Origin of the sequence: Pantoea cypripedii (assembly GCF_011395035.1) — a bacterium.
Classification (GTDB): Bacteria; Pseudomonadota; Gammaproteobacteria; order Enterobacterales; family Enterobacteriaceae; genus Pantoea; species Pantoea cypripedii_A.
In genome coordinates this window covers 919,306-976,485 of record NZ_CP024768.1, presented here as the reverse complement: position 1 = coordinate 976,485, position 57,180 = coordinate 919,306, and the positions used below count along the sequence as shown (strand labels likewise).

Sequence of the window (57,180 nt, the reverse complement as noted above, 5' to 3'; positions counted from 1 at the left end):
TGCGCCCAGTATTTCGTTACAGCGATCGAGATGATGCAAGTATGCACGGCTGTAATTGCGACAGGTGTAACAATCACACTCGGCATCAAGTGGCGAGGTATCATCTTTATGCTTAGCATTACGGATTTTCACCACGCCATCGGTGACGAACAGGTGACCGTTACGCGCGTTACGCGTCGGCATAACGCAGTCAAACATATCGATACCGCGACGAACGCCTTCCACCAGATCTTCCGGCTTGCCAACGCCCATCAAATAACGCGGTTTGTCGTGCGGAATTTGCGGACAGACGTGTTCCAGGATGCGGTGCATGTCTTCTTTTGGTTCACCCACCGCCAGGCCGCCCACAGCGTACCCATCAAAGCCAATCTCTACCAGACCTTTGACGGAGACATCACGTAAATCTTCGTAAACACTGCCCTGAATAATGCCAAACAGCGCATTTTTGTTGCCAAGTGAGTCAAAGCGGTCACGGCTGCGTTTTGCCCAGCGCAGCGACATCTCCATTGAGCGTTTCGCGTAGTCCCAATCCGCCGGGTATGGCGTACATTCATCAAAGATCATGACGATATCGGAACCGAGGTCGAACTGAATCTCCATCGACTTTTCAGGATCGAGGAAAATCGGATCGCCATTGATCGGGTTACGGAAATGCACACCGGCTTCGGTGATCTTACGGATATCCCCCAGGCTGAACACCTGGAAACCGCCCGAATCGGTAAGGATAGGGCCTTTCCACTGCATGAAATCATGGAGATCGCCATGCAGCTTCATGATTTCCTGCCCTGGGCGCAGCCAGAGGTGGAAGGTGTTACCGAGGATGATCTGTGCACCCGTATCCTGAACTTCTTCCGGCGTCATGCCTTTTACCGTGCCATAGGTACCCACTGGCATAAATGCCGGGGTTTCCACCACACCACGATCAAAAACCAGACGGCCACGGCGTGCGCGCCCGTCAGTAGTATCTAACTCAAATTTCACAATTACCTCATCAGAGAAACAGTCTGATTTTTAAACCCCGACGTTTTCGTCAGGTGCATTCATATTACGGGTGATGAACATGGCATCCCCGTAGCTAAAGAAACGGTACTGCTCCGCGACCGCCGCATGATAGGCCGCCATGGTGTGCTGATAACCGGCAAACGCCGACACCAGCATAATCAGGGTGGATTCCGGCAGATGGAAATTGGTGATGAGGGCATCGATCACCTGGTACTGATAACCGGGATAGATAAAGATCTGGGTATCATCAAAGAACGGCGCAATCAGCGCGTCTTTGCTTGCCTGCGCCGCGCTTTCCAGCGACCGCACCGAGGTGGTGCCGACAGCCACCACTTTATTCCCTCGAGCTTTACAGGCCAGCACCGCATCCACCACGTCCTGCGGCACTTCGGCGTATTCCGCGTGCATGGTGTGATCTTCGATGGTTTCCACCCGCACCGGCTGGAAGGTGCCCGCCCCTACGTGCAACGTGACAAAGGCCATTTCAACGCCTTTGGCTTTCAGCGCCTCAAGTAGAGGCTCGTCAAAGTGCAGACCCGCCGTCGGCGCGGCCACCGCACCCGGACGCGCACTGTACACTGTCTGGTACAACTCACGATCGGCATCTTCATCCGGACGATCAATATAAGGCGGCAGCGGCATATGGCCGACGCTATTCAGGATATCCAGCACCGCACGGTCGTCTTCAAATACGATTTCGAACAACGCATCATGCCGCGCCACCATGGTGGCTTTGACGCTTTCATCATCGCCCAGCAATAATTCGGTACCCGGTTTCGGCGCTTTTGAAGCACGCACATGCGCCAGCACGCGCTTGTCATCGAGCATGCGCTCCACCAGCATTTCAATTTTGCCACCGCTGGCCTTACGACCAAAAACGCGCGCGGGAATGACACGGGTGTTGTTAAACACCAACAGATCGCCCGGATTGAGTTTATCCAGTACATCGGTAAACACACCGTGGCTGAGCGCACCGCTCGGGCCATCCAGCGACAACAGACGGCAACCGCTACGCTGCGCCTGGGGATAATGGGCGATCAAAGATTCCGGCAACTCAAAGGCAAAATCGGCTACACGCATACTTCACTTCTTCAGGACTAAAAACAGGCGGCATAGTTTAGCGGAAAAGCGACTAATTCTGAACAACTGGCTGCGTCTCGTTGATTCTGGCTATAATGCGCCATGAACTTTCTTGCTCACCTTCATCTGGCCCATCTGGCCCATAGCTCACTGCTCGGTAACTTAATGGCCGACTTTGTGCGCGGTAACCCGCATGAGAATTGGCCGGCCCCGGTTGCCGATGGCATCATGCTGCACCGCCGTCTCGACGTCATGACGGATAATCTGCCGGAAGTGCGCGAAGCCCGTCAGTGGTTCCGTGCCGAAACCCGACGGGTCGCGCCAATTACGCTGGACGTTATCTGGGACCATTTCCTGGCTCGTCACTGGGATCAAATACATCCGCATCAATCGCTGGTGGCCTTTACGGCCGATGCCGAACGGGACATTGTTCCGCAACTCAGTGGCACACCGGAAGGGTTTATCGAGCTGAATGAGGTGATGTGGCGCGATCGCTGGTTTGAACATTATGCTGAACCCACGCGTCTGGCGCGGGTGCTGAATGGCATGGCTCTGCGCCGCCCGCGCCTTGCGGCACTACGCGACTCGTATCAGGATTTCCTTGAGCACTATGCCGGGCTGGAGCAACAGTTCTTTCAATTTTATCCGCGTCTGATGGCGCTGGCACACGCGCAACAACTGTAACGCATTCAGAATCAACCTCCCCTCTTGCCAGCCGCTTTTATCTGCGGCTTAATGAAGTCTTTCTTAACTTTCGTTATCTGGATCACACAGCCCATTCGCCTGTCCGGGCGATTTAAGCCATTTCGCCTGTCGCCATGCCCGAAATAATTCGGATTGCAGGAAGGCAGCAAGTACGGGAATCCCCGGGAGCTGACTGAAGTCAGTGACCGGGGTGAGGGTACGCCGCTAACGCACCTGCAATTTGAAGTATGAAGGGGATAAATCATTAAGAGGGAAAGATGTCATCAGCATCACTTACTGAACTTGACGCGCGTTATCACTACGCCTGTGATGTCGCCAAAGCTGCCGCCAGCCGCGCGCTTTCCTGGTATCAGCAGCGCCACCAACTGGTGATTGAACATAAGAAGGATCTTCAGGATGTGGTCAGTGAAGCCGATCGCAATGTGGAACAACTGATTAAATCCCTGATTGCCGAACGTTTTCCCGAAGATGCGGTGCTGGGTGAAGAGAGCGGCGGTGAGACCGAAGGCGCACGCTTTATCTGGGTGGTGGATCCGATTGATGGCACCAGCTGCTTTCTTAATGGCCTGCATAACTGGTGCGTGTCGCTGGCCATCGTCTGTGAAGATGAAGCGGTGATTGGCGTAGTGTGCGATCCCAATCATCACGAATTGTTTCATGCCTGCCGCGGCAAAGGAGCCTGGGTCAATGACAAACGTATCCAGGCACATAGCGCCCAACAGCTGGATCAGGGCGTGCTGGGCATCAGCAGCTCCAACAGCCAGCCGCCAGAGCCGCTCACCACCTTTATCACCGCCCTGCTACAACAGGGTGGCATGTTTATCCGTACCGGCTCGGGTGCGCTGATGAGCGCCTGGGCCGCTGCCGGACGTCTGATCGGCTATTTCGAAGCCCACATGCACCCGTGGGATGGTTTGCCAGGCGTCGTCCTGATGCGTGAAGCAGGCGGCGTTACCAATGATTATCTTCAGAACGACGGGCTGAAGAACGGCAATCCGGTGCTGCTCACCAATGCGACGCTCTATCCACAGCTGAAAGCGATGCTGCCAGCCTCCTCTGCCCGCTTATAAAAGGATTCTCAGATGTCCATGCGATCATCTCTGCTGCTGGTCTGTGCGCTGTGGCTGTTGATCGGTAGCAGTCAGGCTGCCGATCATTATCAGCTGGAAAAAGTGGTGGAACTCAGCCGTCACGGCGTGCGCCCTCCCACTCCCGGCAATCGCAAAGAGATCGAAGCAGCGACCGGTCGCCCCTGGACAAACTGGGTCACTGCCGACGGTGAACTGACCGGCCACGGTTATGCTGCGGTGGTGAACAAAGGTCGCTGGGAAGGCGAGCATTATCGGCAGCTCGGTTTGCTGCCCCTGGGTTGTCCAACTGGCGACGATATTTACGTGCGTGCCAGCCCCATGCAACGCACTCGCGCCACCGCACAGGCGCTGGTTGATGGTGCATTTCCTGGCTGTGGGGTCGCGATTCATCATGTTGATGGCGATAGCGACCCGCTGTTCCAGGCGGAAAATTTGCCCTTTGCAGACCTCGATCCCTCGAGGGAACATGCTGCTATGGTGGCCAAAGCCGGTGATCTGGCTGCGTTGCAACAACAGCTTCAGCCCGCCGTGCAGCAACTTAAACAGGCGGTTTGCGCCCCCGGAAACGACTGCGCCTCATTTGATCGCCCGTGGCAGCTCAAACAAACCAAAAAAGGGCACACTTACGTACAAGGCCTGAGCGTGCTGGCCAGCATGGTGGAAACCCTGCGACTGGGCTGGAGTGAAAACCTGCCGCTCAGCCAGCTGGCATGGGGCAATATCACCACCTCCCAACAGATCACTGCGCTGTTACCAATTTTGACCGCCAGCTATGATCTCAGCAACGATGTCCCTTATCTGGCGCAACGTCGTGGCTCGATTTTGCTGGATGCCATTATCAAAGGGCTGGAACAGGGTGTCAGCCCGGCACAGCACGCCTCACCGGCTACCCGCTGGCTGCTGCTGGTGGCGCATGATACGAATATCGCCCGCGTGCGCACCCTGATGAACTTCAGCTGGCAACTGCCGGGCTACTCCCGTGGCAATGTCCCACCCGGCAGTAGCCTGGTGTTCGAACGCTGGCGCGACACACAAACCGGCCAGCGTTTTTTGCGTATCTACTTCCAGGCGCAAAGTCTGGATGATCTGCGGCATCTAACCCCGGTGGATGATCGCCATCCGTTGTTACGCGAGGAGTGGCATGAGAAAAACTGTCGGATTACCGATGTCGGTACCTTGTGTCCTTATCAATCGACGTTGAATACCTTCAGCCAGGCGCTGGATAAGCAGGCGATAATCCCCGTCAATTACCCACAATAACGCGCCGCTGCGGTTAATTTATATTGACCCGGCTTATCAGCCATAAATCACAATCATTAAGATTGTGTGAGTAATTCGCCAGAGCCATCTGAGAATTATCTATATTTTCCGTCAGAGGTACGCAATCCGTTTACCTCGCGTTAACCTTTAAACGTCAATCATCCCTTGATTCATTATTTTTTTACCCTTGTTTTTCGGCGACAGGATGCGCCGATTTATTTTTTTCGCCATGGGCGTCAGGATATTAAAGAGCAACGGGTGACATTATGACCAAATCGGGTAGTTTCGGTTATCGCGCAGATATTGACGGCCTGCGCGCCGTCGCAATTTTATCAGTGGTGTTGTTCCATTCAGGTGTGACCTTTCTACCCGGTGGCTTTATTGGCGTAGATATTTTCTTTGTTATTTCAGGCTTTTTAATCGGTGGGATCATCAGCCGGGAAATAACCGAAGCGCGTTTCTCTTTTTATCAATTCTACTTACGACGTATCCGACGTATTGCTCCGGCATTGTTTTTTATGATGGCGATACTGCTGTTACTCGGTTACCTCTTGCTATCCCCCCTTGAATTCAGCCAGTTAGCAAAATATAGCGTAGCGGTGTTTATTTCCGTGCCCAATATGCTGCTGATGAAAAGTGGTGACTACTTCAGTACCGATTCCGATTTAAATCCGCTGCTGATGACCTGGTCACTCGGCATTGAAGAACAATTTTACGTGGTACTGCCCTTTATATTGCTGCTGACCGCACGCTTCAGACGCTCCATGCCAGCGGTTATTCTGCTGATCAGCATCACCTCATTAATCGCCTGCCTGTGGATGACCCCGGTTAACAGCACCCGCGCATTCTACCTGCTGCCGACCCGCGCCTGGGAGCTGGGTGCCGGGGTGCTGCTGGCGCTGTGGCAACCGCAGCCCATGCAGGGACGCGCCGCCAGCTGGTTTAATCTGCTCGGCTGGCTGCTGATTGTGGCCTCCGCCATGCTGCTGGCCAACAACAGCGACTTCCCCGGCTGGCTTGCCATGATTCCGGTGGCGGCAGGTTGCCTGATGATCGGCGCGCGCGGTCGCCTGAACCAGCTGCTGCTGGAAAACCGTGTCATGCGCTTTATCGGCACCGTCTCCTACTCCTGGTATTTATGGCACTGGCCGTTGCTCAGCCTGGCACGCATTTGCAGCGATCATCCGTTAACGGTTTGGCAGGGCCTGACCATCAGCGCCCTGGCGTTACTGATTGCCTGGATCTCCTGGCGCTTTGTCGAGCAACCTTTCCGCCATCCGCAACGTGGCACCCGCCTGGTGATCCCGGTTTACTGCGCCTCCTCACTGCTGGCCGCCGGTGCGATGGTGGTACTGTGGCAAACTGGCGGCCTGAAGTATCGCGTCAGCGAACAGGTGGTCAACGGTGAGTCGTGGAAAATTTCAGCGCAACGCAACCCGTGCCTGCTGGACTACGGTGCCAATTTCCCGTCATTGAATGCGCAATGCCATCCGGATACCGATCAACCAGGTATTGCCTTAATCGGCGATAGCCATGCTGCCGCGCTACGCACCTCGGTCGCAGGCTATGCGCTGCGCCAGCACAAGCCGCTGTTTCAGCTAACGAAAGCCTCCTGTCCGTTTTTCATTGATGTGACGCGGGTGGTGGTTCAGGAACCCGCCCATGCCCAGCAGTGTGTCGATTTTAATCGCGAGGTACTGAAAATGGTGCTGAGCGACAAGATTGATGAAGTGGTGATCAGTGCCTACTGGGCATCCGGCATGAGCATTCTGCCCGGTTCAGGTTTCCGTGAGCTGGCGCATCCGGAAAAAAGCAATCTGGAGGCGTTAAAATTCGGTATGGATAAGGTGGTGACGGCCCTGCAACAGGCCGGGAAGAAAGTCACCATCATTGAGGATGCCCCGTCGCTGGATATCGATCCCCTGCGCTACAGCAACAACCGTAATATTCCGATTCGCCGCGAACTGAGTGACTGGCTCGGTCGCTGGGATACCCCGCCATTGAACACAGCGCGCACCAAACTGTTCCAGTACCCGGAAGCGGCGGTGGATACATTGCTGCAAAGCTATGCACAGCGTGGCGTGCGGGTACTGTCTTTGCGTGAGAATCTTTGTAATGACAATGGTTGCCTGTTTGCCAATGGCGGACTGCCCTTGTATTACGACAACAACCATCTCAGCCCCTATGGCGGCGAGATTGCGTTAGGTAAGAACTGGTGAGATACCACAACAATACGTAGCGGCGCGATTTATCGCGCAATGCCGGGGCGGAGAGAAACCGTCACTGGACAAAACAAAAACAACGCGATAAATCGCGCCGCTACCCCCTCAATAAATTGGGCGGCACAGGCCGCCCAATTTATTATTTATTTCGCTTCGCCAATGGCCACGCCAGCATCAGCAGCACTATCCAGGCAAAACCGACATACAGCGACACGCGCGTGTCCGGGAAGTAACCAATCAGGCCGATGATAAAGGCCAGGAACACCACCCCAAACCATGCCGTGGCACTGCCACCGGGTAAGGCAAACTTCAGCTTACCCGCTTCCTGTGGGCCAATCTTGCGGCGGAAGGCAATCTGCGACAGCAGAATCATGATCCACACCCAAACGGTGGCAAAGGTCGCCAGTGAGGCGATCACCAGAAATACCTTTTCCGGCATCAGATAGTTGAGATACACCGCCACCAGCATGGCAAGCATCATCACCAGCACCGTCACCCACGGAATGCCGCGCTCCGATACCTTCATAAACATCTTCGGTGCATGGCCCTGCTGCGCCATACCGTGCAACATACGCCCGACACCAAATACGTCACTGTTGATCGCAGACAGCGAGGCCGTCAGCACCACGAAGTTGAGGATTGACGCCGCTGCGGCAATGCCGAGATGCTGGAAGGTCAGCACAAAAGGGCTGCCCGACGTACCGACCTGATTCCACGGGTAGATCGACATAATCACAAACAACGTACCCACGTAGAACACCAGAATACGCCACGGCACCGAATTGATGGCACGCGGAATCGACTTCTCCGGATCCTTCGCTTCACCGGCGGTGATACCGATGATTTCGATACCGCCATAGGCAAACATCACCATCTGCAAGGACAGCAACATGCCCACTACGCCATGGGCAAAGAAGCCGCCGTTGGTCCACAGATTATGGATACCGGTTGGCTGACCACCATTGCCGATGCCCCAGAAAATCATGCCGAAACCGGCGATAATCATCACGATGATGGTGGCGACTTTGAAGAAGGAGAACCAGAACTCCACCTCACCAAACACCTTCACGCTCATCAGATTGATCGCGCCGATAATCAGCACCACACTCAGCACCCAAATCCAGTGCGGAACCTCGGGGAACCAGACCCCCATGTAGATACCAAAAGCTGTCACGTCGGCGATCGCCACGATCAGAATCTCGAAGCAATAAGTCCAGCCGGTGATGTAACCGGCCAGCGGGCCAAGATAATCCTGCGCATAGCGTGAAAATGAACTGGCCTGCGGATTGTTAACCGACATCTCACCCAGCGCACGCATGATGACATAGGCCACCGCGCCGCCAATGATGTACGCCAGCAACACGCTGGGACCGGCCATCTGGATAGCGTCCGCCGAGCCATAAAACAGCCCGGTGCCAATCGCTGACCCCAGCGCCATAAAACGGATATGGCGCGTGCTCAGTCCGCGTTTGAGCTTATTGGTTTCTTGCATAACAACAGTACCTTGCAAATGAAAAAACCACGGGCAGGCCCGTGGTCGAAATTAACAGCAATGTCGCTTACTGGTGAACGGCGACTTGTTCGCGTCCTTTTACGCGATCCACCACCGCCGCAATCAGCAGCATCACCAGCGACGGCGGCAACCAGGAAAGTCCCTGATCGGCCAGCGGCAGGTGCTGACTGAATAACGGCAGCGCGTCTTTAAAACTGGTGGTTTTGATGGCATCAACAATCCCGAACAGCAGGCTGACCAGCATCGCCGGAGCGATAATGCGGCTGCTTTTGTTCCACCAGCTCAGGGTGAAGCTCAGCACCACCAGTACGATGCACGGCGGATAAATCGCCGTCAGCACCGGAATCGAAATCTGAATCAGATGGCTCAGGCCGAGGTTCGACACCACCATAGAGAACAGACCGAGGATAAAGACCAGGGCTTTATACGATAACGGCAGGTATTGCGCAAAAAATTCTGCACAGGCGCAGGTCAGGCCGACAGCCGTCACCATACAGGCCACGAAGATCAGCGCAGCCAGGAAGAAGCTGCCCATACCGCCGAAGGTCTGCTGGACATATGCATGCAGAATCGCCGCGCCGTTGGCGTTTTGATCCACAATCGCGCCGCTGTCTGAGCCCAGTTTGAACAGGCTGAGGTAAACCAGCGTCAGACCGACACCGGCAATGATCCCCGCCAGCATGGTGTAACGGGTCAGCAGGCGGGCATCTTCCACACCGCGTGAACGCGCTGCGTTAACGATAACGATACCAAACACCAGTGCGCCCAGCGTATCCATGGTCAGATAGCCGTTAACAAAACCGCTGGAGAAGGCAGCACGCTGGTAATCCGCCGTCGCCGGAGAAAGTCCACCGGCAGGCCACAATAATGCCGCAATACCCAGCACCGTCAGCGCAACAATTTTCAGTGGCGCAAGGAAGTGGCCCACGGTATCCAGCAATTTGCCGGGATAGAGGGAGATGACGATGACCAGCGAGAAATAGATCAGGCTGTAGATAAACAGCGGCAGCGCGCCATCACCGGTCAGCGGGGCAATCCCCACTTCAAATGACACGGTTGCGGTACGCGGCGTCGCGAACAGCGGGCCAACAGCCAGATAGCAAACGGTCGCCAGCAGCAGACCCGCGGCTTTACCAATCGGTGAGCTGAGGGCATCGATACCGCCGCCCACGCGCGCCAGGGCGATGACGGTCATCACCGGCAAGCCAACTGCGGTAATCAGAAAACCAATAGCGGCAGTCCAGACGTGTTCGCCAGACTGAATACCAACCATAGGCGGGAAAATGATGTTTCCTGCGCCGACAAACAGGGCAAACGTCATGAAGCCCAGCGCGAGGATATCCTTCGGGGTTAAACGATATGTCATAAACTTCTGTACTGCCTGTAACTGATGTTGCGGTGGAAGTTGGGTTCGTGTTGTCCCCTGACCGCGCCAAAAACAACGGCTTATCAGGCAATGCCAGTGCGTTATGCTCGCCGTATACTCAAAGCGCAGGTGATTTAAACTGCTTTTCTTCTGTTCACAGAGGGATAGATTGACAACGGGCCGTAGTAAAACGTTTATAGCGGAGAAAGGCAATACGGGATCGGAAAACCAGAAGGATATAGCACTAATCAGGTAAAAAGCAGTGAATCAATATAGATAAGGTCGATAACGCATCAGATGATTTGCTGAAACTTTCCACAACGCGGGAGATATTCACGCAAAACCCGCCTTTCAAATGCACAAAAGGCGCGATTTACGCGCCTGTTTGCACAACTTTACAGCATCACCACACCTGATTTGCGATATCGACCACGAGGCGAATTTTTTGCCACTGCTGTTCTTCGCTCAGGCTGTTGCCCTCTTCGGTGGAGGCAAAACCACATTGCGGACTGAGACAAATCTGCTCCAGGCTGACGAATTGCGCCGCTTCCTGCAAACGTGCTTTCACCTGTGCCGGATCTTCAAGCTCACCGGTTTTGGTGGTAATCAGGCCCAGTACCACCTGTTGATGGCCCGGTTTGATGAAGCGCAGCGGCTCAAAGCCACCTGAACGTTCGTTGTCATATTCAAGGAAGAAGGCATCGATATTCACGCCGCCAAACAGGATCTCCGCCACCGGCTCATAGCCACCTTCCGAGATCCAGGTTGAACGGAAATTGCCGCGACACACATGCAGACCCACCGTCAGATCCGCCGGTTTACCTTCCAGCGCCGTATTCAGCACCTGAGCATAGATGCGCGCCAGTTCCTGCGGATCTTCACCACGTTCACGGATCTGCTGTTGCTGATCGGTCGAGCACAGGTAGGCCCAGACGGTGTCATCCAGTTGCAGGTAACGGCAGCCTGCGGCGTAAAACGCCTTGATGGCATCTTTGTAGGTCTGCGCCAGATCGGCGAAATAGTCTTTCAGATCCGGGTAGATGGTCGCATCGATCACTTTACGGCCACCACGGAAGTGCAGCACGCTGGGGCTGGGGATGGTCATTTTCGGTACCGCATCACCGGCAATGCTTTGCAGGAAGCGGAAATGTTCCAGCATCGGGTGATGCGGGTTAAACGCCACTTTACCGGTCACTTTCACGCCACGCGCTTTGGTCTGCACGCCGTTGAACTGAATGCCCTGCTCGGCTTCGTAACGCTCCACGCCCAGCAGGCTATCAAAGAAGTCGAAGTGCCACCATGCACGGCGGAATTCACCATCAGTCACCACTTTCAGGCCATTAGCACGCTGCTGCTCCACGACATGGCGGATGGCATCATCTTCTACCTGACGCAGCTGGGTGGCATCAATCTCACCCTGAGCAAACTGCTCACGCGCCTGCTTGATCGCAGCGGGACGCAGAAAACTGCCGACGGTATCGGCGCGGAACGGGGCGGTAACTCGTTGCATGGGAACTCCTGGCTAAAGCCGTGAACGCATGGTTGCGTCAGGTAATAATTTCGCTCGGTTATTTTTAGCCATCTGGATGGCTATATGGCTAAGGAGAGTGACATGCTGCGCGGAAATGGGCAAACGAAGAAAATTCAGGTGACATGAAGAAAATTCATGATGCGATGTTCGTTCTTCAATTTCCCTCAATGGCCGCCCGCGCCTGGGCCATCTGGCTATCAGAAAGCGGCAGGTAGCCTGCTTCACTGACGCGGCGCTGGCCCTGTGGCGACAACACCTGATGCAGAAACGCAGAGACCAGCGGTGGCAACGGTTTGCCGGGTGCTTTGTTGACGTAGATATAAAGAGGACGTGACCACGGATAGCGTCCGCTGCGGATAGACTCCGCATCGGGCATCACGCTGTCGCCGCTGGCAGTCAACACCGGTAAGGTTTTTACGCCACTCAGATGAAAACCAAAGCTGGCATAGCCGATGCTGTTGGGCGTTGCCGCTACGGCCTGCACCACGGCTGCGGAGCCGGGAAATTCGGAGACATCGGCACGAAAATCGCCTTTGCACAGCACCTGTTGTTTGAAGAAACCCCAGGTACCGGAAGCTGAGTTGCGTCCATAACGCTGGATGCTGCGCTTTTCCCAGCCGGGAAGATTCAGTCCCACATCGCCCCAGCGCTGTGCGGCATGCGGCGCGCCACATAAACGCGTCACTGAAAACAGCGCATCGAGTTGCTGCGGTTCGATGTGCGTCAGCGGGTTGTCCTGATTCACTACCACCACCAGAGCATCCATCGCCACCGGCACTGCCAGCGGCGGGTAGCCGTAGCGTGTGGTAAACAGCTGACGTTCATCTGCCTGCATTGGCCGGCTCATCGGGCCAAGTTGCGCCGCCCCGGCAGCCAGCGCCGTGGGAGCGGTTGATGATCCCGCCGCCTGCACCTGCACATTCACCCCCGGTGACTGGCGGCTGAAATCTTCACCCCACAACGTCATCAGATAACCGATAGTATCGGACCCCACACTACTCAGATTGCCAGCCAGCATAGTTTGTTGTCCCTGTGCCAGGACAGAGAACGACAGCAAAATGAACAGCAGCAATGATTTCATGCGGGATTTCCGTGAGGACAATAGCGTAGCGCTCGTCTGTTAAAGCAACTGAACTGATTTGTAGCGGCGCGATTTATCGCGCTCTTTTGGCAAATGGCACCAAAACAACTGCGCGATAAATCGCGCCGCTACGGAAGGTACTTTAACTTAACGGCATATAAAATTATTGCGCCACATTCTCCCGTATCCCACTGGCGACAATCAACCGTGGCGGCAGGATAAAGCTGAAGCTTGTCTCCTGATGCGGCACGCTGCTGATCTCCAGCCGGGCGTTATGGTGACCAAGCGCATGTTTCACGATCGCCAGCCCCAGCCCGCTCCCCCCGGTGGCGCGTGAACGGGCTTTGTCCACCCGATAAAAGCGTTCGGTGAGACGGGGCAGATGTTCAGCACTGATACCAGGCCCGTTATCGCACACCTTAAACTCTGCGCCCTGCTTATTCCGCAGCCAGCTGATATCAATGCGCGTACCTTCCGGAGTATGGTTCACCGCGTTATACACCAGGTTGGAGATCGCGCTGCGCAGTTGCTCATCATTGCCAAGCACTTTGAGGTGCGGGTCGGTGTGGAAATGAATCTCGTGTCGCCCATGGCTGAGGGTTTCCGCCTCACGCTGCAACAGCAGCAACATGGTCGGCACATCAACGGTTTCTTTCAAATCAATGGCGGGGGCTGCCTCAATACGCGACAGCGTCAGCAGTTGTTTCACCAGGCTATCCATACGCCGGGTTTGCTCCTGCATGGTTTGCAACGCTTTATTGCGTGAACGTTCGTTCATCACCGAATCGTTCATCATTTCAAGGTAGCCCTGCAACACGGTGAGCGGCGTGCGCAGCTCATGGCTGACGTTGGCAAAGAAGCTACGTCGTGCGCCTTCCAGCTGGTGCATTTGCGTAACATCACGCGCCACCATCAGCCACTGGCCTTCGCTGTAAGGCATCACGCGAAACTCCATATGATGCTGATTATTCAGCACCAGGGTCAGGGGTTTGTTGAAATCACGCTGGCGAATATAGCGGGAGAACTCAGGATAGCGCAGCAGGTTGAGGATATTCTGGCCGTTATCCTCCGGCCAGCGCAGACCAAGATGCTGCTGCGCCAGACCGTTACACCAGAAAATGGAGCCCTCTTCCGTGGTCAGCACCACCGCATCCGGCAGCGATTCGGCCCCACTGCGAAAACGTTTGATCAGATTGCCCAACTCGCGGCGACGGCGGCGGTTGCGCAGTTGCATTTGATACAGGCCGTAAAACAACGGTTCCCAGCTGGCACGCCCGCCGGGCGGCGTCATGGATCGATCAACCCACAGCCAGTGCGACAGCCGCATCAGGTTCCAGAAGTGCCATAACAGCACGCCCAGCACCGTCGCCAGCAGCAGCCAGGGAAGATAACCAAACAGCAAACCGAGGATCAGTGCCGGCAGACAAGCCAGCACCAGCTCGGTTAATAATCTCTTCCAGGAGAGTCGTTCCAGCACGGTATAAACTCCGTTTAGTAGCGGGCAGAGAAACGATACCCTGTTCCGCGTACGGTTTGTACCATGCGGTCGTGGCCGGAGACCTCCAGCGCTTTACGTAAACGACGGATATGGACATCGACAGTGCGATCTTCGACATACACATTGGTGCCCCAGACATGGTTCAGCAGCTGTTCGCGGCTGTAAACACGTTCCGGGTGCGTCATAAAGAAATGCAGCAGTTTATATTCGGTCGGCCCCATTTCCAGCGGCGTGGTTTCTGACATCACGCGGTGCGATGAGGGGTCCAGGCTCAGTCCCTGCATCTCAATCACCTCTTCCACCGCCATCGGTGAAATACGGCGCATCACCGCTTTGATACGGGCCATCAGTTCTTTGGGAGAGAACGGTTTGGTGATGTAATCATCCGCGCCCACTTCCAGGCCACGTACACGATCTTCCTCTTCACCACGCGCCGTCAGCATCATTACCGGGATATCCCGTGTCATGGCTTCACGCTTCAGGTGTTTGATAAACTGGATACCACTACCACCGGGTAACATCCAGTCCAGCAAAATCAAATCTGGCCAGGGTTCAATCAGCTTCCCTACTGCGCTGTCATAATCTTCTGCCTCAATCGGCTGGTAATCGTTCTGTTCCAGCACGAAACATAACATTTCACGGATGGGAGCTTCGTCTTCCACAACCAAAATGCGCTTAGCCATTATTACTCCTGCTGATATGACGGCTGTCACTGAGATTTGCGGCGTCATTATGCGTCAGTTTTATGACACTTTTATGAAAAAACCAACGGGTGGCCAGGAGTATAAAAACAGAAATGTGACAGCAGAAACAGGATTTTTGGCGGGTAGCATACGAATATGCTTCTCAGGTAACTATTAAGAAAAAATGATTTTTTCCAGGCCGGGAAGTGTACCTTCCCGGCCCCTCAGCAGGGCGCTACCCCACAGCCGGTTAAACGACGTATTTTATACCTCAGGATCGTCATTCAGATCTATGTGGCGCACTAATTCTTCCATCTCCTCGCAGGACTGCGCTTTTTCCGCCATCTGTTCTTTTAACTCCGAGAACTTATCCGTTTCCAGCAGCTGATCGCGCATGCTGAGAAACTCCCCTTGCGAGATATCACCGGCAAAGAGCGGTGGGACGTCCGCTTGATCCCAGTAATAATTCGTACTCATCAGGAAAGAGATGGCCATGGCTTCATCTTCCGTTGTGACTTTCTGGCAGGCGGAAAGAATGGCGTCGAAAAAATCACGCAGAAAAGCCTTAACATCTTTAGGTCTGAAGGCATCCAGATAAAAGAAATGCGCGTTAGCACTACACATTTCACCTTCCTCAACATGGGGAACGGCTATCGTGGTCATTACCCCATAATTCGGCAGGCAATTTTCAGCGCGATAATTAAAATCGGGGTTCAGCACCATCGCTAAAAAATCTTCCCGTAACGATGTTAAATAGGCCGGAGAGGAGCCAACAGCAGGAGGATGGGCGATAAATACCCAACCGGGTGCGCGGTTGTAAAGCACCACATCATCGGTTTCGGATCTTCCTCTGGTGGTAACAGCCGTAGCGAAAAGATCGGCAGTATCCCCCGCAGGAACGACATCGGCACCGAAAGGCACTAAGGACGATGTTCTTCCTGTCGCCTTACCGTAAATCAGTTTTTCATAGTCTTCAGGCCGCAACGCGACGACCGCGCCTCCCTGAGCTTTTTCGGATGGACTGTTAATTGGCGTTTCTGTCTCATTCTGCCCCGGTACAGAACCCATGCGCAGTGCTGAATTGGTCACGGCGACAATCTGATCCCCTGCCGCTGAAGCAGTGGCGTGATCATCGGGTGCTGAACTCACCGTTGAGGGGAGTGTGGCAGATGAACTGCGGTTAACAGGAAACATATTTATCTCCTAACGTTGTCAGTGAGCTGCTATTTAACCCCTCATATTTTTCCGCGCTGAATAGTTAACTCCTGAGGAATTGATGATTTTTCCGCCGGAGTCGATCGGCTAATACGCATGTCAGTGGCAGTCTCAACCGTATATAATCGCCCCACGCGAAATCTGGCAGGGAGCATCCATGCGCATCATCCATACGGCGGACTGGCATCTGGGCCAGTTCTTTTACAGCAAGAGCCGCGCGGCGGAGCATCAGGCATTTCTCGACTGGCTGCGCCAGCAAATTGAGCAGCATCAGGTGGATGCGCTGATTATCGCCGGAGACCTGTTTGATACCGGCTCGCCGCCGAGCTACGCCCGTGAGATGTTTAACCGCTTTGTGGTGGCGTTACAGACCAGTGGCTGCCAACTGATTGTGCTGGCCGGTAACCACGATTCGGTCGCGACACTCAATGAATCCCGTGAACTGCTCGCCTGCCTGAATACCCAGGTCATCACCAGCGCGACGCCGCAGGGCGAACAACAGATCCTGACGCTGCGACAGCGCGACGGCACCCCAGGGGCACTGCTGTGCGCCATCCCTTATCTGCGCCCACGCGATATTTTGCGCAGCCAGGCCGGACAATCGGGACGGGAAAAACAGCTTTCACTGCTGGAAGCCATCGAGCAGCATTATCAGCACTGCTTTGCCGCCGCAGAGACGCAACGTGCAGCATTGGGTGGCCAGTTGCCGATTATCGCCACCGGCCATCTCACCACCGTGGGGGTGACCAAAAGTGATTCGGTACGCGATATCTATATTGGTACCCTGGATGCCTTCCCGGCCCAGGCCTTTCCCGCCGCGGATTACATCGCCCTCGGCCATATCCATCGTGCCCAACGCATTGCCGACAGCGACCATATTCGCTACAGCGGCTCTCCCATCCCGCTGAGTTTTGATGAGCTGGGGCGCGACAAAAGTGTGTTCCTGCTTGATTTCAGCGTGGGCCTTGATGCCGTGACACCGCTGACCATTCCACTGTTTCAGCCGATGCAGATGCTCAAAGGCTCGCTGGCGGAGATTGAACAGCAGCTGGCTGCCTTTAAAGATTTCGCTGCATCACAACCGGTGTGGCTGGATATTGAAATCACCACCCAGGAACATCTCAGCGATCTGCAACGGCGGATTGAGCAACTGACGGAAGGCTTGCCGGTAGAAGTGCTACTGGTACGTCGCAGCCGCGAGCAGCGTAGCCGCAGCCTGGCAAGACTGGATAATGAAACCCTGAGCGAGTTGCAGGTTGAAGAAGTGTTTGCGCGTCGCCTGGCGCTGGAAGAGGAGCTGGATGCGGAACAGGCTGCCCGGCTCACTCAACTGTTTCGCACCACCCTTGCCGCGCTGGAGAATCCTTCTGCATGAAAATCCTGACGCTGCGTTTTAAAAACCTCAACGCCCTGCGCGGTGAGTGGTTTATTGATTTTCGTCGCGAGCCTTTTGCCAGCAATGGCCTGTTCGCCATCACCGGTGCCACCGGCGCGGGTAAAACCACCCTGCTGGATGCCATTTGTCTGGCGCTTTATCACCAGACACCCCGCCTCGGCGTGTTGTCACAAACCCAGAACGAACTTATCACCCGCGATGCCGCTGAATGTCTGGCCGAGGTGGAGTTTGAAATCAAAGGTGAAGCCTGGCGTGCCTTCTGGAGCCAGAACCGCGCCCGTGGTCAGGCCGATGGCAAATTGCAGGCTCCGCGTGTTGAACTGGCACGCTGCGCTGATAACCAAATCGTTGCCGATAAAGTCGGTGACAAACTCCGGCTGATTGAAACCTTATCCGGCCTCGACTTCGCCCGTTTTACCCGTTCGATGATGCTGTCGCAGGGACAGTTCGCCGCCTTCCTCAATGCTAAACCCGGCGAACGCGCCGAACTGCTGGAGGAGCTGACCGGCACCGAGATTTATGGCCAAATCTCGATGCAGATTTTTGAACGTTACAAAACCGCGCGTACCGATCTTGATACCCTGCGCGCCCGTGCCGGTGGCATGGTGCTGCTGGATGAAGCCCGCCGGGCAGAGCTGACCTTGCAGCTGGAACAGCTCAACACCAGCGAACAGACGCTCAACCAGCAGCTGACCACCACCCAGCAACAGCAGCAGTGGTTAACCCAGTCCCAACAACTGGCTCATGAGCAACAGCAGGCGCAACAGGCATTGCACCATGCCGAGAGTGCATGGCAGCAGGCGGAAGCGGAACGCCAGCAACTGGCACGCGCCGAGCCCGCCGAAAAACTGCGCGATAAGCTGCAACAGCGTGAACAGTTGCGCCAGGAACTGGCTGCGCTGAAACAGCAATCGCAGCAGTTACAGCAACAACAACAGCAGGCGCTCGACGCTCAGCAACAGGGTGAAGTGCGTTATCAGGCGGCACAGCAGGCACGAGATCAGGCACAAACCGGCCAACAGCAACTGGAAATCTTGCTGACCGAGCAGGTCATCCCGCTTGATCAGCAGCTTGCTACCCTGCAACAGCAGATCACCGAACAACAACATCAGCTAGCCCAGCAGCAAAACGTGCTGCAACAAAGCACCACCGCACTCAGCCAGCAGCAGCAGGAGAGTGAACGCTTACAACAGCTTTGGGATGAGCAGCAGCAGTGGCGAACCGCACAGGCTGGTGTCGCCGACTGGGGCGAGCATCTGTCGCGCTGGCAGGCCGACATCGCGCGTCTGGATGAGCGCGAGCAGGCGGTTACGCTGCTGGAAAGCCAGTTAAAACAGCAGCAGCAACACCATGATAAACTGCAACAGGTGCACATCACCCGCCAGCAGGCTGCCGGACCGCTGCAGCAGGCAGACGCCGCAGCCAGCCAGGCGTGCCTGCAAGCGGAACAGGCCTTAGCCTCGCTGGAGGCCCAACATCCTCTCCAGCAGGTCCGTGACGCCCTGGCGTTACACCAGGCACAACGCCCTGCGCGCCAGCAGCTCACCCTGCTGGCGGCGCAGTGGCGCTCGCTACAACCGCAACACCAGCAACGTCAGCAAAAATTGTATTCACTGGCCCAGCAGCATCAGGTGGAAGAACAGATGCTTCAGGCGCTGCGCGAGGAGTGGAAGCGCGAGAACCAGGCGCTGCTTGATGTGCAAAAGATTTGCGACCTGGAACGCACCATCGCGCAACTGGCTGATGAGCGCGCCCGGCTGCAACCGGATCAACCTTGCCCATTGTGCGGTTCTTGCCAGCATCCGGCGATTGAACAATATCGCCAGCTGGAACCGGGTGAAAATCAGCAGCGGCTGGCCGCATTACAAATCCGTGTAGCGCAGTTAAAAGAGTCCGGCACCGCCAAAGGTGAGCAACAGCGGCAGTCGCTGCTGCAACAGCAGGCATTGCAGCAGGAGCTTAGCGATCTCGAACAACAAATCACGACGCTTCGCGAGCAATGGCAGAGGCTTACCGGTGAGCTGGCACTCACCTTCACGCTGGAACAACAGGACGACTTTGCTCACTGGCAGCAACAACAGGATCAGCAGGAGAAGCAACAGCAGCAGCAATGGCAGCAACTTGAGGCCGCAACACGCGCATTACAGCAAGCCAAAGACGCGCGGCAACAACATCAGCAGCAATGGCAGGCACATCAACAACAGCAGCAGCTGGCACAGCAGCAGATAACCAGCGCACAGCAAACGCTGAACGACATCAGCCAGCGCAGTGAAAGCGAACGCGCGGCCTGGCAGCAATTGACCCGGCAACTGGAACAACAGCTGGCACCGCACCAGCTCACCCTGCCCCCACGCGAAACACGCGCTAGCTGGCTGGAGACGTTGCAACAGCGCTGGCAAAAATGGCAGGAGAGTGAGCGGTTACTCACTACCCTGCAACCGCAGAGAGCCAAAGCCGAAAGCGAATACCACAACCTGCAACAAAACCATACGCGTGAGCAACAGCGGCTGGACACCCTGCAACAGGGACTGACCGGGCTACAGCAGCAACAGGCAGAACGACAACAGCAACGCCAGCAGTTGTTCGGCGATCGTCAGGTGCAGGCCGAGCGCCAGGCACAGCAGCTACTGATGCAGCAATGCGAGCGGGAACTGGCGCAGCAGTTGCAGGCGTGGCAGCAGGCACAAAGCGCGCTGCATAGCCTGAATGGGCAACGGGCGCAGATCGACCAGCAACAACAAACGTTGGCTGCGCGGGTACAGGATGCCGAAAGCACCTTCCTCAATGCATTACAACAAAGTGATTTCGCCGACGAGGCGGCACTGCGTGCTGCGCTGCTCGACGAACATCAGGCGCTGCAACTGCGTCAGCGTTTGCAGGCGCTGGAGCAACAGCGTCAGCAGCAAATCACCCTGACCCAGCAGCTGGAACAGCGGCTGAACGCGCATCAGCAGCTGCGCCCGGCAGAGCTGAGCGATGACATGGCAGCGGAGATTGATATCAGGCTGGAAAGCCTGCGCATGGCACTGCGCGACAATGCCCGCCATCAGGGCGAGGCACAGCAACAGTTGCAGAGTGACGCCAATCTGCGTCAACAGCAGCATGCCCTGCTGAGCCAAATCAGCGACAACGAAGCAGAACTGCAGCAGTGGAGCCAGCTCAATGAGTTAATTGGCTCAGCCAAAGGTGACAAATTCCGCCGTTTCGCTCAGGGCCTGACGCTCGATCATCTGGTGTGGCTGGCGAATCGTCAGCTCGATCGCCTGCATGGTCGCTATTTGCTGCAACGCCGCGCCAGTGATGAACTGGAGCTGGATGTGGTGGATACCTGGCAGGCCGATGCCACCCGCGATACCCGCACCTTGTCAGGTGGCGAGAGTTTTCTGGTGAGTCTGGCACTGGCGCTGGCCTTGTCCGATCTGGTCAGCCATAAAACGCGCATTGAATCGTTATTTCTCGATGAAGGCTTCGGCACGCTGGATGCCGAGACGCTGGATGCCGCGCTCGATGCGCTGGATGCACTGAACGCCAGCGGTAAAACCATCGGCGTCATCAGCCACGTCGAAGCCATGAAGGAACGCATTCCGGTGCAGATCAAGGTGCGTAAGATGAACGGCCTGGGTTACAGCAAACTGGAATTGCCAGGGGAATAAGCCAAAACAGCGTGATAAATCACGCCGCTACAACAGTATCTGCGTGTGTTGGTAGCGGTGCGATTCATTGCGCGCATTTTCATCAAATTTTTTGAACACTTTCAGCAAATCCCTCAGCTTTTACTCGCCGGCCAACAGGTCTATTCTCTCTCACATCGGGGCAAAACGCCCCACTCACTAAAAATTATCTCTGAGGAATTGACCATGAAATCTATCAAAACTTTCGTTGCAGTTGCGGCCCTGTCACTGGTTTCTTTCGGCAGCTTCGCACAGAGCATCACCGCTTCCGCTTCAACTCTGGATGGCGCAGAAGCCAAAATCGCTGCTCAGGCAGCACAGCAGGGTGCGCAGTACAAAATTACCGAAGCGAACACCAATAACCGTGTTCACATGACCGCAGAACTGTACAAATAACGGATGGTCGTACGGGGAAGTGCCGGAAAAGGTCGCCGCAAGGCGGCCTTTTCCGTCTCGGAGAGTTGCGCAATACATAAGGGAGCGGATACCCCGCTCCCTTTGCTATCACTTAACGCGCTGCCGTCACCGGACGACGCGGTCCCGCCAGCAGGCCGCCATCTTCGTTTTGCGCCAGCAAACGTGCGCTGGTCACACCGGCAATGGTGTGCGCTTTATCGGTGACATTGTTGGCGATCTGTTTCACCGCCGCCGACACCAGGATGCCGATGATGCCACCGCTATTATTGTTGCCATTCTCACCGTCATTGGCGGTGGCGCTGCCCTGCCACAGCTCCTTACCGGTACGCAAATCCACCAGACGCGCCGATGCCGATACCCTGGTGTTGCTGTCCACCACTAAATAACTGGTACCGTAATCGGTAATCGAAATATAAAGTGCGCTGTCAGCATGGAAAATATCGTGCAGACGCTGGGTACTTACCGCCTGAATATCATGACCATTGGTCAGACCGTTCTGCTGGAACGTCTCTTCCACCACCGCCACCGGGAACACGTAATAACCCGCTTCCGCCAGTGGCTGCGTCACCAGTGAAGTGAAGCTGTGCGCGGCATTGACATCCGGCGCTTTGTTTTCCGCTGGCAGCACCAGAATCGAGGCCGGTTTGCTGGCACGAAACGCGCTGTAGTCATAAGGTTTTTTATGCGGTGCACAGCCGGTCAGCAGCAGCGCGGTCAGCACAGCGAAGCCTGCAATCAGTTTGTTCACTGGGTTGCTCCTTTTTTCTTACTCATCAGAAAATCCATATACGGGGCGGATTCCGGGAACTGCTGCTTCTCAGCGGCAAACTGGCTGAACGCTTTATCGGTCTGACCGGTCTGGGCATACAGCAGACCCAGCTGCGCATGCAGGCCCGGCGCTACCGGTTTATTCACCGAACGGGCTTTTTCGATATCCAGATTCAGCGCATCAATCTGCTGCATCGGATCTTTATCCTTCTGGTAGTAGCTATAAATCTGCTGCTGGTAATCACCCCAGTAGTAAATCGGTTCCGGCCCTTTCGGTGCACAGCCCGCCAGCACGCCCGCAACAATCAGCGCGGCACTCAGTTTGATCAATTTCATCAGGAATATCCTTATTTCGCCGGACGCCATGCGCCGCTGGTAATGCCGTCAACCAGATGATCGACTGCTTCGCGGATCGCCAGATCCATCACTTTGCCGTTCAGCGTTGAGTCGTAGCTGGCGGTGCCGCCAAAACCAATCACTTCACGTGCGGAAAGCTGGTATTCGCCCGCGCCCTGTGCGCTGTAAACCACTTCAGAGGTGGTGACGTCGACCACATTGAGGTTGACCTTGGCGTAAGCGACCTGGGTTTTGCCGCGGCCCAGAATGCCCCACAGCTGCTGATCACCCACTTCTTTGCGACCAAACTCGGTGATATCGCCAGTGACGATATAGTTGGCCCCTTTGATGTTTTGCTGGCTGTGCTTAAAGTTCGCTTCCTGCTGCAGCTCTTTCAGGTTGCTGCGTTCCAGCACGTTAAAACGCCCGGTCTGCTGCAGATGGGTGATCAAAATGGTTTTTGACTGATTACCCAGACGATCCACACCATCAGAGAAGATGCCGTTCATATACGACGAACGGTTATCAAACTGACCTACCGCAATCGGGCTACGCACGCCCTGGTACGCCGGCTGGCTGGCGGCCCGCACCTGCGGGGCTTCGATGGCGCGCGAAGACTCAGTGGCACAGCCACTCAGCAGCGCTGCCGATAACAAGGAGAGTGCCGCGAAGGCATATTTTTTTTGCATTTCAGATCCATGAATAAAGAAGAGAAAACCGCACAGGGCGGCAAATTCTGGTTTTTCCGACAGTAAGACGATTGCCATAGCATTCAGAGAGTCGGTCTGTAGACTGTCGGCAGGGCACAATCAGATCTTTAGGGTTAACCACGGCATATTAATGAATTTAATTAATAGAATGGCGGGACTATTGGGCCTGCTAACCATTGGGGTGGCGCTCAGCGCCTGCCAGAATTCCTCATCACAACAACAGGATGAGGCTGCCAATCTGTGCCAGCCAGATAAGTCACCGGGCAGCGTATCCTGCAAATGGGCTGATGAAATGCAGCTGAAGCTGGCACATGATTTCCGCGATGCCAGCCATTATGCCGGTCAGCGTTGCCTGGTAAGGCTGGAGTGGGAGAAAAGCGGGCGCTATGCCGTCACCCAGACCCAGGGCGATGAGCCACTGTGTCTGCGTGCCTGGCAGTTGATTGGTCAGTCGAAAGGATTACCGCCGCCGCCCGATCGTGGGCAGCCAGCGTGGTTTGGCTTTGCGCCGCAGCAGGTTAATTTACCAATCCATCTTGCCGCCATTGACGCGGACTGATGCCAAACCAGCGACGGAACGCGCGTGAAAACGCGCTCACTTCGGAATACCCCAGCAACAGCGCCATTTCGGAAATCGGCAGCTGTTTCTGTTGCAGATAATGGGTGGCCATTTCGCACCGCACCTTGTCCACCAGCGCGGTGAAACTGATACCTTCTTCGCGCAACCGGCGTTGTAACGACCAGCTCGATAGCCCCATCTTGTCGGCTATCTCCTCCAGCACCGGCTCGCCCTGAATCAGTGACAGATTGACCTGCGACCGCGCCTGCTCCACCACGCTCTGCTGGCTGGCGCTGCTGTTGAGGCGGCGGATCGCATCCTGCATCACCATCAGCAGCATTGGATCCTGCTCCGGCATGGTACGTAACAGATCCCGTTTCGGGATCAATAACGAGTTGAAGGGTTGTTCGAACCACACCGGCGCATCAAAGACTTTACAATGTTCATGCCACTGCTCCGGGCGCGGATGCTCGAAGTGAACTTCACGCGGTGCCCAGTTTTTACCGGCCACATGACGGATCAGATTGAGAAACATGCCGAGCGTCAGCTCCGCATCCTGCCGACGTGACAGAATCGCCCCGTGGCGTACCTGATAATCCAGCCGCCAGCAATCGCCTTTATCCACCAGGCGCGTCAGAGTGTCGTGCTGATGCCACGGAAAGGCATTCACCACGTTATGCAGCGCCTGCTCCAGCGTCGGCGAACACAACCCAATGTAACCAATCAGGCCTAATGACTGCGGTTTGAACTGCCTGCCGTAGTGCAAACCGAAGTTATCAAAACCGGAATGTCGTGCCGCTTCTTCCATCACGCGGCAATAGTTCACCAGGCCCAGACTCAGGGTCGGGCTGGCGAGCAACTCTGAATCAATGCCGCTGATGCCAAAGATGCGATCCACATCACCGCCTTTACCGGTAATGAAGTCGCTCAGGCCAGTGGCCGCTGCTGCCAGCACGCCACGGTTACTGGCACTGGCATGCGCTGACAAGGCGTTGAACGCCTCGGGCTGTCTCATCAGTGAATTCATGCTGACCTCACAGGATACGCAGGAGTGAATCGAATTACCGTATCCAGCAATTTTCGTACCAGGCGGGCAACGCAGAAAAAGAGGCGGTTAGGGTGGTTAGCGGACGCGGCGAGCACTGTAACGGCGCAGCCACGCCCGCTGATGGTGCATCAGGCACCGACAGGCAGCTGGCTGTTCTCCAGATAGCGACGACACAGCCGTACTGAATGATCGGCCCAGCGCGGCCCGAGGCTCAGCGCCATTTCGGTTTCCGCATGGGAACCCATCCAGGCGGTCAGCTGAATACGGCGCTGGATCAGCAAGGTAGGCACCAGCGCCATTTCCGCATCAGTGATATGCCCCACCTGCTCGTAACCGCGGATCCAGTTATCCACCCACTCTTCTGCGCGTGGATGATGCTCAACAAAACTGATCGCTGCCGCCAGATCGTGCAGATACCAGCCGAGGCCGCAGTCATCAAAATCGATCACCCGGGTTTCCCCTTTGTGCAGCAGCAGGTTAGTGAGACGCAGATCGGCATGGATTAGACCATAACGATCCTCGCCTTTGCCAAAATCCTGCAACTCCTGCCCTATGCGCGCGATCGCCTGTTGCACGACATGATGATCGGCCGGATTCAGGTTAGGGGCATCCTGCCAGCGTCCCCAGTGGCTGTGATCGCTCACCATGGTGTGATGATCCCAGATGATGCGCTGGAAGCCCTGCGGTTTCTGCCAGCGCTTGCTGTGCTGGTGCAGACGTGCCGTGATGTGGCCGAGCTGCTGGAAGGCTTTGGGATCGACATCGGTGGTCGGCATATCGCCCTCGATCCAGTGAAACAGCACCGCATGGCGTACCTCTCCATCCGCCAGGCGCAGCGACAGCACGGTTTCACCATCACTGGCAGGGATCGCTTCCGGCACCATGATGCCGGTGTCACGCAGCGCGTCCAGCCATAGCAACTCGCTCTGGATATCCGCTTTGCTGTGGTAATCCGGACGATGCAGACGCAACGCATAACGTTTACCGCCTGCCAGCACCAGAAAGGTGGCGTTTTCAGAACGGCACAGCAGCTTCAGCTCGCCCTGTAGCGAGGCGGGATAGCAAGCCAGCGCCCGTTGCGCCAGCACAGTGATTTCAGCATTTGTCAGGGTGTCGGATTGTTTGGCACTCATTCATCAGGCTCCAGGGATGACAACAGTGTTATCAGCATGGGATGACGTCGTCCTGACTGCTTGACCGCAGATGACCCAAAGTTGACCGCAGCGTGCATCTGGCACTTTTCTTGCGTCAGAGTTGACCGTGGAGGACAAAACTCACTGCGCCTGCGTCAAGTTTTCCCGTAACAGGCAGCGGCATTATCCCCTTCACTGTAGCGCAAACGATAAACCGGCGCGGTGAAGTTACCGCACTCAACAAAAACGACGGGGATAAGATTATGACGAGCAAGCTCAAACCCACCCTGGGAACCCTGCATCTTTGGGGTATCGCGGTTGGCCTGGTCATTTCCGGGGAGTATTTCGGCTGGAGTTATGGCTGGGGCGTAGCAGGGACGCTGGGATTTCTCATTACCACGGCGCTGATCGCCACCATGTACACCTGTTTTATTTTCAGCTTCACCGAACTGACCACCGCGATCCCGCATGCCGGTGGTCCGTTTGCCTATAGCCGCCGTGCCTTTGGTGAAACCGGTGGCCTGATTGCCGGCCTGGCAACCCTGATTGAGTTCGTGTTTGCTCCCCCGGCCATCGCCATGGCGATTGGTGCCTATCTCAATGTGCAATACCCGGAACTCAACCCCAAAACCGCTGCGGTCGGGGCTTATGTGGTGTTTATGACGCTGAATATTCTCGGCGTGAAACTGGCAGCGATGTTTGAGCTGGTGGTCACGGTGCTGGCGGTGCTGGAACTGCTGGTGTTTATGGGCGTAGTTTCACCTGGCTTCAGCATTGCCAATTTCGCCGCCAACGGCTGGGCGGGCAGTGAACATTTTGGCATGCCTGCCCTGTCTGGCATTTTTGCGGCCATTCCGTTTGCTATCTGGTTCTTCCTCGCCATTGAAGGGGCCGCGATGGCCGCTGAAGAAGCGAAAGATCCGAAACGCACCATTCCCAAAGCCTACATCACCGGTATTTTGACGCTGGTGGTATTGGCGATTGGCGTGATGCTGCTGGCGGGCGGTGCCGGTGACTGGCGCAAACTGTCGGACATCAACGACCCACTGCCGCAGGCGATGAAGATGATTGTCGGCGAAAACTCCAACTGGATGCATATGCTGGTGTGGATCGGCCTGTTCGGCCTGGTTGCCAGCTTCCACGGCATTATTCTTGGCTATTCACGTCAATTCTTTGCGCTGGCACGTGCCGGATATCTGCCGCAAAGCCTGGCAAAACTGTCACGCTTCCAGACGCCACATCGCGCCATTATTGCCGGAGGCCTGATTGGTATTGCGGCGATTTACAGTGACGGCTGGATTAACCTGCAAGGTATGAGTCTGACGGCAGCCATGATCACCATGGCGGTATTTGGTGCGATTGTGATGTACCTGATGAGCATGCTGAGTCTGTTTAAACTTCGTCGTATCGCACCCGAAATGGAACGCAGCTTCCATGCGCCGGGCTATCCGATTGTGCCAGGTATCGCGCTGGTGTTGTCGCTGGTGTGTTTAGTGGCGATGCTGTGGTTTAACCCGGTGATTGGCGGCCTGTTTGTGGCGATTATGGCAGTGGGTTATGTTTACTTCCTTGCCACGAAAGCGCAACGCGACAACGCCCCACAGGATTCAATGCTGGTGGGTGAATAACCTTAACATTACGTAGCAGCGCGATTTATCGCGCCGCTACGAATTAGGATGTCACCCTTAACGCTGGGCTTCTCCGCCTAACGCTTCTACCAGGTTACTAATCAACGCCGCCAGTTCGCTGGTCATCAGGATAAAATCTGCATCGAAACGCTGAGCAAAATCATCACGATCGATATCGTCATTCTGCTCACGCAGTGTGTCGCTGAATTTCAGACGTTTCACCGATGCGTCATCGGCGATAACAAACTGAATCCGTTCCTGCCAGTCGAGCGCCAGTTTGGTCACCACTTTCCCGGCTTCGATATGGGTCGCAATTTCGTCTGATACCAGATCCTGCTTTTTACAGCGAATCACGCCACCTTCTTCCAGCAACGCTTTCAACTCGGCTTCATCCATCAGGGCAAAACCAGCGGGCAGTTCACCGGAACGCACCCACTCGGTCAGCGTCATTTCAATCGGTTTTTCCAGTGTCAGCGGCACAACCGGCAGCGACCCCAGGCTTTTACGCAGCAGTGCCAGCGTGTCTTCGGCTTTTTTCGCGCTGGCGCAATCAACGATAATCAGGTTGTTAACGGTGTCGATCCACATAAAAGTCTGGCTGAAGCGGCTAAAAGCACGCGGCAGCAAACTATGCAGCACTTCATCTTTCAGCGAATCTTTTTCGGTCTTTTTCAGCTTGCGGCTCTGTTCCGCTTCAAGCTTGTCAATTTTGGCTTCCAGTGCCTGCTTCACCACGGGAGAAGGCAGGATTTTCTGCTCGGTACGTGCACAGATCACAATCTGACCATTAATCACGTGCGTCAGCGCCTCACTGCGGTTACCCATGGGGGAAACCCAACCGGTTTTGGCCATATCCTGGCTACCACAGGGGGAAAAGGTGAAGGCGTCGAGCTGTTTTTCCAGATCGTCTGCGGACAGCGGGATGTCACGATTCAGACGATAAACCATCATATTTTTAAACCACAACATCGGGATTCCTTACCGGGGGTGCGATCGGATGCACAAGTCTACAAGTCAGCGCGCATGATAGCGAAACATCGGATGGGTTTCATTGCCTTTACCGAAACGGCCTTCTACTGTATCTCTCACCAGAACGAATAATGAGGAATAAAACGTGCGTATTGGTATCGATTTAGGCGGCACTAAAATTGAAGTGATTGCGCTGTCAGACCAGGGGCAGGAGCTGTTTCGTCACCGCGTGAATACCCCGCGTGATGACTATGGTGCCACGGTTCAGGCGATCGTCGATCTGGTAAAACTGGCGGAAGAAAAGACCGGACAGCAAGGTACGGTAGGACTGGGCATTCCCGGCACCCTTTCGCCCTATACCCAGCGGGTGAAAAATGCCAACTCCACCTGGCTGAACGGACAACCGTTGGATAAAGATCTGGCACGGGCGCTCAATCGTGACGTGCGTATCGCCAACGACGCAAATTGTCTGGCGGTATCCGAAGCGGTGGATGGTGCCGGTGCCGGACAACCGCTGGTGTTTGCGGTGATTATCGGCACAGGTTCTGGTGCAGGCGTGGCAATAAACGGTGAGTCGCGTATCGGCGGCAATGGTAATGCCGGTGAATGGGGCCATAACCCGCTCCCGTGGATGGATGAGGATGAACTGCGTTATCGCGCGGAAGTGCCGTGTTATTGCGGCTTGCAGGGCTGCATCGAGACCTTTGTCTCTGGTACAGGTTTTGCCATTGATTATCAGCGGCTGAGTGGGCAAGCGCTGAAAGGGGCGGAGATCATTAAGCTGCTTGAGCAACAGGATCCGGTGGCCGAGCTGGCAATGCACCGTTATGAAATGCGTCTGGCGAAATCGCTGGCGCAGGTGGTGAATTTGCTCGATCCGGATGTGATTGTGCTGGGCGGTGGCATGAGTAATAACGATCGGTTGTATCAGACCGTACCGACGCTGATGAAGCAGTGGGTATTTGGTCGGGAGTGCGAAACTCCGGTACTCAAAGCGGTACATGGCGATTCCAGCGGTGTACGTGGTGCCGCATGGCTATGGCCCGTGAAAGAATAAAGGGGAAGCTGTGATGTCGCGGCGCGATTTATCGCGCGGTGTTTTGACGCATCGCGCAGTTTTTTGATATATCGCACATTTATTTCCGATATCGCACACGAAGCAGCGCGATAAATCGCGCCGCTACGAGCCTGTTCAATTCAGTAAGAAAACTGATTCATCTAATATTCAGGTTCATTCTCCACATACACTGGATTTATTTTCCTGCCTGCATTATCAACAATGATGGCCTTTTTCTCGCGTGCAATAGCCAGCATAATTTCATCACGTAGGCTATGGTAATAGTCGTTTAACTCTTCTACCGGAGGGAGGCATAAAACACTATCTTCATCGATGGTTTCCATTACACCATTCAAACCATCAATTTTCTCCCTGAGCTTCTTATAGCGTAAATAATGATACGCCTGGCTCTCTTCAAAAATACGTGCACATTCTTTTATTTCTTTTTTCAGCTCCTCTAAGAAATCATCATCAGAACTTCGGACCGACAACTTTCTATTCCTGTCATTCTCCACCGCTAAATAATCAGAATGATTGAATGGAATAACAAAACCCTCAAGCTTGCTATTCTGAAGTTCCCGCGCAGTCCATGTCTGGATGATGATGGGTGGTTTAGCCTTTTGACAAAGGTGGTGGTTGCTTATCTGCGCTTTTAGCGTAAAGGCAGAAGGATTAGGCCTTCGTCTGTCATTTTCCCTGGTGCGGCTTTCATCAAATTGGTTATAAAAGTTATCTACTTTAACTTGCAAATTCTCTGCTTTCCTGTCCTTTGCCGTTTTTATAATAACAACCGGTTCGAGTGGGACAGGTGGCCTGGACGCGTCTTCACCATCAGAAATAATGTCGCACCCTGAGTCACTGCCGGACAACGAGGATGTCTCTCCGATATCCTTCGGCAATGTACGACGTTCTGAAGCAGGAGATGGGGATGGGGATGCATCCTCGTTATCCCATAAATCAGTTTCTCCTGCTTCAATTTTATCCAATATCTTTTCCAGCGTGATATCTGAGGGATACTTGTTCATTTTACTAACTTTCGTAATAAACCGCGCTAAGTCATCGTAATATCCTACATGCTGGATGACCGTTTTGGATTTTGACGCAGGTTTCTTCTGCATAGTTTTAATAGCAGCCTTTTCAGGGGAATAGCTGGCAGCTTTATTAAACTTAAGACTGGGAATATGTATCTTCCCGCTAAAGGGTGAGAAAAAACCTCTTGTTAGCTTAACCGGTGCCGGTTTGACAACAGGCTCGGAAAGTGGCGGCACCGTCTTACCGAACCAGCGTTTATTTGCCGGAGGCAATTCATTGAGACTGACACGCGAATTAACCTTATGCTTAAATGAATCCGGTCGTTCCTTGCATGCTGCACAGAGAACATGGGTAATAAAACCAGCCAATGACGGTGATGCTTCAGAGTATTTTGTATCAGAACGAATAACAGGTTCTGGTAAAATAGGTGCTGTGTATATTCGACCAATCGACATGCTAAGCTCCTTTTTAGAATCATTATCCAGTGAACGGGGTCATTTTTAATACAGATAAAATCAATATGCAACCAACTTATTTGCCAGAAAATTTAACATAACGGCGAGTTAATTAATGATTCAACTAATTAAACTTAATTCATCTGCTTGAAAAGCGTCAAATAAAAGAGAAATAATTATTTTAAATTGAAGATAGAATAAAAAATTAAAATTACAAATTTTGTGAGGTGAATCGGACAAAAAAGGCCGCAATCTGCGGCCTGGGGCAAGGGCTTACAGATAGCGGCACAGATAGGAGGTTGGCTCAGCGACCTGAAGATGGAACTCGCTCTGGCCCGGCACGTTGAACACGCTACCCGCTTCATACCATTTCCATTCGGTTTCACCCGGCAGCAGGACTTTCAGTGCACCGCTGACAACCGTCATCTCTTCCGGCTGCCCTGTACCGAAGGTGTATTCACCTTCCGCCATCACGCCCACGCTTGCGCGCCCAATGGTGACACTATCGAAACCAATGGACTTCACTTTTCCGTCAAAATACTCACTCACGTTGAGCATGTCACTTCCTCACAGCACATTAGGTTGACTGGCAGATTACAAGGGAACTCGCTGATCTGTCACGCGAAATGACAGGTGGTCTCGCAAGTTGTGATCCTTGTGGATTAAACGATCAATTCCGCCGCCAGTTTGGCAACCAGCACATTAGACAGCAAGACCGGAATCCCCAGCATCTTCTGCAGAAAATCACGATGCTTCTGGTGATAACCGATGCAATCCAGTACCACCACATCAGCCCCCTGCTCCTGTAACGACAGGCCCGCCTCAATCAAATCTGCCTGCTGCGCCAGATAAGGACTGGCGACAGCAAAACAGGGGGGAGTACCGAGGTTGCGCCATTTGCTGGCCTGCTCGACAATCTGTTCTTCCACCGGCACCACGATCCCCACTTTGTGCCCCTGCACAATCGCTCCCACCAGCGGTGGAATGATGCGATCCGGCTCCAGTAACAACGCTTTGTGTGTTTTCAAAGCACCAAACTCTCCGGTGCACAGCAGCAGGATGGTGTCGTACCCCTGCTCCTCCAGCGCGTAGATTTTCTGCTGCAATCCCTGCTCCACCTGACGTGCTGCAAGGCGTACCTGCTGCCCGTCCTGCATCCGTGAGACCAGCACTTTCTCACCGGCAGCCGGTGTGTAGTTCTGCTCCACTTCCGCCAGAGAGAGACCGTCGAGTAAACCGGCGTGCGCCACCTGCCCGGCGGGCAGATAATCCTGCAACAGCGGCAGAATATCGCTGCGCGGTGACTGACCGATGGTCAGGGTTACCAGAGATGTTTTCATACTTAAGATTTCCGGGCACGCAAATGACTGAGGCTACCATACAAAGATAGCAGCACAGCGTACTCCTGCGCGTCGTAGAAATGGCAGGTTTCACGCCCAAACTCTTTTGCCACTTCCACAGCAAATTTGACCGTACTGGCGATATCCACTTCGTGGCTGGCGCCGGTGCCACAGCCCGGCACCACCGACTCAGCGCAAATCGCTACGCCGACGACGGGCACATCCGTGGCAGTTGAGGGTTGCAGAATGCTGTTGAGGTGATAAACCCCGTTGCCATATGGCGTGATATCCTGGGTGGTGATGGGGAAAGTCACTGCCGGACGGCCACTGGTCATCTCCATAATGCGCAGCAAATCTTCCGAGACGCGCAGAATGTAGCCCTCTTTCACCGTCGGTGACAGGGCATAACCTTTGTGATTCAGGATGCGGTTGCCTTTGGTGGTATCGATGGAGAGGATAGCATCCACTCCGGCCACCACTTCATTGTCGTTCATGGTCACGTCATCGATCGGTGAATCCATAAAATCCACCGGCTCATGCGGACGTGTCGGCGCATCCGGACAGATATGGGTCGTAATGATTACGTCACCGGCCAGCACATCGCCTTTGGTTTGCATCTGTGCCAGTTTCAGTGCGCTGCTGATGGCCGCCACGGCACCGTCAGCATCCGACACCATGCCAATACGCGTCGGACGGGCACCAATCCCACCGAGACGCCCAATAATACCGAGGGTCGGCGCACTGCCTCCCTGGCTTTTACCTTTGGCTCCGGGGATATCGATGCGTACAAAGTCGGTGCGCCCCTTTGGGCCGCTGACACGTTTGGTGCTGGCGCTGACGCCAGGATAGGCGGCAAACAGGTCAACCACCTGCTGACCATCAACAAAGGCGCTATCGAGTAACTCAAAGACCTGCAATGTCTGCTGTAAACTCATGTTGGATTCCCTGGTTATTTCTTACTGCTACTGGCAAAAAGTGAATGGAAGAAGCTGTAGAGCGCATCACCGGCGATAAAGCCTGCCGCCATCACCTCCATCGGTGAACGACCGCGCTCGCCCCACACGCGCAGGATCAGGATGCGTAACGCAATCCCCACCAGCACCGCCCAGCCAGCGGCGGCATTGTTAATCAGCAGGCCGGTAGCCAGCAGCACGCCGAGCTGACGCTTCGGCCCGCCAATCAGCTGAATGATCGCGCCGGGAATGGCCCAAATCAGCAAATTACCCGCAATACCCGGCTCCGCACCGGCCTGAATGGTTTTGGCGTAAACACGGGCTACCGGCGGCAACAGGTTTTCTGCAAAGAACAAAGTATGGGCATACCACACCACCGGAATGGCGATCACAAAAGCGATCATCGCCGCAATCAGCTGAATGCGACGGCCCCACAATTCCTGCTCGATATCCGCACCGTTGCCGCGCAGGATAAAACCGGCTTTCAGGTCATAACCCATGTCGGCAAAGGCCGGACCGGTCGCGGCGGTAAAGCCACACAGCAGACACAGCGCCAGCGGCGGGAAGCCGAGCAAAATACCGAGGATCAGGGTAATCAGCGCCACCGCAAAAGCCGGGAACCAGCCGGAGTGCATCGCGGCAATACCGACGATCAATTCATGAACAAAGGCAGCAAAGGCGGCGTAAACGATAAACAGCACCAGCATCGGCAGGCCCATCTGGCTCCACAAGCCGCCTGCCAGCGCCAGCAGCGCGGAAATGACGATATAGCCGACGGTGCCGAAACCGAGCGAACGTTTTACTTCGCTGTCGCTGCGGCTGACGTTGAGCGCATCATTACGGCGACTGCGGATCACCTGCACCACCTGAATCAGCGCCACCACACCGGCACCCACCATCACCCCGTGCGGAATATACAGCGCGTTGATATCGATACCCGCCACTGGCTGGGAATAGGCGCGCAACAGGAAACCCACGCCCAGCATGCTCAGCGCCCAGATATTGCCGATAAACGCCGTGCCAAATGCCGACATCGGGATCTTCAGCATCGAACCCACTATCCCGCCGACAATCCCCACCACCAGCAGCCACGCCTGACGGCCTCCTTTGTCACCGGCTTTGATCGCTTCCGCTGCTGCCACCCCCGGCGGCCAGGCATTGCTGGCCGGGAATATACGGGTATCGAACAGGCGATACAGCAGATAAGCGTCCAGCAACATCGCCGCACTGACTCCGACAAACAGCGGCAGCACCAGCTGCGGCTCGCCCAGCGCCCAGGGCACCGCAATTGGCATCAGCAGGCTGTTGGCGGCACCAAAGGTCGCAGATGAAATGGCGGTTTGCGCCAGGTTCTGCACTTCCACCGAGCGATAACGACGAAACCATTGCAATGGAATGCGCGCCAGCAACATGGCAAACAGCGCGCCGATAATAGACGTATTGGGGGTGACCCCGATGGTAGTAATTAATTGCACGCCAATGATCGCGCCCGCAACGGACAACAACACCAGCATTAAGCCGACTCCGACACTTTTTATTGGATTATGGTGACGCATGTTATTCCCCGTATTTTCACCCTGGCGAAAACGTTATTACGCACCGCCCGTCACGCGGGACAGCGGCGTTTTGTTAAATATCGTTCCCTGATGGTTGAAATAAGCAGGCCCGCAGGCCTGTTATTTCCCTGGTGTGGCGCGAAGTATTACGCCGTTAAATCATGCGCCATATTTTTCGGCCATCAGGGCCGCAGTGGCGCGCAATTCATTGAGCAGCGCTTCCGGATAGCCGGGAGCGGCTTCTTGTGAAAGAAATGAGAGGCAGAGTGCAACACTTTCACCGCGGTGCTTATTGGTGACGGCTACCGCTATTGAGCTGATGCCTGGCAGCGTTTCGTTACGCGCCAGCGCCCAACCCTGCTGGCGTATGGTCGCCAGTTCAGCGCACAGCGCATCAGGATCGAGCGGTGAATTCTGTGAGGCGGCATGCCATTCACTGGCAAAACGTTCGCGTACCACTTCGTCGCTGCTTTGCGCCAGCAGCACACGCCCGGTAGAGGTACCCGCCGCTGGCATACGGGTGCCAGGTGGCGTGATTAACTGAGTAAACAGGCGACCGTGGTACATGCGCATCACGATGATGTCGTGCCCATCCAGCACCGAGATATAGCCCATGCAGCCGGTGCTGGCTGCCAGCCGAGCCATGGCACCAGAGGCGCTATCCACCAGCGGCGTTGAAAGATAATGTCCCGCCACCGACAGCAGCACGCGGCCAATATGGAAACAACGACTATCAGGATCGCGCTCCAGTAACCCCTGGCTTTCCATCGTCGCCAGCAAACGGGAAACGGTACTTTTCGGCAGATCCAACGCGTCAACCACCTCGGTAAAGGTGAGGCCAGGATGCCCCTGCGTCACGCCAAAGCGCTGGAACAATTTAAGCACGGCGGCAGCATTTTCGAGTGTCGTCATCGAGGGTAGTTTCACTATTTGGAACTAAGTTCCTGAATCAATACCCCGAAAGTAAAACGTCAGGTTTTTGTGGTCAAGCGCAAATTTTGTACCGGCCAAATCAGCGGGAAATTAATGCAGCATAAAATGAGGAATAAAGTTAAAACTTAATGATTTTATCAGGCAGGATAAATTGAATGCAGGAAAGGGCGTCACTTTGCGCCAGGTTTACAGTTATTTCGCGTGAATGAAAAAATACGCTGAGTGAAGCAACATAATAACCGGCATCCCTGCCAGCCGATATTACTCTTTTTCCACATCCTCGTAGCGAAGTTTGGCATCCTGCGCTTCAGCTGCAGTTTTATGTTCGCTGATTAGCGAATCCGGACGTGGATGATCGGCGCGTAATTCGTACCAGGTCACCGAGTTGCCCGGCGTGCCTTTTTCAACGGCAACGACACGGGCGTGCCGTGGATAGGGTGGTCTTGATGGCATACATTTCCCTCCTGGGTATGTCAGTTATCCAAACGGACAGCAACAATCCCCTGCCCGTCCTTAAGTATAGACAAGCGGGGATCGTTGCAATTTAAACAGGGAGAAATCTGACGGGATTAGCTGGCGCGGGCCAGAGACAGTGAACGGAGGATCTCTTCAACCACCAATTCCGGCGACTGCATCGCATTGACTTCATGATGGGCCGATTGATGGTACAAATGCGCGCGCTGACGCAAAATATCGCCCATCTCTTCCGCAATCGGACGCCCGGTCAGTGTCGGGCGCTGATCCGCGTCCGGCTGACGTTCCAGACGATCTGCCAGCACACTCGAAGGGGCATTCAGCCAAATCACCTGACCGTGCTCGCGCATAAAGCGACGATTCACCTCTGCCAGCACCATGCCGCCACCGGTGGCAATGATGGTGCAAGGGGCAGTTACCGCCTGAAGTGATTCGGTTTCCCGCGCACGAAAGCTGTCCCAGCCTTCAGCAGTAACGATTTCGGCGACGCTGCGCTGGGTGACAGTTTGCAGGTGATGGTCGGTATCGCAAAAGGCGTAGCCGAGTGCCTCGGACAGCGCCTGGCCAATGGTGGTTTTACCGCAACCGCGTGCGCCGATCAGATAGATGGGTAATGACATCCTGGCTCATCCTCCGCCGTGTTTTGCCGCACGGGCAACGTCATCAGGTCAATATTGCGTCGCATGATACCTGGATTTCATTTCATCAGCCACCGGCGAAGCACGATTTACGCATATCTTGCCCATACAATCTCACATCACCATGATTTAAATAGAAAAAATCATGCAATTTTTGTGCATCGCCAAAAATGTAAGTCCGGGCAACATTTGCTTACCAGCGCGTTGATTTACTTTCTGTCATCTCGCCCTCATATAGTGGGGTAACTCGCAAACGGAGGTTTACCATGCAGAGCGAAGAACAACAGTTAATTGAAAGCCTGTTCAGCCGTCTGAAACAGGCTGAGAGCCAGAGCGGCCCGCGTGATGCTGGCGCTGAGCAGTTAATCAAACAGCATTTGCTGTCGCAGCCTGGCGCGCCTTATTACATGGCACAGGCCATCCTGATTCAGGAAGCGGCGATGAAAAAGCTCAATGCCCAGGTGGGTGAGCTGGAAAATCGTCTGGCACAGGCGCAGGCACAGCAGCAGGCTCCGCAGCAAAGTAGCGGTGGTTTCCTTTCCAGCCTGTTTGGTGGTGGCGCATCGCGCCCTGCCGCACAGCCACAACAACAGCAACCGGTGTGGAACAGCGCCCCGGCGCAGCAGCAACCGCCTCAGCAGCCGCAATACGCCAGCGCGCCCCCTGCACGCGGTACCGGTTTTCTCGGTGGCGCATTGCAGACGGCAGTTGGTGTAGCCGGTGGTGTGGTGATGGCGGACATGCTGACCAGTATGTTCCACCATTCGCAGCCGGAAGAGATTGTGAACATCATCAATGAGCCTGCGTTGCCGCAGATTGATGACAATCTTGATACCTTTAATGGCGTCAACGACAGCAACAACGCGTTCCTGAATGACAATAGCAGCGGTTGGGATAACAACTTCGCCGACAACAATGATTTCAGCGATTTCGGCGGCGGCGACTTCAACGACGACGATGACAATTTTGTCTAACCGCGTTGACGTAACCACTTATCCAGTTCGTTAGCAAACTGCTGGCGGTCACGTGGGCTTAGCGCCGACGGGCCGCCGCTTTGAATGCCACTGGCGCGCATCGTTTCCATAAAGTCACGCATGGTTAAACGCTGGCGGATCGTATCCGGCGAATAACGTTCACCACGCGGATTCAGCGCCGCAGCCCCCTTCTCCAGCACTTCCGCCGCCAGCGGGATATCACCGGTAATCACCAGCTCGCCCGGCTGCACACGTTTGACGATTTCGTTATCGGCCACATCAAAACCCGCCGCCACCTGCAACGTTTTCAGCCACGGCGAAGGCGGTACGCGCAGCGGCTGGTTGGCCACAAAAGTGACCTGGGTTTGCGTGCGCTCAGCGGCGCGGTAAAGCACTTCTTTGATGACATTGGGACAGGCATCAGCATCAACCCAAATCGACATAGTTAATCCTTACTCACGGGGAATGCAGGTGATCTTCCGGTTCTGCGCCAGAATGGCAAATTTAATTTGCTCGGAACGTTGCAACCCCTGCCCAGCGACGTAAGCTAGCCGATACAGAAAATCGAACCATCTAAAGGATCAAGCGATGCTGGAGAAGAAAATCGGGTTTATTGGTGCCGGGAATATGGCGAAAGCGATCATCAGCGGTTTGGTGAATAGCGGACAAATCGCCCCGGCCAACATCTGGGTTTTTGACCGCAAACCCGCCACCAATCAGGCGCTGGCACAGCAGTATGGCGTGACGGCTGCCGAGAGTGCCGAAAGCCTGGCGCGTGAAGTCGATATCCTTTTTGGCGCGGTGAAACCCAATGTGATTCTCAAGGTGCTGAAGGATCTTGCCAGCCCGCTGAAAAAAGAGGCGCTGGTGGTGTCGATCGCTGCCGGAGTGACGCTGGATTCGCTGGCTGCCGTGCTGGGTCACGATCGTAAAATCATCCGCGTGATGCCAAACACGCCATCACTGGTGAATGAGGGCATGACCTCAGTGACGCCGAATGTGCTGGTTGAGCAGCATGAAACCGACGAAGTGGTGGCGATTTTCGAGAGTTTCGGTAAAGCCGCCGTGGTCAGTGAATACCTGATTCATGCGGTTGTTGGTGTTAGCGGCTCCGCTCCGGCCTATGTGTTTATGTTTATTGAAGCAATGGCGGATGCCGCGGTGCTGGGTGGTATGCCGCGTGCGCAGGCTTACCAGTTTGCGGCGCAGGCGGTGAAAGGCTCTGCGCAGATGGTACTGGAAACCGGCAAACATCCCGGCGAACTGAAAGATATGGTGTGTTCTCCGGGTGGCACCACCATTGAGGCCGTCAAGGTGCTGGAAGAAAAAGGTTTCCGGGCGGCGGTGATCGAAGCGATGCAGCAATGCATGAAAAAGTCGGATGCATTAAGTAAGTCATAATCCGTAGCGGCGCGATTTATCGCGCGCTTTTTTCCGGCAATGTGCACGAAATTGCGCAATAAATTGCGCCGCTACGTAAGAACCGCTACCCCTGATAATCCTCAAATAACGCGATGCCCTGCGCCACCGTCATTGGCTGCTGCATATGTTCCACCAGTGCCGCCGTCAGTGTGTACATTCCGGCAGAACACACCGCCGCCAGCCTGCCCTGCTGACCATAAAAGGCGATAAAACGTTTATCCGGCAGCGAACCCAGCAAGTGGAACTCATCCCATTCCGTGGCATGTCCCAGATACTCGTAACGCGTACCGTAATGCGCCGTCCAGAAAAACGGCACCCGGTCATATAACTCGCGCTGGCCCAGCATGTTCAGCGCCGCAATCCGTCCCTGCTGGTGCGCCACCCGATAATGCTCAATCCGCTGCGGTCCCTGTTGCGTGGGATAGCTGGCAATGTCTCCTGCCGCCCAGATATTTTTTGCCACCTGGAGCTGGCTATCGGTGGTCAGACTGCCGTCGCTCTGCATCGCCAGATCATGAACAAATCCGGTTACCGGTTTAATGCCGGTGGCGAATAGCACCAGGCTGGCCGCCAGGCTTTTACCATTTTTCAGCGTCACCGCCTCGACTTTGTCATGGCCGACCAGCGCCTGTGGCTCTCCCTCAACCAGTTTCACACCATTGCTGGTATGCAGATCGCGGAAATGCAGGCCGATCTCTTCGCCGAACTGTTTAGCAAACGGCAGTGGGTGGCGTGCCAGCACCGTGACATCAATATCGCGGTTGCGCAGCGCCCCCGCCAGTTCCATACCAATAAAGCTATTGCCGATGATCACGATTTGATGGGTTTCATCGACATCATCCAGCAGTGAGCTAGCCTGATTAAGCGAACGTAGCAGATGCACGCCGGGAAGATCGTGCCCCGGAATCGCCAGCGGCTGTGGCGTCCCGCCACTGGCAATCAGTAACTGATCGAAATGTAATCTGTTGCCATCGGCAAAGATCAGCAACTGTTCTGCGCTATTCAGTTCAACCACATTGGCCTGAATACGCTCCACATGGCTGAGCACATCCGGCTTCAGCAGACGCGGCACGTCTTCAATCGCCATTTTTCCCGAGGGAACAAATTTACTTAACGCGGTGCGATCATAGGGAGCCTCGGCTTCGCGTTCGACTAAAACCAGATGCCCTTTGAAGCCCTCATGACACAGCGTCCACAAGGCCGCGCTGCCTGCGGCACCCGATCCCAGTACCACGCAGACCGGCGTTTCCTGCTCAGTCGCCGGGAGTGACGCAGCAGACATGGGTTTGGTATCGACCCAAACCTTGCCCTGTTCGATGCGTACCGGGTAGTTTTTCAAGTCAGCCAGGGCCAGCGGTTCGTGCATCCTGCCATCTTCGATACCAAATACCGCTTTATGCCAGGGGCATACCAGCTCGCCGCCACAAACCGCACCCTGTTCCAGCGGCGCGCCGGCATGCGGGCATTTCGCCTGAAGTGCATGGACACGTTCTCCTTCGCGGATCAGTAAAATATCCTTATCACCCACCGAAAATTTGGTGGGTTTATGTTGCCTGAGCGCCGTCAGTTCAACGACAGATTGATAGCTCACGTTAGGCCTCCCTACGTTGTAGTTAGATGTGAAGCAATAAATCCATACAAACAGTAAGTGTGGCAAAGTCTGATGATTTGGCAGGGAGAGGAAAACGCGGCGGGTAATAACAATCTGTTTATTCACCGTTTTACAGATGAAAGAAAATGTAATTAAGGGAAGGCCAGGCAGAAATAATTAGCGGCCCGCAGGCCGCTATCAGGTGATCAGCTTTTTTTCAGACAGGAACTCATGAAGGTTTTACGTGCATCACCGCTGAGTTTTTTATCACCCGCTTCGGTGTTACAGGTTTTCATCTTCATTTGTTGTGGCGTCATACTGCCCATCTTGCTGTCTTTTTTCAGGCAGGAACTCATAAAGCTTTTACGCGCGTCACCTTTCAGGTTTTGCGAAGACGCGTGTTGATTGCACATAGTCATTTTTTCCTGCTGCGCGGTCTTCTCTGCCGCGCCAGCGGTGCCTGCGATCAGCAGACCCGCAGCCATCATTGCCATAAGAAACGATTTCATTGCACCTTCTCCATAAAGTTATTGCCTGATAAGCCTGGCATGAGATAAGCAAAGCAGAAATAAATATAACGAAAAACGCCTGTGGCGATCACAGGCGTTGGGGGGAAATCATATGCGGGGATGATTCAGCAGCTTTTCCACGTAATTACGCAGCAGGATGGCATCTGATGAGACTTCCTGATGCGCAACCGTGGACATGGCAACGTCAATACCCGAAGTGATGTCATTTAATTGCTCCGGTTCGAGTTTACGCAGCAAGGCCGTAACCACAATTTCCAGCGCCTCAACCTGGACCACTAACTCTTTAGACTCTTCTTCTTTTTCAGCCAGCTTAAGCAGGAGTTCCGCAATCAGATTTTTCATGCGACCAACTCAATTAGTTGAGGGAAATGTTGACGTTAGCATTGAGCAGAATAAAACAACAGGAATTTTTGTGGGATCCAGATAACACAGTTAAAAATGGCGGGGAAAGAAAATTCAGCGCAGGATTTTATTATTAAGCGGCGAAACGTTTCTCTCAGAAATAATGTTCTGGTGAAACGTTTCGCACGCAAAAAGCAGTGATTAACGCAGGACGTTAATCACTTATGGACCCATAAATCCACGGCCCGGACCGCCGCCATGGCCGCCCCAGCCACCACCACCCCCGCCACCCGGTGGTGGGAAAATACAACCGCTCAGCGCGGTCACCAATGCCACTACGGCTGCGAGTTTAACAATACGGACCATAATTACCTCAGGATGGAGAAATCGGGCTGAGTGTATGAGCCGCCGTCACGCCCGACAATACAGAATTCTCCGTAACCCGGCACTATTCATCTCTGCTCACCATGCTTAACAATTTACTGGCACTAAGCCAGGAGAAAACCGACAAAGACGTAATGAAAGCGATAAAAAATCCGCTCCGGCAAGCCGTCACAGCACTTTACAGCTGGGGGAATTTCACGCAATGTGAGCGCATTACAATTAATGAGATCCCAACATGACATCTTTCTCTGTTTCCCTCAGTGATATTCTGGCTCGACGCGACTGGGAAAATCCGGTGGTCACCAGTCTGAACCGGCTTGACGCGCATCCCCCCTTTGCCAGCTGGCGTGATGAACAGGCCGCGCGTGATGATCATCCCTCCCCTGCGCGCCAGAGTCTGAATGGTCAGTGGACATTCAGCTATTTCGCCCAGCCGGAAGCGGTGCCACAAAGCTGGTTGTTGCAGGATCTCCCCGATGCTGACAACATTCCCGTTCCGGCAAACTGGCAACTCCAGGGCTACGACGCACCGATTTATACCAATGTGCAATACCCGATTCCGGTCAATCCGCCTTTCGTTCCGGTCAACAATCCCACCGGATGTTACTCGCTCACATTTAAGGTCGATGATGCCTGGCTGCAACAGGGCCAGACACGCATCATTTTCGATGGTGTTAATTCAGCGTTCTTCCTGTGGTGCAATGGTCAATGGATCGGTTATTCGCAGGATAGCCGCTTACCGGCCGAGTTTGACCTGAGCCGCACCTTGCGCGCAGGCAATAACCGTCTGGCGGTGATGGTGTTGCGCTGGAGCGACGGTAGCTACCTCGAAGACCAGGATATGTGGCGGATGAGCGGTATTTTCCGCGATGTCACGCTGCTGCATAAACCGGCGACGCAGCTGGCGGATGTGCAAATTGAAACCGCGCTCAGCCCGGAATATCTGCGCGGCGATTTACGCGTGAGCGTGAAGATCCACAGCCCGACGCGCCCGCTGCCAGACTGCCGGCTACGTCTGCGCCTGTGGCACGGCACCACCCTGATCGGCGAACATGAACAGGTGCCGGGCAGCGCCATTATTGACGAGCGCGGCCACTACCCGGAACGCACCTTGCTGGTGCTGCCCGTCAGCCAGCCATTGCTGTGGAGCGCCGAAACACCACATCTGTATCGCGCGGTGGTATCGCTGCTGGATGAGCAAGGCGCACTGCTGGAGTCCGAGGCTTATGATGTCGGTTTCCGGCGGGTTGCGATTGAAAACGGCCTGCTGTGTCTGAATGGTCAGCCGCTGCTGATTCGCGGCGTCAATCGCCATGAGCACCACCCGGAAAACGGTCAGGTAGTGGATGAAGCCAGCATGCGGCGCGATATCGAACTGATGAAACGCCACAACTTCAACGCGGTGCGCTGCGCTCATTATCCCAACCATCCACTGTGGTATCGCCTGTGCGATGAATACGGCCTGTATGTGGTGGATGAAGCCAATATCGAAACGCACGGCATGCAGCCGATGAATCGCCTCTCCAGCGATCCGCGCTGGTTTGCCGCTTACAGCGAACGCGTTACGCGCATGGTGCAGCGTGACCGAAATCATCCCTGCATCATTATCTGGTCGCTCGGCAATGAATCCGGTCATGGCAGCACGCATGATGCCTTGTACCAATGGGTAAGAAGCAGCGATGCCACCCGTCCGGTGCAGTATGAAGGCGGCGGGGCCAACACCGCCGCCACCGATATTATTTGTCCGATGTATGCACGCGTCGATCAGGATCAACCCTTCCCGGCGGTGCCGAAATGGTCACTGAAAAAATGGATCGGTCTGCCCGGCGAAACGCGCCCGCTGATCCTGTGTGAATACGCCCACGCGATGGGCAACAGCTTCGGCGGCTTCGCCAAATACTGGCAGGCATTTCGCCAGCACCCGCGTTTACAGGGCGGTTTCGTCTGGGATTGGGTCGATCAAAGCCTGACGCGCTACGACGAACAAGGAAAGCCGTGGCAGGCCTACGGTGGTGATTTTGGTGATACACCTAACGATCGTCAGTTCTGTATGAATGGGCTGGTATTTGCCGACCGTTCTGCCCATCCGGCGTTGTTCGAAGCGCAGCGCGCCCAGCAGTTTTTCCAGTTCACCCCGGATGCGCAGGATCCCTGGCGCTTTACCGTCAGCAGCGATTACCTGTTTCGTCACAGTGATAACGAGGTGCTGCGCTGGTCGATCGAGCAGGATGGTGAATCCATTGCCCATGGCGAACTGACGCTGGCGATCGCGCCGCGCGGCAGCCAGTCATTCAGCCTCCCGCCGGTGGAGAATTTACAGGGCAATTGCTGGCTCAATCTGGCAGTGCATCAGGTGCAGGCGACACCCTGGTCGGAAGATGATGCACGCGTTGCCTGGCAGCAGTGGCCGCTGCCCGCGACCCTGCCCGCACGAACCCTGGCGAACAGCGAACCGGCTCCGGTGGTTGAATCAAATCATGATTTGATTGCGGTCTGCCTGCCAAACCAGCGCTGGCACTTTTCCCGCCGTAGCGGTGAGCTGGTGCAGTGGTTTGTTAATGATGAAGAGACGCTGCTGACTCCGCTGCAGGATTGTTTTATCCGTGCGCCCATTGATAACGATATCGGCACCAGTGAGGCCGCCAATATTGATCCTCATGCCTGGGTCGAACGCTGGAAACGCGCCGGTTACGAGCAACTGGAGCCACAGCTGGTCGAACTGGAGCTGGATAGCCTGAAGCACAGCGTGTTGATCGAAACGCTGCATCAGTGGCTTTTTGCCGGACATGTGGTTTTTACCAGCCGTAAGCGTTATCAGATACGCGGTACTGGCGAGTTAACTCTCGATATTGAAGTGGAACAGGCACCTGGGTTGCCGCCGCCTGCGCGTATTGGTGTACGCTGCCAGCTGGCTCACTCGCCCCGGCAGGTCAGCTGGCTGGGGCTGGGACCCGATGAAAACTATCCCGATCGCCAGCTGGCGGCGCAGTTCTCCCGCTGGCAATTGCCGCTGACGGCCATGCGTACCGATTACGTTTTTCCGGGCGAAAATGGTCTGCGTGGAGGCACACGTCAGCTGGATAGCGGCAGCTGGCAGGTCAGCGGTGATTTTGCCTTTTCGCTCAGCCCGTACAGCCTGGAACAGCTGCGCGACACCTCACATCGCCATCTGCTGCAACCTGAAGCGGGTTGCTGGCTGCATCTCGATGGCTTCCATATGGGTGTCGGCGGTGACGACTCCTGGAGTCCGAGCGTTAGCCCGGAGTTCCTGCTTACTCAGCAGCGCTGGCACTTCGCTCTGACGTTGCGTCAGTAGTTTTCTCTGATGACTCACGCTGGCTCACCGGTTGCGCCAGCGTGGTTTTCGGGCGGCGATAGAAACGACGCAGCAACAGCACGTTAAGCAGCACCACCATCGCGGTGGCAAAGAATACCCAGCGATAGCCAGACGCCGCCGACACGGCCGCTCCCAGCAGTGGCCCGGCCACATTTCCCAGATACATAAACGACTGGTTATAACCGAAGATACGTCCGGTAACGTTATCGCGTGAATGGCGTACCAGCAGCGTTTGCACCGCTGGCATCATCGCGCCATCGGCAAAGCCCAGCAGAAAACGCAGCACACCAAGCTGCGTGGCGCTGGTAACAAACGACATCGCGGTGAGTAACACCAGCGAGGTGATCATAGTGGCGATCAGTATGCGCTGGGTGCCAATGCGATCGCCCAGCTTGCCGAGGCGAGGTGCGGAGATCAGGGCGGAAATACCGGGCAGCGCCGCGATAAAACCACTGAGGAAAGCAATGTTTTGCGCATTGGGAGCCAGTTCACGCACGAACAGCGTCAGGATCGGGTTGACCGATCCGTTACACATTTGAATCACCATGGTGGTGATGAACAGGCAAACCATCAGACGCGGATTATCCAGACTGCGGAAAACTTCGCGCCCGCTCATCTTGTCCTGCTTGCTGACCGGGGTATAGCCGGTTTCTTTAATCAGAAACAGCGTGACCAAAAAGCTGATCAACAACAGCGCGGCGGTGACGATAAAGACCAGGCGCAGACCGAGCCAGTCCGCCAGCAGGCCGCCAATCATCGGCCCAAGGATCACGCCGCCAATCTGCCCGGTTGCCACACTACTCAGCGCCCAGCCGCTGCGCTCGCGTGGCACCTGAGCCGCCACCAGCGCCATCGCGTTAGGAATATAGCCGGACGTCAGCCCCATCAGGGCGCGCAGCAGCAGCAATTGCCAGGCGTGGGTGACAAATGCCTGCAACAGGATCACCACCCCCATGCCAAAAGAAGCACGCAGCAGCATCAGCTTGCGCCCTTTACGATCCGCAAGGCTACCCCACAGCGGTGCTACCGCAGCGGAAACCACGAAGGTGATACTAAAAGTAAGCCCCGACCACAGGCTGAGCGCATTATCCCCGCGCACCCCGAGATGTTCGATATACAGCGGCAGAAACGGGATGATCTGGCTGATCGCCAGTCCGGTAAAAAAACAACCAAACCATACCGAGATCAGGTTGATTTTCCAGGGTTCAACGGAGCGTAACATGAGAAAGCACATCAAATATGAAATGAAGGTTCAGTTTAACAATCACCTGATATTGCTGGACGGCAAAACATGGCATCAGGATAAAAACGCAGTTTTACGCTGTGCAGCTGACTTCTGCGCACAGCAAATATTACGCAGGGGGCAATTGGCAGCCAGTTAATGTGTAAAAACATTACCGGGATGATTTACGCCCGCCGCCAATAGCTCAAAACGTGAAAAAATATTTCCGGCGGTTACTGACAATTATTGACGTCGCAACTATGTTTAAAAAACCACCAGCGACCGCTGGTGGAGCGCTACCCGTTCTGGTCGGCGTGCATACATAAACCACTATCTCCCCGCAGTTGCCTGTTACGGGCGGCGGGCATCGTTGTCTCTGCGGAGGTCAGCTATGAGAACGCATCCTAATAGCGCCAGTCGGGCGATTACCGATTATTTTAACAGTCCGGCCTGGCATGCCCCGCACGAGAGCGATCTACTGGCCGCGATTATGCGTGAGTTGATGGATGATGGTCAGCCCGCGACCAGCAAAGCGGTGATTGCCAGAGTGATCGCCAAACTGGAATTCGAGGGTGATGAGCAACGTCTGCAAAGTTATCGCAATCTGCTGGCGCAGCTGCTGGAAGCGCGCCCCCACGAGTAAAATCTTAACCTGATATATCCAGTAGCGGCGCGATTTATCGCGCGGGTTTTAAGATGCTTAACTGGCTGAAAAAAGCGCGATAAATCGCGCCGCTACAACTTGTTATGACGGTTAAAAAAAATTCCCGCCGAAGCGGGAAGAAACAAGACGAGCATTGCATATTCGAGAGTGACGAGGAAATCTCCTAAATGCGTTGCTATCCTCGCCTGAGGCTGTGACAGCCCGATGACACTGCCATGTCGGTTTGATGTTACCCGCAATAGACCTTGCTGATTTTGCCGCTCTGGTCGGCCATAAAATTGAGCCGACGCAGATTGAAATCCATGGTGACGGCTGAATTCCACGGAATGGCGCGCACCGGCACGTCAAAGCGTTTGTCATGCAGCACCGATAAGGGCTGACCGATGGTGTTCTGATACTGCGATGCGCCGCACATATCGTTTTCCGCATCCTGGGGGGTCCCCGCAGCGGTGTCAGGTTTGGTCGCAGACTGGCAGGCGGTCAGGGCAAAAAATCCCAGCACCAGTAGCGCTTTTCCATAATATTTCACGTTTTCTCCTCCTGGATTTTCAGACAAACGGATGCCCGAGAGTAACAAAGCGTGCCCGTGATGCGAAAAGATTTCCATCAGAAAAGCCTCGTCAAACGGTGATTCCTGCCACAGTTTTTCGGATTAATCACACAATTTGCCCATTATCTCAGCAGGTGTCAGGTAAAATTACCTAAGATTTATCTGAGGTGATAATTATGGAATTAGCAATTTTTATCGTTGTAGCAATTTTGATGACCTGCGTGGCCGTCAAAGTTCGTTAAACATCCTGTTTTTCCAGAAGCGCACTGAACGCCGCCAGCGGCATTGGTCGCCCAAGAAAGTAGCCCTGCCCTTCTTCGCACGACAATACTTTCAACTCGTTCAACTGCGCTTCTGTCTCAATCCCTTCGGCTGTGATAGTCAGCGCGAATGCCCGTGCCAGTGCCACAATCCCCGCTACCACCGATTGCGCCTGCTGTGATTCCGGAAACTCCTTCATCCAGGAACGATCAATTTTCAGGCCATTAAACGGAAAGGCTTTCAGATAACCCAACGCCGCGTAGCCGGTACCGAAATCATCCACGGTGAGCCGCACGCCTAACGCTCGCAGCCCCTGCATGATCTCCAGCGCACGCTCAGGATTTTCAAAGGTAATGTTTTCGGTGATCTCCAGCTCCAGCCGGGTCGCTGGCAAGCCACTGGTTTCCAGTGCATAAGCCACGCGTTGCACCAGATCGCTGGCTCGAAACTCAACCGGTGAAATATTGACCGACACATAACGTTGCTCGCCCCATGCACAAGCATCGGTGCAGGCACGCATCAGCACCCAATCACTGATGGCGGTAATCAACCCATTCTCTTCCGCGAGGGGAATAAAGCGATCCGGCGTGATCCATTTGTCTGCAGCCACCTGCCAGCGAATCAGCGCTTCGGCACCCGCCAGCTGGCCATTTTGCAGCTGATAACGCGGTTGGTAATGCAGACTGAACGCCTCCTGACTGAGGGCCGCTTCCATCGCCTGCACCATCTCTCGTTTTGATTGCAAATGACTCGACATCTCATTGGAATACCATACCCATTGATTGCGACCGGCGGCCCGCGCCTGCCCCAGCGCGATGTCTGCCAGGCGCAGCAGCGCCTCCGGCTGGCTGGCATCCTGTGGCGCACAAACGATACCCATACTGGCGCTCAGATGCAGCTGGTGTGTGCCACTCAACACCGGCTGATGCACCGCACGTTGCAGCGCACGGCAACGGTACTCCACTCCGGCGCGCGAAGCTTCTCGCATCACCAGAATGAATGCATCACCGCCCAGTCTGGCAGCCAGCTCATGCGCCCCCATCAGGCCACGTATACGCTGTGAAATCTGGTTCAGCACCGCATCGCCGACCGTGTGTCCCCAGGTATCATTGATCGGCTTGAACTGATCGAGATCGAGGCTGATCACGATTAAGGGATCGTCATCCGTCGCCTGAACGAGGTGGGCAGTCAGGTACTCCTGCAACTGCATACGGTTCGCCAGCCCGGTGAGAATATCGTGCCGCGACAGGAACTGAATGCGTGCCTGTGCATCAACTTCATACGTAATGTCCGAGACGGTGCCGCGAAAACCGGAACGTAATCCATTGCGACGAATGGTTTTCGCCATCAACTGCCCAATACGGCGTTCACCCGCGGCTGACATAAACTGGCAGCGCAGCGGTACTCGTTGCACATCCTCACCCTGCCGCCTCAGCCAGGCCACCAGCGAGTGGCTGGGATGACTGAGCAGATGGTCAAGATGTCGCCCCAGCCAGCGTTTGACTTCATGTCCAGTGACATCACTAAAACGTGACGACAGATAGCACAGGCGTCCCTGATCGTCGGTTTCCCAAATCCAGTCGGATGCGGCTTCGGCCAAATCGCGAAAGCGTTCCTCGCTGTCGGCCAGCTCACGCTGACTGATCACCAGCATTTCAAAGCGTCGGTCGGAAAGTACCGCGTTATATAACGCATGACGGCTTACCCGGCGTGTCACCAACGCAATGGTCAGCGCCGTCAGTAACAACAGCGGCAACAGCAACCAAATCAACCCCATACCGGGATTCTTCGGTTGCCAGCGAATCACCAATGGTTGCTCGCCACCGGGAACCGGTTCAGTCAGGCGAGGTTCTTTGCGCGCGTCGTCGGCGTCAGCAGGCGTATGCGGATCAAGTACGTCAATCGCTTTGCCCAGCGCCTGCAACCTGGCAGGGGTAAAAATATTGACGAAAACCAGCACCGAGGGCGGGCCTGGCGGCAGCGGCAAACTGGCGACTTTACCCGGTAAAATGGGGGCTGCCACCACGATGGCGGGCTGTTTATTGACCAGCGCATTGCGCGCAATCGCATCATGCGTAAGCCGGCTCGCTGTCGCCAGCAGGGGAGCGGCTTGCGCGCCCAGCCAGCTTTCCAGTGAGGTGTCCACCAGCTCGCCATTAATCAGCGCATAGCGCGTCTGACCCGCACCATCCACCACGAACACGCCCTGGTAGTGATACTCCTTGTACAGTCCCGGTCCGACATTCTCTTCGTCAAAGGCCCAGACTTTATCCACCTGCTGATGCAGATGTTTATAAGCATCATCCCAGAAGGCGTAGTCCCGGACATCGACCAGCATCTCCTGCTGACGCGCCTGCCAGGCCTGGCGTAGCATCATCTCGTCATGTCCGACCGATGCGATGTTCTGGCGATGGGCAATCATCAACACCATCAGCATCGAGAGAATCAGGACACCAAACAGCAACACGGTCAGCGTGCGCAGGCTACGCCGCGTCACACGTACCGTGTGTGCTTCCATGTTGTCCCTGGCAGACAACAACGTATCCCGGTGAAACTCAGAATTCATGCGTAATGCTCGCGAAAAACAGACAACGGAAAGAGGTCGCAGGCCACGCGTCAATTGCGCAGCTACGCCTGTCATGGTTTTTTCGATTATCGGCGCTACGCGCGGCAGATTTAGCCCAATGGCAGAATAATTGAGCAACAGAAAACTGCGCGACGCCACCTCGACAGCGATTATCCCCGTTGCTACTATGCGTTTTCCTCTGCTCGCTGAGTCGCCTATGGACACCCAATCCGACAAAGTCACGTTGACGCTGTTTTACGTTGGCAGCTTTGTGGTTTATTACCTCGTCACCATGCTGATCACGCTGTTTCCCAACTACGGGATGCTGCGTAATGATGGTTTGCTGGTACCGGTGCTGTGTCTGTTCGAATTTGCGGTGATCTACCCCCTGTATCGCTTCTATTGCCAGCGTCGTAATGACATTCCGCTGGGTTATCTGCGTCCCGGACAAACGCTGATGTTTATTGGCGCGTTGTTTATTCTGATGGCGGCACAAACACAGTTTTTGCAACCGGAAGGCTGGCTGGTGGCGCAAACCCAGCAGGGACGCAATTCGATGCTGATCCTGCTGCTGACGGCGGTATTACTGGCACCGGTATTTGAAGAGGTGTTGTTTCGGGGATTTCTGCTGCAGGGTTTCCTGCTGTGGGCGCCGAAAAGCCGCTTCGCCTGCATGCTGCTGACGTCGCTGCTTTTCGCCGTGATGCATACGCAGTACGTGCACTGGGAAACCATCGTGGCGCTGACGCTGTTTTCACTGCTGCTGTGCTACGCGCGTCTGCGCAGTAACAGCCTGGCTTTGCCGGTGTTCCTGCATACGCTGAATAATCTTATCGCGATTCTACCGGTCTGGTATTACGCATAAAACAGCGCGATAAATCGCGCCGCTACAAAAACGTGCGATTATTGGCCCGGTCGGCATCAATGCCGACCCTACAGATGTAGGGTGCGAATTTATTCGCACCAGGAGACGGTAGCTACCGTTACGCTTTTTCTGCTTCGAAATGGCTTTTGAATTGTTCGTAGATTGAAATCATATTCGAGGCATCGCCATGCAGCGGGCTGAGTTTCCCGGCGCGCACCAGCTCAATCACCAGTTGCAGGGCGGCTTGTTTCGGGCTGTTGTCCGGATGGGCAATTTCAGTCGACATCTTTTACTCACTTCTCATTTTTCCAGGGCCGCACAGTTTAGCTCAGATTGCGCTGCTGTTAAGCATCGGCCGCAGTTATAATGTCGTTATTCGGGTAAAAAAGCCGCTCAGGCTGATAAGCTGCTCCCGTTTCGTTTGGCTATACTGGATCGAAAAAAGGAACAAACAGTCACACTTTCCGTACCAGAGAAAATGTGTATCAGGAGCCAAACCATGCTGATTGGTTTTGTTTTATTAGTGAGCGCGTGTGGGCACGATGCCTGTGATGCCTTGCCGGTGTCGGAACATATTTATCCGACCAAAGTGGCCTGTGAGCAAATGGCGGACCGGATTCATAAAGTCCGTCCCAAAGTGGTACTGATTTGCGGTGAAGTTCACCGTTGATTTGGTGCCGGTGAGTCTGCTGTCTGTGTATAAATTAACCAGGCGGCATTGCAAGTACGCGGCTTAGCGTTCAAAATATAAGCTGTTGTACACATTTACCGTTGTGAATCCCATGAAGACTTCTCGCCCCCGTCGTCCGAACGGACGCTGGGTTTATTACATTTTGTATGATGGCATTCTCTGGCCCTGCCCGGTACGCTGGGAGTGGGAGAGTGGCTATGGCGGCTGGCTGCCGTTTTACTACTCACCAACCTTCGAGTTTGTGGTGGGCGATCCGCGGAAAGCCTATCGTATCGCGCGCAGTAACGTGCGCAGCGCCCGGCCAGACAACGAGTACGCCTAAGCCTGGCCCAGCTGCCACGGCAACCAGCTGGCCGTCAGCAAATAATGCACCAGTTCCAGCACCAGAATGACCATCACCAGCACACCGAGTTTGTGGCGGCTAATCCAATCTTTCATGCCCATATCATTGCCGCCCAGCGAATCAGCAGCAACGCCCCGCAGATACACAACAGTACCAAAACCATTTTCCAGTGTTTCTTCGCAGCCAGATATTTTGCCACGCACCCTCCAGGATGGCTGAACGTCACGATGCGCCCGCAGGCGCATCGTCGATTCTAGCTCTGGTCCGCCGTTGAGGCGATCAATTATTCAGGGTGTAGTCGAGGGTAATCTCGGCGTTCAGCACCTGGGACACCGGGCAACCGGCTTTGGCTTTCTGAATAATTTCATCAAACTGGGCTTTATCAATACCGGGCAGCGACACGCTGCTGGTCAGGGCAATTTTGGTGATGGCAAAGCCTTCACCTTGCTTGTCCAGCGAGACATCCGCAGTGGTATCAATGCTTTTCGGCGGATGTCCTGCCTGGCCAAGCATCAGGGACAGCGCCATAGAAAAACAGGCAGCGTGCGCGGCACCAATCAACTCTTCCGGGTTAGTCCCCTTCTGCCCTTCGAAGCGTGTGTTAAAGCCATACGGCTGGTTGCTCAACACGCCACTTTCGGTGCTAACGGTTCCCTTGCCTTTGATGTCACCTTCCCAATGGGCCGATCCTTTCTTATGAATGGTCATGTCATTCCTCCTGTTAGTCAGACAGGGAGTAAGTATAGACAACGCCCTTCACTCTGCCGGATCAGCTCACTGCACGCGGACGCGCCGGGGCCAGCCCTGCCTCGGACAACAGCGCGTTGGCCTGAACCAGCGAATCCCGCGTAATATCCGCAATGGTTTTCGCCCCGGTCAGCGTCATCGCCACCTTCATCTCTTTCTCAATCAACGTCAGCAGGTTCTCGACACCACGCTGGCCATGCGTCGCCAGGGCATACAGGAAGACACGACCAAGCAGCACACTGTCGGCACCGAGGGCGATCATTCGCACCACATCCAGTCCGTTGCGAATACCGCTATCAGCCAGAATGGTGATATCGCCCTTCACCGCATCAGCAATGGCAGGCAGCGCGCGCGCCGATGACAGCACGCCATCCAGCTGACGTCCACCGTGGTTGGATACCACAATGCCGTCAGCGCCAAAACGCACCGCGTCGCGTGCATCTTCCGCATCAAGAATGCCTTTGATCACCATCGGGCCATCCCAGAATTCACGGATCCACTCCAGATCCTGCCAGGAAATCGACGGATCAAAATTGTTGCCCAGCCAGCCAATATAATCTTCCAGTCCGGTCGGTTTGCCGAGATAGGTCGAGATATTGCCGAGATCGTGCGGACGGCCATGCAGGCCCACATCCCACGCCCATTGCGGATGGGTCACCGCCTGCCAGTAACGGCGCAGCGCCGCATTTGGCCCGCTCATGCCGGAGTGCGCATCACGGTAGCGCGCCCCTGGCGTGGGCATATCCACGGTAAATACCAGCGTCGAGCAGCCTGCTGCTTTGGCGCGTTCCAGCGTATTGCGCATAAAACCACGGTCGCGCAGCACATACAGCTGGAACCACATCGGACGATTAATCGCCGGAGCCACTTCCTCAATCGGACACACCGATACCGTCGACAGCGTGAACGGAATGCCTTTTAACGCGGCGGCGCGTGCTGCCTGTACTTCGCCGCGCCGGGCATACATGCCGCAAAGCCCCACCGGTGCCAGTGCCACCGGCATCGATAAGGTTTCATTGAACAATTGGGTCTCAAGGCTGAGATCGGACATGTTCTTCAGCACGCGCTGGCGCAATGCTATCTCCGCGAGGTCCGACACGTTGTGCCGCAGCGTATGTTCCGCATAGGCACCGCCGTCGATATAGTGAAACAGGAACGGCGGCAGAATACGTTGCGCCGCGGCGCGGTAGTCACTTGCAGCAGAAATGATCATCAGGATTTGTCCTTGCGTTTATCCAGGTCATGGCCGGGCAGACGGGTAATGCGCGCCTGCCGGGCTTCATCTTCATGCAGGGTTTTTAAGGTGGTGTGGACGAACCCGAGGTGGTCCATCGCCGCGAGGCGTGCCGCTTCAGCATCCCCCGCCAGAATGGCGTTCAGCAACGCCTGATGTTGCTCCGTCAGGCGGTCAAAAATCACCGGCTGGGTATACATGCGCTGGCGACTTTGCATCACCGAGGATTGCAGCAGTTCGAAGAAACCGCGCATGGTCTGCAACAGCACCACATTGTGCGAGGCTTCAGCAATGGCAAGGTGAAAACGCACATCAGCCTGAGCGGCCAAATCGGGATCGTCACGCTCGCTCAGCTTCAGCGTGGCATCAAAAGCGTACTGCAACTTCTCTTTGTCCGCCTCGGTGGCGCGTAATGCCGCATGCCAGGCGGTGCTGGCTTCAATGGCATGACGCGCTTCAAGGATGTCGTAACGGTAGTCAGGATCGTCAGCCAGCAGCTGACGAATCGGGGCAACAATGCGTTGTTCTGACCACGGCTCCTGCGGCTCACAAAGCCAGGTGCCGCCACCGCGTCGGCTGATTAACACGCCGCTGCTGATAAGTTGCTGGATGGCCTCACGCAGTGACGAACGCGAAACACCAAACTCAGCCGCCAGCTGCCGTTCTGCTGGCAGGCGCATGCCAGGTTGCAGCTGGTGCTCATCAATCCAGGTGCGCAGCCGCGCCCGCAACGTCTCCGCTAAGCGCGGCGTGTTTTCAGTCATGGAATCATCCAGGTTAAGACATATGCCTGTAGCGTGGTGATCACCCCCACCATGCAGGTGAAGATCAGGCTATGTTTGACGGTAAAACGGAACAGGTCCGACTCTTTACCCACCAGCCCAACGGCGGCGCAGGCAATGGCGATTGACTGTGGCGAAATCATCTTGCCGGTCACTCCGCCGGTGGTATTGGCCGCCACCAGCAGCACATCCGACACCCCAATCTGCTGCGCCGTGGTGGCCTGCAAAGCGGCAAACAACGCGTTTGACGAGGTATCCGAGCCGGTCAGGAACACGCCAAGCCAGCCGAGAAACGGTGAGAAGAAGGTGAAGGCATTGCCAGTGTGGGCCAGTGCCAGCGCTAAGGTGGCGGACAGGCCGGAATAGTTGGAGATGAAGGCAAATGCCAGCACCATGCCAATCGAGTAAATCGGCAGAGCCAGCTCTTTCAGCGTCTCGCCAAAGGTTTCCAGCGCGGCTTTCGGCTTCATACGCAGCCAAATCACTGACAGCACCGCCGCCACCAGAATCGCGGTACCGGTCGCCGATACCACATCAAATTTGAACAATGCCGGATAAGGTGTCGCGCTAACAACCACCGGGGGCATCCGCGCCACCAGTTCATGCAGCCACGGCACCGGAAAAGTGAATACCCAGTCATACAGCGCACCGCCTTTGGCAAACAGCGCTTTGAACGGCGGAATACTCCACAGCGTAACGGTGGCAGTGAGGAACAGGAACGGCATCCAGGCACGGATGACCTGAGCAGCATTGTAGCGCTGACGCGACAGGTTGTGATCCACCAGCGAAGCCCCGACATCGTTGAAGCGGAAAATGCGTACCGGTTTCCAGCGGCGCAGGAACAACGTCAGACATACCAGGGATGCCAGTGAGGAAATGATATCCGGCAGCTCCGGGCCGAGGAAATTGGAGCTGAGGAACTGAGCGATGGCAAAAGATCCCCCCGCCACCATCACCGCCGGCCAGGTTTCTTTCACCCCACGCCAGCCATCCATGATCGCCATGATCCAGAACAGCACGATGATGGTCAGGAATGGCAGCTGACGCCCCGCCATCTGCCCGATATGGAAGCTGTCCAGCCCGGTGACCTGCCCGGCAACAATGATCGGGATCCCCATCGCGCCAAACGCCACCGGCGCGGTGTTGACGATCAGACACAGCCCGGCGGCATACAAGGGATTGAAACCCAGCCCCACCAGCAACGCCGCGGTGATCGCCACCGGCGCGCCAAAGCCCGCCGCCCCTTCGAGGAAGGCACCAAATGAGAAGCCGACAATCAGCATTTGCAAACGCTGATCCGGGGTGATCGACAGAATCGAAGCACGAATAATGTCGAACTGACCGGTTTTCACCGA

At 55.2% G+C, this 57,180-nt stretch carries 55 protein-coding genes (2 of these 55 cut by a window edge); 18 read left to right on the top strand and 37 right to left on the bottom strand.

Annotated elements, in window-relative coordinates:
* Both tgt and queA read right to left on the bottom strand, forming a co-directional pair.
* Nucleotides 1–981 carry the 5' portion of a tRNA guanosine(34) transglycosylase Tgt gene (tgt, locus tag CUN67_RS04415; protein ID WP_084873092.1) on the bottom strand. The gene continues 144 nt to the left of window position 1, outside the view, so 981 of the gene's 1,125 nt are visible here — the first part of the coding sequence; it begins with the start codon at nt 979–981; its stop codon lies off the left edge, out of view.
* A 30-nt stretch (nt 982–1,011) separates the two neighbouring features.
* Nucleotides 1,012–2,082: a tRNA preQ1(34) S-adenosylmethionine ribosyltransferase-isomerase QueA gene (queA, locus tag CUN67_RS04410; protein ID WP_208714173.1), complete on the bottom strand. Its 1,071-nt coding sequence runs from the start codon at nt 2,080–2,082 to the stop codon at nt 1,012–1,014.
* A 102-nt stretch (nt 2,083–2,184) separates the two neighbouring features.
* Between queA and CUN67_RS04405 the strand changes: the two genes are divergently transcribed.
* The 4 genes from CUN67_RS04405 to CUN67_RS04390 all read left to right on the top strand — a co-directional run bounded on the left by CUN67_RS04405 (nt 2,185) and on the right by CUN67_RS04390 (nt 7,357).
* Nucleotides 2,185–2,766: an ACP phosphodiesterase gene (locus CUN67_RS04405; protein ID WP_208714172.1), complete on the top strand. Its 582-nt coding sequence runs from the start codon at nt 2,185–2,187 to the stop codon at nt 2,764–2,766.
* 278 nt (nt 2,767–3,044) lie between these two features.
* A complete protein-coding gene (locus CUN67_RS04400; RefSeq protein WP_208714171.1) occupies nt 3,045–3,857 on the top strand; it encodes an inositol monophosphatase family protein in 813 nt (270 codons plus the stop codon).
* Nucleotides 3,858–3,875: 18 nt separating this feature from the next.
* On the top strand, nt 3,876–5,138 hold the full coding sequence (locus tag CUN67_RS04395; RefSeq protein ID WP_208717062.1) for a histidine-type phosphatase: 1,263 nt from the start codon (nt 3,876–3,878) through the stop codon (nt 5,136–5,138).
* Nucleotides 5,139–5,404: 266 nt separating this feature from the next.
* Complete coding sequence (locus tag CUN67_RS04390) at nt 5,405–7,357, top strand: acyltransferase family protein (RefSeq protein ID WP_208714170.1); 1,953 nt, start codon at nt 5,405–5,407, stop codon at nt 7,355–7,357.
* Nucleotides 7,358–7,499: 142 nt separating this feature from the next.
* On the opposite strand, the gene proY is transcribed toward CUN67_RS04390, so the two are convergent.
* From proY to CUN67_RS04355, 7 genes are all read right to left on the bottom strand, one after another.
* Nucleotides 7,500–8,852, bottom strand: coding sequence for a proline-specific permease ProY (proY, locus tag CUN67_RS04385; protein WP_208714169.1), 1,353 nt, complete (start codon nt 8,850–8,852; stop codon nt 7,500–7,502).
* Between the two features lie 67 nt (nt 8,853–8,919).
* Complete coding sequence (gene brnQ / locus CUN67_RS04380) at nt 8,920–10,239, bottom strand: branched-chain amino acid transporter carrier protein BrnQ (protein ID WP_208714168.1); 1,320 nt, start codon at nt 10,237–10,239, stop codon at nt 8,920–8,922.
* A gap of 403 nt (nt 10,240–10,642) precedes the next feature.
* Nucleotides 10,643–11,749, bottom strand: a complete 1,107-nt coding sequence (locus CUN67_RS04375; RefSeq protein WP_208714167.1) for a cobalamin-independent methionine synthase II family protein — start codon at nt 11,747–11,749, stop codon at nt 10,643–10,645.
* A 175-nt stretch (nt 11,750–11,924) separates the two neighbouring features.
* On the bottom strand, nt 11,925–12,851 hold the full coding sequence (locus CUN67_RS04370) for a PstS family phosphate ABC transporter substrate-binding protein (protein ID WP_208714166.1): 927 nt from the start codon (nt 12,849–12,851) through the stop codon (nt 11,925–11,927).
* A 163-nt stretch (nt 12,852–13,014) separates the two neighbouring features.
* On the bottom strand, nt 13,015–14,328 hold the full coding sequence (phoR, locus tag CUN67_RS04365; RefSeq protein WP_208714165.1) for a phosphate regulon sensor histidine kinase PhoR: 1,314 nt from the start codon (nt 14,326–14,328) through the stop codon (nt 13,015–13,017).
* Nucleotides 14,329–14,342: 14 nt separating this feature from the next.
* Nucleotides 14,343–15,032 carry a phosphate response regulator transcription factor PhoB gene (gene phoB / locus CUN67_RS04360; protein WP_003852491.1) on the bottom strand — a complete coding sequence of 230 codons (690 nt, stop codon included), beginning with the start codon at nt 15,030–15,032 and terminating at the stop codon, nt 14,343–14,345.
* A 264-nt stretch (nt 15,033–15,296) separates the two neighbouring features.
* Nucleotides 15,297–16,226: a hypothetical protein gene (locus CUN67_RS04355; protein WP_208714164.1), complete on the bottom strand. Its 930-nt coding sequence runs from the start codon at nt 16,224–16,226 to the stop codon at nt 15,297–15,299.
* 178 nt (nt 16,227–16,404) lie between these two features.
* On the opposite strand from CUN67_RS04355, the gene sbcD reads away from it, so the two are divergent.
* The 3 genes from sbcD to CUN67_RS04340 all read left to right on the top strand — a co-directional run bounded on the left by sbcD (nt 16,405) and on the right by CUN67_RS04340 (nt 21,710).
* Entirely contained in the window at nt 16,405–17,622 is a 1,218-nt protein-coding gene (gene sbcD, locus CUN67_RS04350; protein ID WP_208714163.1) for an exonuclease subunit SbcD, read from the top strand.
* Entirely contained in the window at nt 17,619–21,296 is a 3,678-nt protein-coding gene (locus CUN67_RS04345; RefSeq protein WP_208714162.1) for an AAA family ATPase, read from the top strand. The genes sbcD and CUN67_RS04345 overlap by 4 nt, the downstream gene beginning before the upstream one ends.
* A 204-nt stretch (nt 21,297–21,500) precedes the next feature.
* The gene (locus CUN67_RS04340; RefSeq protein ID WP_013512484.1) at nt 21,501–21,710 is read left to right on the top strand and encodes a YdgH/BhsA/McbA-like domain containing protein; all 210 of its coding nucleotides are present in this window, start codon (nt 21,501–21,503) and stop codon (nt 21,708–21,710) included.
* A 112-nt stretch (nt 21,711–21,822) separates the two neighbouring features.
* Here the strand turns inward: CUN67_RS04340 and CUN67_RS04335 are convergent, their stop codons facing one another.
* From CUN67_RS04335 to CUN67_RS04325, 3 genes are read right to left on the bottom strand one after another with little or no spacing between them, the layout of a single operon-like run.
* Nucleotides 21,823–22,479 (bottom strand): DUF799 domain-containing protein, encoded by a 657-nt coding sequence (locus tag CUN67_RS04335; protein ID WP_208714161.1) that lies wholly within the window; start codon nt 22,477–22,479, stop codon nt 21,823–21,825.
* On the bottom strand, nt 22,476–22,835 hold the full coding sequence (locus CUN67_RS04330; RefSeq protein WP_208714160.1) for a DUF4810 domain-containing protein: 360 nt from the start codon (nt 22,833–22,835) through the stop codon (nt 22,476–22,478). Before CUN67_RS04330 ends, CUN67_RS04335 begins: the two co-directional genes overlap by 4 nt.
* An 11-nt stretch (nt 22,836–22,846) precedes the next feature.
* On the bottom strand, nt 22,847–23,524 hold the full coding sequence (locus tag CUN67_RS04325) for a CsgG/HfaB family protein (RefSeq protein ID WP_208714159.1): 678 nt from the start codon (nt 23,522–23,524) through the stop codon (nt 22,847–22,849).
* A gap of 151 nt (nt 23,525–23,675) precedes the next feature.
* Between CUN67_RS04325 and CUN67_RS04320 the strand changes: the two genes are divergently transcribed.
* Nucleotides 23,676–24,104 (top strand): cell envelope integrity TolA C-terminal domain-containing protein, encoded by a 429-nt coding sequence (locus CUN67_RS04320; protein ID WP_208714158.1) that lies wholly within the window; start codon nt 23,676–23,678, stop codon nt 24,102–24,104.
* On the opposite strand, the gene qhpR is transcribed toward CUN67_RS04320, so the two are convergent.
* On the bottom strand, nt 24,064–25,119 hold the full coding sequence (qhpR, locus tag CUN67_RS04315) for an AraC-like transcriptional regulator QhpR (protein ID WP_084873061.1): 1,056 nt from the start codon (nt 25,117–25,119) through the stop codon (nt 24,064–24,066). The two genes, CUN67_RS04320 and qhpR, sit on opposite strands and share 41 nt — an antisense overlap.
* A gap of 161 nt (nt 25,120–25,280) precedes the next feature.
* On the bottom strand, nt 25,281–26,285 hold the full coding sequence (locus CUN67_RS04310; RefSeq protein ID WP_208714157.1) for a phosphotransferase enzyme family protein: 1,005 nt from the start codon (nt 26,283–26,285) through the stop codon (nt 25,281–25,283).
* Between the two features lie 263 nt (nt 26,286–26,548).
* Here CUN67_RS04310 and eat point away from each other — a divergent pair, with 263 nt between their 5' ends.
* The gene (gene eat / locus CUN67_RS04305) at nt 26,549–27,913 is read left to right on the top strand and encodes an ethanolamine permease (protein ID WP_208714156.1); all 1,365 of its coding nucleotides are present in this window, start codon (nt 26,549–26,551) and stop codon (nt 27,911–27,913) included.
* Between the two features lie 57 nt (nt 27,914–27,970).
* Here the strand turns inward: eat and rdgC are convergent, their stop codons facing one another.
* Nucleotides 27,971–28,882, bottom strand: coding sequence for a recombination-associated protein RdgC (rdgC, locus tag CUN67_RS04300; RefSeq protein WP_208714155.1), 912 nt, complete (start codon nt 28,880–28,882; stop codon nt 27,971–27,973).
* Between the two features lie 145 nt (nt 28,883–29,027).
* On the opposite strand from rdgC, the gene mak reads away from it, so the two are divergent.
* Nucleotides 29,028–29,939 (top strand): fructokinase, encoded by a 912-nt coding sequence (gene mak / locus CUN67_RS04295; RefSeq protein ID WP_208714154.1) that lies wholly within the window; start codon nt 29,028–29,030, stop codon nt 29,937–29,939.
* Between the two features lie 161 nt (nt 29,940–30,100).
* On the opposite strand, the gene CUN67_RS04290 is transcribed toward mak, so the two are convergent.
* The 8 genes from CUN67_RS04290 to aroL form a co-directional block, all read right to left on the bottom strand.
* Complete coding sequence (locus tag CUN67_RS04290; RefSeq protein WP_208714153.1) at nt 30,101–31,426, bottom strand: hypothetical protein; 1,326 nt, start codon at nt 31,424–31,426, stop codon at nt 30,101–30,103.
* 273 nt (nt 31,427–31,699) lie between these two features.
* Nucleotides 31,700–31,984, bottom strand: a complete 285-nt coding sequence (gene ppnP, locus CUN67_RS04285) for a pyrimidine/purine nucleoside phosphorylase (protein ID WP_208714152.1) — start codon at nt 31,982–31,984, stop codon at nt 31,700–31,702.
* Between the two features lie 104 nt (nt 31,985–32,088).
* Complete coding sequence (locus tag CUN67_RS04280; protein ID WP_208714151.1) at nt 32,089–32,766, bottom strand: AroM family protein; 678 nt, start codon at nt 32,764–32,766, stop codon at nt 32,089–32,091.
* A 2-nt stretch (nt 32,767–32,768) separates the two neighbouring features.
* Complete coding sequence (locus CUN67_RS04275) at nt 32,769–33,701, bottom strand: DUF1177 domain-containing protein (RefSeq protein ID WP_208714150.1); 933 nt, start codon at nt 33,699–33,701, stop codon at nt 32,769–32,771.
* A gap of 14 nt (nt 33,702–33,715) precedes the next feature.
* Nucleotides 33,716–35,275: an OPT/YSL family transporter gene (locus CUN67_RS04270; RefSeq protein WP_208714149.1), complete on the bottom strand. Its 1,560-nt coding sequence runs from the start codon at nt 35,273–35,275 to the stop codon at nt 33,716–33,718.
* A 159-nt stretch (nt 35,276–35,434) separates the two neighbouring features.
* The gene (locus CUN67_RS04265) at nt 35,435–36,187 is read right to left on the bottom strand and encodes an IclR family transcriptional regulator (RefSeq protein WP_208714148.1); all 753 of its coding nucleotides are present in this window, start codon (nt 36,185–36,187) and stop codon (nt 35,435–35,437) included.
* 282 nt (nt 36,188–36,469) lie between these two features.
* Complete coding sequence (locus CUN67_RS04260) at nt 36,470–36,661, bottom strand: YaiA family protein (RefSeq protein WP_208714147.1); 192 nt, start codon at nt 36,659–36,661, stop codon at nt 36,470–36,472.
* 116 nt (nt 36,662–36,777) lie between these two features.
* Entirely contained in the window at nt 36,778–37,302 is a 525-nt protein-coding gene (aroL, locus tag CUN67_RS04255) for a shikimate kinase AroL (protein WP_208714146.1), read from the bottom strand.
* A 284-nt stretch (nt 37,303–37,586) separates the two neighbouring features.
* On the opposite strand from aroL, the gene CUN67_RS04250 reads away from it, so the two are divergent.
* Nucleotides 37,587–38,294: a DUF2076 domain-containing protein gene (locus tag CUN67_RS04250; protein WP_208714145.1), complete on the top strand. Its 708-nt coding sequence runs from the start codon at nt 37,587–37,589 to the stop codon at nt 38,292–38,294.
* On the opposite strand, the gene CUN67_RS04245 is transcribed toward CUN67_RS04250, so the two are convergent.
* On the bottom strand, nt 38,291–38,737 hold the full coding sequence (locus CUN67_RS04245; protein ID WP_208714144.1) for a YaiI/YqxD family protein: 447 nt from the start codon (nt 38,735–38,737) through the stop codon (nt 38,291–38,293). The genes CUN67_RS04250 and CUN67_RS04245 overlap by 4 nt on opposite strands.
* Nucleotides 38,738–38,882: 145 nt before the next feature.
* Here CUN67_RS04245 and proC point away from each other — a divergent pair, with 145 nt between their 5' ends.
* Nucleotides 38,883–39,695 carry a pyrroline-5-carboxylate reductase gene (proC, locus tag CUN67_RS04240; RefSeq protein ID WP_208714143.1) on the top strand — a complete coding sequence of 271 codons (813 nt, stop codon included), beginning with the start codon at nt 38,883–38,885 and terminating at the stop codon, nt 39,693–39,695.
* 85 nt (nt 39,696–39,780) lie between these two features.
* On the opposite strand, the gene CUN67_RS04235 is transcribed toward proC, so the two are convergent.
* The 4 genes from CUN67_RS04235 to CUN67_RS04220 all read right to left on the bottom strand — a co-directional run bounded on the left by CUN67_RS04235 (nt 39,781) and on the right by CUN67_RS04220 (nt 42,545).
* The gene (locus tag CUN67_RS04235) at nt 39,781–41,307 is read right to left on the bottom strand and encodes an FAD-dependent oxidoreductase (RefSeq protein ID WP_208714142.1); all 1,527 of its coding nucleotides are present in this window, start codon (nt 41,305–41,307) and stop codon (nt 39,781–39,783) included.
* Between the two features lie 206 nt (nt 41,308–41,513).
* Complete coding sequence (locus CUN67_RS04230) at nt 41,514–41,816, bottom strand: PsiF family protein (RefSeq protein WP_208714141.1); 303 nt, start codon at nt 41,814–41,816, stop codon at nt 41,514–41,516.
* A 108-nt stretch (nt 41,817–41,924) separates the two neighbouring features.
* On the bottom strand, nt 41,925–42,179 hold the full coding sequence (iraP, locus tag CUN67_RS04225) for an anti-adapter protein IraP (protein ID WP_208714140.1): 255 nt from the start codon (nt 42,177–42,179) through the stop codon (nt 41,925–41,927).
* A 222-nt stretch (nt 42,180–42,401) separates the two neighbouring features.
* The gene (locus CUN67_RS04220) at nt 42,402–42,545 is read right to left on the bottom strand and encodes a hypothetical protein (protein ID WP_208714139.1); all 144 of its coding nucleotides are present in this window, start codon (nt 42,543–42,545) and stop codon (nt 42,402–42,404) included.
* Between the two features lie 253 nt (nt 42,546–42,798).
* Between CUN67_RS04220 and CUN67_RS04215 the strand changes: the two genes are divergently transcribed.
* Nucleotides 42,799–45,879: a beta-galactosidase gene (locus CUN67_RS04215; RefSeq protein ID WP_208714138.1), complete on the top strand. Its 3,081-nt coding sequence runs from the start codon at nt 42,799–42,801 to the stop codon at nt 45,877–45,879.
* On the opposite strand, the gene CUN67_RS04210 is transcribed toward CUN67_RS04215, so the two are convergent.
* The gene (locus CUN67_RS04210) at nt 45,836–47,122 is read right to left on the bottom strand and encodes a multidrug efflux MFS transporter (protein WP_208714137.1); all 1,287 of its coding nucleotides are present in this window, start codon (nt 47,120–47,122) and stop codon (nt 45,836–45,838) included. The two genes, CUN67_RS04215 and CUN67_RS04210, sit on opposite strands and share 44 nt — an antisense overlap.
* Between CUN67_RS04210 and CUN67_RS04205 the strand changes: the two genes are divergently transcribed.
* Together CUN67_RS04205 and CUN67_RS04200 are read left to right on the top strand one after the other, a co-directional pair.
* Nucleotides 47,121–47,282, top strand: a complete 162-nt coding sequence (locus tag CUN67_RS04205) for a hypothetical protein (RefSeq protein ID WP_208714136.1) — start codon at nt 47,121–47,123, stop codon at nt 47,280–47,282. The genes CUN67_RS04210 and CUN67_RS04205 overlap by 2 nt on opposite strands.
* Before the next feature lie 231 nt (nt 47,283–47,513).
* Entirely contained in the window at nt 47,514–47,765 is a 252-nt protein-coding gene (locus CUN67_RS04200) for a biofilm development regulator YmgB/AriR family protein (protein WP_208714135.1), read from the top strand.
* A gap of 250 nt (nt 47,766–48,015) precedes the next feature.
* Here the strand turns inward: CUN67_RS04200 and CUN67_RS04195 are convergent, their stop codons facing one another.
* Both CUN67_RS04195 and CUN67_RS04190 read right to left on the bottom strand, forming a co-directional pair.
* On the bottom strand, nt 48,016–48,315 hold the full coding sequence (locus CUN67_RS04195; protein WP_208714134.1) for an I78 family peptidase inhibitor: 300 nt from the start codon (nt 48,313–48,315) through the stop codon (nt 48,016–48,018).
* 259 nt (nt 48,316–48,574) lie between these two features.
* Complete coding sequence (locus CUN67_RS04190) at nt 48,575–51,163, bottom strand: bifunctional diguanylate cyclase/phosphodiesterase (RefSeq protein ID WP_208714133.1); 2,589 nt, start codon at nt 51,161–51,163, stop codon at nt 48,575–48,577.
* 217 nt (nt 51,164–51,380) lie between these two features.
* On the opposite strand from CUN67_RS04190, the gene CUN67_RS04185 reads away from it, so the two are divergent.
* On the top strand, nt 51,381–52,028 hold the full coding sequence (locus tag CUN67_RS04185) for a CPBP family intramembrane glutamic endopeptidase (RefSeq protein WP_208714132.1): 648 nt from the start codon (nt 51,381–51,383) through the stop codon (nt 52,026–52,028).
* Between the two features lie 118 nt (nt 52,029–52,146).
* On the opposite strand, the gene CUN67_RS04180 is transcribed toward CUN67_RS04185, so the two are convergent.
* Nucleotides 52,147–52,314, bottom strand: a complete 168-nt coding sequence (locus CUN67_RS04180) for a hypothetical protein (protein WP_208714131.1) — start codon at nt 52,312–52,314, stop codon at nt 52,147–52,149.
* Between the two features lie 213 nt (nt 52,315–52,527).
* Here CUN67_RS04180 and CUN67_RS04175 point away from each other — a divergent pair, with 213 nt between their 5' ends.
* Both CUN67_RS04175 and CUN67_RS04170 read left to right on the top strand, forming a co-directional pair.
* Nucleotides 52,528–52,698: a hypothetical protein gene (locus tag CUN67_RS04175; protein WP_167379233.1), complete on the top strand. Its 171-nt coding sequence runs from the start codon at nt 52,528–52,530 to the stop codon at nt 52,696–52,698.
* Nucleotides 52,699–52,810: 112 nt separating this feature from the next.
* Entirely contained in the window at nt 52,811–53,041 is a 231-nt protein-coding gene (locus tag CUN67_RS04170) for a hypothetical protein (RefSeq protein ID WP_084873005.1), read from the top strand.
* 112 nt (nt 53,042–53,153) lie between these two features.
* On the opposite strand, the gene yniD is transcribed toward CUN67_RS04170, so the two are convergent.
* From yniD to lldP, 5 genes are all read right to left on the bottom strand, one after another.
* Complete coding sequence (yniD, locus tag CUN67_RS30335) at nt 53,154–53,261, bottom strand: small membrane protein YniD (protein ID WP_223300457.1); 108 nt, start codon at nt 53,259–53,261, stop codon at nt 53,154–53,156.
* Between the two features lie 80 nt (nt 53,262–53,341).
* Nucleotides 53,342–53,770: an OsmC family protein gene (locus CUN67_RS04160; RefSeq protein ID WP_084873003.1), complete on the bottom strand. Its 429-nt coding sequence runs from the start codon at nt 53,768–53,770 to the stop codon at nt 53,342–53,344.
* Nucleotides 53,771–53,831: 61 nt separating this feature from the next.
* Nucleotides 53,832–55,022, bottom strand: a complete 1,191-nt coding sequence (gene lldD / locus CUN67_RS04155) for an FMN-dependent L-lactate dehydrogenase LldD (RefSeq protein WP_208714130.1) — start codon at nt 55,020–55,022, stop codon at nt 53,832–53,834.
* Nucleotides 55,022–55,807 (bottom strand): transcriptional regulator LldR, encoded by a 786-nt coding sequence (gene lldR / locus CUN67_RS04150; protein ID WP_208714129.1) that lies wholly within the window; start codon nt 55,805–55,807, stop codon nt 55,022–55,024. The genes lldD and lldR overlap by 1 nt, the downstream gene beginning before the upstream one ends.
* Nucleotides 55,804–57,180 carry the 3' portion of an L-lactate permease gene (lldP, locus tag CUN67_RS04145; protein ID WP_208714128.1) on the bottom strand. The gene runs 279 nt beyond the window's last position, so the window shows 1,377 of its 1,656 coding nt (coding positions 280–1,656); the start codon falls outside the window, past its right edge; the stop codon is at nt 55,804–55,806. The genes lldR and lldP overlap by 4 nt, the downstream gene beginning before the upstream one ends.

What these genes read in the sequence shown, in the direction of transcription:
- queA (WP_208714173.1), bottom strand. Translation starts at nt 2,082, where the DNA reads ATGCGTGTAGCCGATTTTGCCTTTGAGTTGCCGGAATCTTTGATCGCC.
- CUN67_RS04405 (WP_208714172.1), top strand. Translation starts at nt 2,185, where the DNA reads ATGAACTTTCTTGCTCACCTTCATCTGGCCCATCTGGCCCATAGCTCA.
- CUN67_RS04400 (WP_208714171.1), top strand. Translation starts at nt 3,045, where the DNA reads ATGTCATCAGCATCACTTACTGAACTTGACGCGCGTTATCACTACGCC.
- CUN67_RS04395 (WP_208717062.1), top strand. Translation starts at nt 3,876, where the DNA reads ATGCGATCATCTCTGCTGCTGGTCTGTGCGCTGTGGCTGTTGATCGGT.
- CUN67_RS04390 (WP_208714170.1), top strand. Translation starts at nt 5,405, where the DNA reads ATGACCAAATCGGGTAGTTTCGGTTATCGCGCAGATATTGACGGCCTG.
- proY (WP_208714169.1), bottom strand. Translation starts at nt 8,852, where the DNA reads ATGCAAGAAACCAATAAGCTCAAACGCGGACTGAGCACGCGCCATATC.
- brnQ (WP_208714168.1), bottom strand. Translation starts at nt 10,239, where the DNA reads ATGACATATCGTTTAACCCCGAAGGATATCCTCGCGCTGGGCTTCATG.
- CUN67_RS04375 (WP_208714167.1), bottom strand. Translation starts at nt 11,749, where the DNA reads ATGCAACGAGTTACCGCCCCGTTCCGCGCCGATACCGTCGGCAGTTTT.
- CUN67_RS04370 (WP_208714166.1), bottom strand. Translation starts at nt 12,851, where the DNA reads ATGAAATCATTGCTGCTGTTCATTTTGCTGTCGTTCTCTGTCCTGGCA.
- phoB (WP_003852491.1), bottom strand. Translation starts at nt 15,032, where the DNA reads ATGGCTAAGCGCATTTTGGTTGTGGAAGACGAAGCTCCCATCCGTGAA.
- CUN67_RS04355 (WP_208714164.1), bottom strand. Translation starts at nt 16,226, where the DNA reads ATGTTTCCTGTTAACCGCAGTTCATCTGCCACACTCCCCTCAACGGTG.
- sbcD (WP_208714163.1), top strand. Translation starts at nt 16,405, where the DNA reads ATGCGCATCATCCATACGGCGGACTGGCATCTGGGCCAGTTCTTTTAC.
- CUN67_RS04345 (WP_208714162.1), top strand. Translation starts at nt 17,619, where the DNA reads ATGAAAATCCTGACGCTGCGTTTTAAAAACCTCAACGCCCTGCGCGGT.
- CUN67_RS04340 (WP_013512484.1), top strand. Translation starts at nt 21,501, where the DNA reads ATGAAATCTATCAAAACTTTCGTTGCAGTTGCGGCCCTGTCACTGGTT.
- CUN67_RS04330 (WP_208714160.1), bottom strand. Translation starts at nt 22,835, where the DNA reads ATGAAATTGATCAAACTGAGTGCCGCGCTGATTGTTGCGGGCGTGCTG.
- CUN67_RS04325 (WP_208714159.1), bottom strand. Translation starts at nt 23,524, where the DNA reads ATGCAAAAAAAATATGCCTTCGCGGCACTCTCCTTGTTATCGGCAGCG.
- CUN67_RS04320 (WP_208714158.1), top strand. Translation starts at nt 23,676, where the DNA reads ATGAATTTAATTAATAGAATGGCGGGACTATTGGGCCTGCTAACCATT.
- qhpR (WP_084873061.1), bottom strand. Translation starts at nt 25,119, where the DNA reads ATGAGACAGCCCGAGGCGTTCAACGCCTTGTCAGCGCATGCCAGTGCC.
- CUN67_RS04310 (WP_208714157.1), bottom strand. Translation starts at nt 26,285, where the DNA reads ATGAGTGCCAAACAATCCGACACCCTGACAAATGCTGAAATCACTGTG.
- eat (WP_208714156.1), top strand. Translation starts at nt 26,549, where the DNA reads ATGACGAGCAAGCTCAAACCCACCCTGGGAACCCTGCATCTTTGGGGT.
- rdgC (WP_208714155.1), bottom strand. Translation starts at nt 28,882, where the DNA reads ATGTTGTGGTTTAAAAATATGATGGTTTATCGTCTGAATCGTGACATC.
- CUN67_RS04290 (WP_208714153.1), bottom strand. Translation starts at nt 31,426, where the DNA reads ATGTCGATTGGTCGAATATACACAGCACCTATTTTACCAGAACCTGTT.
- ppnP (WP_208714152.1), bottom strand. Translation starts at nt 31,984, where the DNA reads ATGCTCAACGTGAGTGAGTATTTTGACGGAAAAGTGAAGTCCATTGGT.
- CUN67_RS04280 (WP_208714151.1), bottom strand. Translation starts at nt 32,766, where the DNA reads ATGAAAACATCTCTGGTAACCCTGACCATCGGTCAGTCACCGCGCAGC.
- CUN67_RS04275 (WP_208714150.1), bottom strand. Translation starts at nt 33,701, where the DNA reads ATGAGTTTACAGCAGACATTGCAGGTCTTTGAGTTACTCGATAGCGCC.
- CUN67_RS04270 (WP_208714149.1), bottom strand. Translation starts at nt 35,275, where the DNA reads ATGCGTCACCATAATCCAATAAAAAGTGTCGGAGTCGGCTTAATGCTG.
- CUN67_RS04265 (WP_208714148.1), bottom strand. Translation starts at nt 36,187, where the DNA reads ATGACGACACTCGAAAATGCTGCCGCCGTGCTTAAATTGTTCCAGCGC.
- CUN67_RS04260 (WP_208714147.1), bottom strand. Translation starts at nt 36,661, where the DNA reads ATGCCATCAAGACCACCCTATCCACGGCACGCCCGTGTCGTTGCCGTT.
- aroL (WP_208714146.1), bottom strand. Translation starts at nt 37,302, where the DNA reads ATGTCATTACCCATCTATCTGATCGGCGCACGCGGTTGCGGTAAAACC.
- CUN67_RS04250 (WP_208714145.1), top strand. Translation starts at nt 37,587, where the DNA reads ATGCAGAGCGAAGAACAACAGTTAATTGAAAGCCTGTTCAGCCGTCTG.
- CUN67_RS04245 (WP_208714144.1), bottom strand. Translation starts at nt 38,737, where the DNA reads ATGTCGATTTGGGTTGATGCTGATGCCTGTCCCAATGTCATCAAAGAA.
- proC (WP_208714143.1), top strand. Translation starts at nt 38,883, where the DNA reads ATGCTGGAGAAGAAAATCGGGTTTATTGGTGCCGGGAATATGGCGAAA.
- CUN67_RS04230 (WP_208714141.1), bottom strand. Translation starts at nt 41,816, where the DNA reads ATGAAATCGTTTCTTATGGCAATGATGGCTGCGGGTCTGCTGATCGCA.
- iraP (WP_208714140.1), bottom strand. Translation starts at nt 42,179, where the DNA reads ATGAAAAATCTGATTGCGGAACTCCTGCTTAAGCTGGCTGAAAAAGAA.
- CUN67_RS04220 (WP_208714139.1), bottom strand. Translation starts at nt 42,545, where the DNA reads ATGGTCCGTATTGTTAAACTCGCAGCCGTAGTGGCATTGGTGACCGCG.
- CUN67_RS04215 (WP_208714138.1), top strand. Translation starts at nt 42,799, where the DNA reads ATGACATCTTTCTCTGTTTCCCTCAGTGATATTCTGGCTCGACGCGAC.
- CUN67_RS04205 (WP_208714136.1), top strand. Translation starts at nt 47,121, where the DNA reads ATGAGAAAGCACATCAAATATGAAATGAAGGTTCAGTTTAACAATCAC.
- CUN67_RS04210 (WP_208714137.1), bottom strand. Translation starts at nt 47,122, where the DNA reads ATGTTACGCTCCGTTGAACCCTGGAAAATCAACCTGATCTCGGTATGG.
- CUN67_RS04200 (WP_208714135.1), top strand. Translation starts at nt 47,514, where the DNA reads ATGAGAACGCATCCTAATAGCGCCAGTCGGGCGATTACCGATTATTTT.
- CUN67_RS04190 (WP_208714133.1), bottom strand. Translation starts at nt 51,163, where the DNA reads ATGAATTCTGAGTTTCACCGGGATACGTTGTTGTCTGCCAGGGACAAC.
- CUN67_RS04185 (WP_208714132.1), top strand. Translation starts at nt 51,381, where the DNA reads ATGGACACCCAATCCGACAAAGTCACGTTGACGCTGTTTTACGTTGGC.
- CUN67_RS04180 (WP_208714131.1), bottom strand. Translation starts at nt 52,314, where the DNA reads ATGTCGACTGAAATTGCCCATCCGGACAACAGCCCGAAACAAGCCGCC.
- CUN67_RS04175 (WP_167379233.1), top strand. Translation starts at nt 52,528, where the DNA reads ATGCTGATTGGTTTTGTTTTATTAGTGAGCGCGTGTGGGCACGATGCC.
- CUN67_RS04170 (WP_084873005.1), top strand. Translation starts at nt 52,811, where the DNA reads ATGAAGACTTCTCGCCCCCGTCGTCCGAACGGACGCTGGGTTTATTAC.
- CUN67_RS04160 (WP_084873003.1), bottom strand. Translation starts at nt 53,770, where the DNA reads ATGACCATTCATAAGAAAGGATCGGCCCATTGGGAAGGTGACATCAAA.
- lldD (WP_208714130.1), bottom strand. Translation starts at nt 55,022, where the DNA reads ATGATCATTTCTGCTGCAAGTGACTACCGCGCCGCGGCGCAACGTATT.
- lldR (WP_208714129.1), bottom strand. Translation starts at nt 55,807, where the DNA reads ATGACTGAAAACACGCCGCGCTTAGCGGAGACGTTGCGGGCGCGGCTG.